At 46.9% G+C, this 57,671-nt stretch carries 49 protein-coding genes, 1 tRNA gene and 1 riboswitch (1 of these 51 running past the window's edge); of the genes, 29 read left to right on the forward strand and 21 right to left on the reverse strand.

The window, feature by feature from the left end:
- The 3 genes from BGO59_RS34295 to uvrA all read right to left on the reverse strand — a co-directional run.
- Window positions 1–1,985 carry the 5' portion of a DUF1553 domain-containing protein gene (locus BGO59_RS34295; protein ID WP_293691879.1) on the reverse strand. Its footprint begins 790 nt before the window's first position, so 1,985 of the gene's 2,775 nt are visible here — the first part of the coding sequence; its start codon is at window positions 1,983–1,985; its stop codon lies off the left edge, out of view.
- Window positions 1,986–2,183: 198 nt separating this feature from the next.
- Window positions 2,184–4,574 carry a sialate O-acetylesterase gene (locus BGO59_RS34300; RefSeq protein WP_293691880.1) on the reverse strand — a complete coding sequence of 797 codons (2,391 nt, stop codon included), beginning with the start codon at window positions 4,572–4,574 and terminating at the stop codon, window positions 2,184–2,186.
- A 223-nt stretch (window positions 4,575–4,797) separates the two neighbouring features.
- Window positions 4,798–7,710, reverse strand: a complete 2,913-nt coding sequence (gene uvrA, locus BGO59_RS34305) for an excinuclease ABC subunit UvrA (RefSeq protein ID WP_293691881.1) — start codon at window positions 7,708–7,710, stop codon at window positions 4,798–4,800.
- 190 nt (window positions 7,711–7,900) lie between these two features.
- On the opposite strand from uvrA, the gene BGO59_RS34310 reads away from it, so the two are divergent.
- Window positions 7,901–8,530 (forward strand): MgtC/SapB family protein, encoded by a 630-nt coding sequence (locus BGO59_RS34310; RefSeq protein ID WP_293691883.1) that lies wholly within the window; start codon window positions 7,901–7,903, stop codon window positions 8,528–8,530.
- A gap of 40 nt (window positions 8,531–8,570) precedes the next feature.
- A complete protein-coding gene (locus tag BGO59_RS34315) occupies window positions 8,571–9,203 on the forward strand; it encodes a hypothetical protein (RefSeq protein WP_293691884.1) in 633 nt (210 codons plus the stop codon).
- A 79-nt stretch (window positions 9,204–9,282) separates the two neighbouring features.
- Here the strand turns inward: BGO59_RS34315 and BGO59_RS34320 are convergent, their stop codons facing one another.
- Window positions 9,283–10,920: a GMC family oxidoreductase gene (locus tag BGO59_RS34320; protein ID WP_293691885.1), complete on the reverse strand. Its 1,638-nt coding sequence runs from the start codon at window positions 10,918–10,920 to the stop codon at window positions 9,283–9,285.
- Between the two features lie 229 nt (window positions 10,921–11,149).
- Here BGO59_RS34320 and BGO59_RS34325 point away from each other — a divergent pair, with 229 nt between their 5' ends.
- A complete protein-coding gene (locus BGO59_RS34325; protein WP_293691887.1) occupies window positions 11,150–11,953 on the forward strand; it encodes an SMP-30/gluconolactonase/LRE family protein in 804 nt (267 codons plus the stop codon).
- Window positions 11,954–12,052: 99 nt separating this feature from the next.
- Here BGO59_RS34325 and BGO59_RS34330 read toward each other — a convergent pair whose 3' ends face one another.
- Both BGO59_RS34330 and BGO59_RS34335 read right to left on the reverse strand, forming a co-directional pair.
- Window positions 12,053–12,715: a phosphatidylserine decarboxylase family protein gene (locus tag BGO59_RS34330; protein WP_293691889.1), complete on the reverse strand. Its 663-nt coding sequence runs from the start codon at window positions 12,713–12,715 to the stop codon at window positions 12,053–12,055.
- Window positions 12,716–12,816: 101 nt separating this feature from the next.
- Window positions 12,817–14,091, reverse strand: a complete 1,275-nt coding sequence (locus BGO59_RS34335; RefSeq protein ID WP_293691891.1) for a Glu/Leu/Phe/Val dehydrogenase — start codon at window positions 14,089–14,091, stop codon at window positions 12,817–12,819.
- Between the two features lie 343 nt (window positions 14,092–14,434).
- On the opposite strand from BGO59_RS34335, the gene BGO59_RS34340 reads away from it, so the two are divergent.
- From BGO59_RS34340 to BGO59_RS34360, 5 genes are all read left to right on the forward strand, one after another.
- Window positions 14,435–14,821, forward strand: coding sequence for a TraR/DksA C4-type zinc finger protein (locus BGO59_RS34340; protein ID WP_020596321.1), 387 nt, complete (start codon window positions 14,435–14,437; stop codon window positions 14,819–14,821).
- A 273-nt stretch (window positions 14,822–15,094) separates the two neighbouring features.
- Complete coding sequence (locus BGO59_RS34345; RefSeq protein ID WP_293692200.1) at window positions 15,095–15,520, forward strand: phage holin family protein; 426 nt, start codon at window positions 15,095–15,097, stop codon at window positions 15,518–15,520.
- An 83-nt stretch (window positions 15,521–15,603) separates the two neighbouring features.
- Entirely contained in the window at window positions 15,604–16,122 is a 519-nt protein-coding gene (locus BGO59_RS34350) for a hypothetical protein (RefSeq protein ID WP_293691893.1), read from the forward strand.
- Window positions 16,106–16,855 (forward strand): geranylgeranylglyceryl/heptaprenylglyceryl phosphate synthase, encoded by a 750-nt coding sequence (locus BGO59_RS34355; RefSeq protein WP_293691895.1) that lies wholly within the window; start codon window positions 16,106–16,108, stop codon window positions 16,853–16,855. Before BGO59_RS34350 ends, BGO59_RS34355 begins: the two co-directional genes overlap by 17 nt.
- Before the next feature lie 3 nt (window positions 16,856–16,858).
- Window positions 16,859–17,302, forward strand: a complete 444-nt coding sequence (locus BGO59_RS34360; protein WP_293691897.1) for a hypothetical protein — start codon at window positions 16,859–16,861, stop codon at window positions 17,300–17,302.
- A 93-nt stretch (window positions 17,303–17,395) separates the two neighbouring features.
- On the opposite strand, the gene BGO59_RS34365 is transcribed toward BGO59_RS34360, so the two are convergent.
- From BGO59_RS34365 to BGO59_RS34375, 3 genes are all read right to left on the reverse strand, one after another.
- Window positions 17,396–18,322, reverse strand: a complete 927-nt coding sequence (locus BGO59_RS34365; protein WP_293691899.1) for an AraC family transcriptional regulator — start codon at window positions 18,320–18,322, stop codon at window positions 17,396–17,398.
- Window positions 18,323–18,495: 173 nt separating this feature from the next.
- Window positions 18,496–19,665, reverse strand: a complete 1,170-nt coding sequence (locus BGO59_RS34370) for an acyl-CoA dehydrogenase (protein WP_293691901.1) — start codon at window positions 19,663–19,665, stop codon at window positions 18,496–18,498.
- 88 nt (window positions 19,666–19,753) lie between these two features.
- Window positions 19,754–20,209 (reverse strand): MaoC family dehydratase, encoded by a 456-nt coding sequence (locus BGO59_RS34375; protein WP_293692202.1) that lies wholly within the window; start codon window positions 20,207–20,209, stop codon window positions 19,754–19,756.
- Between the two features lie 31 nt (window positions 20,210–20,240).
- On the opposite strand from BGO59_RS34375, the gene BGO59_RS34380 reads away from it, so the two are divergent.
- Entirely contained in the window at window positions 20,241–21,044 is an 804-nt protein-coding gene (locus BGO59_RS34380) for an alpha/beta hydrolase (protein WP_293691903.1), read from the forward strand.
- 29 nt (window positions 21,045–21,073) lie between these two features.
- Here BGO59_RS34380 and BGO59_RS34385 read toward each other — a convergent pair whose 3' ends face one another.
- Window positions 21,074–21,748, reverse strand: coding sequence for a VTT domain-containing protein (locus BGO59_RS34385; RefSeq protein WP_293691905.1), 675 nt, complete (start codon window positions 21,746–21,748; stop codon window positions 21,074–21,076).
- 86 nt (window positions 21,749–21,834) lie between these two features.
- On the opposite strand from BGO59_RS34385, the gene BGO59_RS34390 reads away from it, so the two are divergent.
- Both BGO59_RS34390 and BGO59_RS34395 read left to right on the forward strand, forming a co-directional pair.
- On the forward strand, window positions 21,835–22,980 hold the full coding sequence (locus tag BGO59_RS34390) for a cystathionine gamma-synthase (protein WP_293691907.1): 1,146 nt from the start codon (window positions 21,835–21,837) through the stop codon (window positions 22,978–22,980).
- Between the two features lie 95 nt (window positions 22,981–23,075).
- Window positions 23,076–25,742, forward strand: coding sequence for a PQQ-dependent sugar dehydrogenase (locus BGO59_RS34395; RefSeq protein WP_293691909.1), 2,667 nt, complete (start codon window positions 23,076–23,078; stop codon window positions 25,740–25,742).
- A 247-nt stretch (window positions 25,743–25,989) separates the two neighbouring features.
- Here BGO59_RS34395 and BGO59_RS34400 read toward each other — a convergent pair whose 3' ends face one another.
- A complete protein-coding gene (locus BGO59_RS34400; protein ID WP_293691910.1) occupies window positions 25,990–28,377 on the reverse strand; it encodes a TonB-dependent receptor in 2,388 nt (795 codons plus the stop codon).
- Between the two features lie 79 nt (window positions 28,378–28,456).
- Window positions 28,457–28,550, reverse strand: a riboswitch (TPP riboswitch).
- Between the two features lie 78 nt (window positions 28,551–28,628).
- On the opposite strand from BGO59_RS34400, the gene BGO59_RS34405 reads away from it, so the two are divergent.
- The 5 genes from BGO59_RS34405 to serS all read left to right on the forward strand — a co-directional run bounded on the left by BGO59_RS34405 (window position 28,629) and on the right by serS (window position 33,139).
- A complete protein-coding gene (locus BGO59_RS34405; protein ID WP_020596309.1) occupies window positions 28,629–28,871 on the forward strand; it encodes a DUF4926 domain-containing protein in 243 nt (80 codons plus the stop codon).
- A gap of 67 nt (window positions 28,872–28,938) precedes the next feature.
- Window positions 28,939–29,634, forward strand: a complete 696-nt coding sequence (locus tag BGO59_RS34410) for a tetratricopeptide repeat protein (RefSeq protein WP_293691912.1) — start codon at window positions 28,939–28,941, stop codon at window positions 29,632–29,634.
- A 243-nt stretch (window positions 29,635–29,877) separates the two neighbouring features.
- Window positions 29,878–30,378, forward strand: coding sequence for a 6,7-dimethyl-8-ribityllumazine synthase (gene ribH, locus BGO59_RS34415; RefSeq protein ID WP_293691914.1), 501 nt, complete (start codon window positions 29,878–29,880; stop codon window positions 30,376–30,378).
- 87 nt (window positions 30,379–30,465) lie between these two features.
- Complete coding sequence (locus BGO59_RS34420) at window positions 30,466–31,791, forward strand: aspartate kinase (RefSeq protein WP_293691916.1); 1,326 nt, start codon at window positions 30,466–30,468, stop codon at window positions 31,789–31,791.
- A 76-nt stretch (window positions 31,792–31,867) separates the two neighbouring features.
- Complete coding sequence (serS, locus tag BGO59_RS34425) at window positions 31,868–33,139, forward strand: serine--tRNA ligase (protein WP_293691918.1); 1,272 nt, start codon at window positions 31,868–31,870, stop codon at window positions 33,137–33,139.
- Between the two features lie 3 nt (window positions 33,140–33,142).
- Here the strand turns inward: serS and BGO59_RS34430 are convergent, their stop codons facing one another.
- Together BGO59_RS34430 and BGO59_RS34435 are read right to left on the reverse strand one after the other, a co-directional pair.
- On the reverse strand, window positions 33,143–33,418 hold the full coding sequence (locus BGO59_RS34430) for a hypothetical protein (protein WP_293691919.1): 276 nt from the start codon (window positions 33,416–33,418) through the stop codon (window positions 33,143–33,145).
- Between the two features lie 88 nt (window positions 33,419–33,506).
- Entirely contained in the window at window positions 33,507–34,784 is a 1,278-nt protein-coding gene (locus BGO59_RS34435) for a DUF349 domain-containing protein (protein WP_293691920.1), read from the reverse strand.
- Between the two features lie 74 nt (window positions 34,785–34,858).
- On the opposite strand from BGO59_RS34435, the gene ettA reads away from it, so the two are divergent.
- On the forward strand, window positions 34,859–36,526 hold the full coding sequence (gene ettA / locus BGO59_RS34440; RefSeq protein WP_293691922.1) for an energy-dependent translational throttle protein EttA: 1,668 nt from the start codon (window positions 34,859–34,861) through the stop codon (window positions 36,524–36,526).
- 38 nt (window positions 36,527–36,564) lie between these two features.
- Here ettA and BGO59_RS34445 read toward each other — a convergent pair whose 3' ends face one another.
- Window positions 36,565–37,596, reverse strand: coding sequence for a type IX secretion system membrane protein PorP/SprF (locus tag BGO59_RS34445; RefSeq protein ID WP_293692204.1), 1,032 nt, complete (start codon window positions 37,594–37,596; stop codon window positions 36,565–36,567).
- A gap of 231 nt (window positions 37,597–37,827) precedes the next feature.
- On the opposite strand from BGO59_RS34445, the gene BGO59_RS34450 reads away from it, so the two are divergent.
- Entirely contained in the window at window positions 37,828–41,487 is a 3,660-nt protein-coding gene (locus BGO59_RS34450) for a gliding motility-associated C-terminal domain-containing protein (protein WP_293691924.1), read from the forward strand.
- A gap of 100 nt (window positions 41,488–41,587) precedes the next feature.
- Window positions 41,588–42,616: a Holliday junction branch migration DNA helicase RuvB gene (gene ruvB, locus BGO59_RS34455; protein ID WP_293691926.1), complete on the forward strand. Its 1,029-nt coding sequence runs from the start codon at window positions 41,588–41,590 to the stop codon at window positions 42,614–42,616.
- An 89-nt stretch (window positions 42,617–42,705) separates the two neighbouring features.
- On the opposite strand, the gene BGO59_RS34460 is transcribed toward ruvB, so the two are convergent.
- From BGO59_RS34460 to era, 3 genes are all read right to left on the reverse strand, one after another.
- Window positions 42,706–43,011: a helix-turn-helix transcriptional regulator gene (locus BGO59_RS34460; RefSeq protein ID WP_293691928.1), complete on the reverse strand. Its 306-nt coding sequence runs from the start codon at window positions 43,009–43,011 to the stop codon at window positions 42,706–42,708.
- A gap of 412 nt (window positions 43,012–43,423) precedes the next feature.
- The gene (gene der / locus BGO59_RS34465; RefSeq protein WP_293691930.1) at window positions 43,424–44,731 is read right to left on the reverse strand and encodes a ribosome biogenesis GTPase Der; all 1,308 of its coding nucleotides are present in this window, start codon (window positions 44,729–44,731) and stop codon (window positions 43,424–43,426) included.
- A gap of 104 nt (window positions 44,732–44,835) precedes the next feature.
- Window positions 44,836–45,756, reverse strand: a complete 921-nt coding sequence (gene era / locus BGO59_RS34470; RefSeq protein ID WP_293691931.1) for a GTPase Era — start codon at window positions 45,754–45,756, stop codon at window positions 44,836–44,838.
- Between the two features lie 145 nt (window positions 45,757–45,901).
- Between era and BGO59_RS34475 the strand changes: the two genes are divergently transcribed.
- The 3 genes from BGO59_RS34475 to BGO59_RS34485 all read left to right on the forward strand — a co-directional run bounded on the left by BGO59_RS34475 (window position 45,902) and on the right by BGO59_RS34485 (window position 47,951).
- Window positions 45,902–45,974, forward strand: a tRNA-Met gene (locus BGO59_RS34475).
- A gap of 307 nt (window positions 45,975–46,281) precedes the next feature.
- The gene (locus tag BGO59_RS34480) at window positions 46,282–46,551 is read left to right on the forward strand and encodes a helix-turn-helix domain-containing protein (protein WP_293691932.1); all 270 of its coding nucleotides are present in this window, start codon (window positions 46,282–46,284) and stop codon (window positions 46,549–46,551) included.
- 449 nt (window positions 46,552–47,000) lie between these two features.
- Entirely contained in the window at window positions 47,001–47,951 is a 951-nt protein-coding gene (locus BGO59_RS34485) for an MvdC/MvdD family ATP grasp protein (RefSeq protein ID WP_293691934.1), read from the forward strand.
- 400 nt (window positions 47,952–48,351) lie between these two features.
- Here the strand turns inward: BGO59_RS34485 and BGO59_RS34490 are convergent, their stop codons facing one another.
- Together BGO59_RS34490 and BGO59_RS34495 are read right to left on the reverse strand one after the other, a co-directional pair.
- Entirely contained in the window at window positions 48,352–48,831 is a 480-nt protein-coding gene (locus BGO59_RS34490) for a hypothetical protein (protein WP_293691935.1), read from the reverse strand.
- Between the two features lie 87 nt (window positions 48,832–48,918).
- Entirely contained in the window at window positions 48,919–49,326 is a 408-nt protein-coding gene (locus BGO59_RS34495; RefSeq protein WP_293691937.1) for a helix-turn-helix transcriptional regulator, read from the reverse strand.
- A 127-nt stretch (window positions 49,327–49,453) separates the two neighbouring features.
- On the opposite strand from BGO59_RS34495, the gene BGO59_RS34500 reads away from it, so the two are divergent.
- The 7 genes from BGO59_RS34500 to BGO59_RS34530 all read left to right on the forward strand — a co-directional run bounded on the left by BGO59_RS34500 (window position 49,454) and on the right by BGO59_RS34530 (window position 55,371).
- A complete protein-coding gene (locus BGO59_RS34500; protein ID WP_293691939.1) occupies window positions 49,454–49,639 on the forward strand; it encodes a hypothetical protein in 186 nt (61 codons plus the stop codon).
- Complete coding sequence (locus BGO59_RS34505; protein WP_293691941.1) at window positions 49,584–50,924, forward strand: radical SAM protein; 1,341 nt, start codon at window positions 49,584–49,586, stop codon at window positions 50,922–50,924. The genes BGO59_RS34500 and BGO59_RS34505 overlap by 56 nt, the downstream gene beginning before the upstream one ends.
- A 67-nt stretch (window positions 50,925–50,991) precedes the next feature.
- Window positions 50,992–51,468: a hypothetical protein gene (locus tag BGO59_RS34510; RefSeq protein ID WP_293691943.1), complete on the forward strand. Its 477-nt coding sequence runs from the start codon at window positions 50,992–50,994 to the stop codon at window positions 51,466–51,468.
- Between the two features lie 89 nt (window positions 51,469–51,557).
- On the forward strand, window positions 51,558–52,334 hold the full coding sequence (locus BGO59_RS34515) for a DUF6088 family protein (RefSeq protein ID WP_293691945.1): 777 nt from the start codon (window positions 51,558–51,560) through the stop codon (window positions 52,332–52,334).
- Complete coding sequence (locus BGO59_RS34520; RefSeq protein ID WP_293691947.1) at window positions 52,331–52,522, forward strand: hypothetical protein; 192 nt, start codon at window positions 52,331–52,333, stop codon at window positions 52,520–52,522. Before BGO59_RS34515 ends, BGO59_RS34520 begins: the two co-directional genes overlap by 4 nt.
- Window positions 52,523–52,808: 286 nt before the next feature.
- Entirely contained in the window at window positions 52,809–54,731 is a 1,923-nt protein-coding gene (locus BGO59_RS34525) for a hypothetical protein (protein WP_293691949.1), read from the forward strand.
- A 28-nt stretch (window positions 54,732–54,759) separates the two neighbouring features.
- Complete coding sequence (locus tag BGO59_RS34530; protein ID WP_293691951.1) at window positions 54,760–55,371, forward strand: hypothetical protein; 612 nt, start codon at window positions 54,760–54,762, stop codon at window positions 55,369–55,371.
- 147 nt (window positions 55,372–55,518) lie between these two features.
- Here the strand turns inward: BGO59_RS34530 and BGO59_RS34535 are convergent, their stop codons facing one another.
- Together BGO59_RS34535 and BGO59_RS34540 are read right to left on the reverse strand one after the other, a co-directional pair.
- Complete coding sequence (locus tag BGO59_RS34535) at window positions 55,519–56,484, reverse strand: glycosyltransferase (RefSeq protein WP_293691953.1); 966 nt, start codon at window positions 56,482–56,484, stop codon at window positions 55,519–55,521.
- 202 nt (window positions 56,485–56,686) lie between these two features.
- Window positions 56,687–57,658 carry an IS481 family transposase gene (locus BGO59_RS34540; protein ID WP_293691955.1) on the reverse strand — a complete coding sequence of 324 codons (972 nt, stop codon included), beginning with the start codon at window positions 57,656–57,658 and terminating at the stop codon, window positions 56,687–56,689.
- Between the last annotated feature and the right edge of the window lie 13 nt (window positions 57,659–57,671).

The following is a 57,671-nucleotide window of genomic DNA, read 5'->3' on the forward strand; positions in this document are numbered from 1 at the left end:
GGCGGAATCCCCTGCGTACCCATGTCTTCAACGGTTTCAACAATGCCCGTACCAAAGAGTTGCTCCCAGAATCGGTTCACGGCTACCCGAGCGGTGAGTGGCTGATCCCGGCTGACCATCCAGCGGGCCAGACCCAGCCGATTTTTAGGCATCTCAGTAGTCATTTTGGGCAATGAGTTCGGAACGTCGGGTTTTACAAGTTTGCCTTTGACCAGCCAGTTGCCCCGCTCAAATACGTGCGTTTCGCGGAACAGATCGCCCGAGCCGTCGAGTAGGATGGGGGTTTGTTCGGCATCCGCATTCAGCAGATCAGTGAGAAGTTTGTCCTGTTCGCCAAGGGTATTCTGGGGCTGGCCGGGCAGGATTGGCGCAAAGGCGACCCACTTAATCTGCACCCACTCTTTCGGCTTCTTGGTACTATTGAGCGACAGATATAGATTATGGCGTCCCTGAACGGCAGGTAGCGAAATCATCTGAACCGTGTCTTTGCCGGGTTTCGGGGTAGGAATCGTTGCCAGAACGGGGCCATCCAGACGATCCTGATGCAGGGTAACGGTGGCATTTTCGGCTTTGGTCCCCCAGCGAATCAGCATTCGAGGCCGACCCGTGAGCGTAACTTGCTTGATTCGACATGAACCTTTGTCCTGAAAGCCAAAATACTTGGCATCCAGCAGGGAGGCATTGACGTATTGGTCGAAATCGTGCGAATTGATTTTGGGTTCAATGGTACGAACCAGATGGATTACCTGATCGACGGTAGTTTGCGCCTGTTTTGGGTTAGCGACTGACTGGCGAATATACTGTTGCAGCGTAGCCAGTTTAGTGGAATCAGCAGGTTTTAGAAAGCGTAGGGTAGGCGTATCACTGGTGACGTCTTCGTCGCGGGTGTTATTGAAAAAGGCCAGGTATTTGTAGTATTCCTCGTTGGTAAATGGATCGTAGGGGTGGCTATGGCATTGTACACAGCCGAAGGTAGTACCCTGAAAGACATCCCAGGTGGTATTGACCCGATCAATAACGGCTGCGGTACGGAACTCTTCATCCTGCGTACCCCCTTCGTCATTAGTCATCGTATTTCGATGAAAACCAGTGGCTACTAGCTGATCATCAGTAGGTTTGGGTAATAAATCGCCGGCGAGTTGTTCTACGGTAAATTGGTCGAAAGGTTTATCCGCATTGAACGCTTTGATGAGCCAGTCCCGATACCGCCAGATTTTTCGTCCGGGGTCACGTTCATAGCCTTTCGTATCGGCATAGCGGGCCAAATCGAGCCACATACCCGTCCAGCGCTCGCCATAAGCGGGCGATTGGAGCAATCGGTCGACTACTTTTTCGTAGGCGTTAGGATCGTTATCGTTTATAAAATCGGTTGCCTCTTTTTCGGTCGGTGGTAAACCTGTCAGGTCAAGCGAAACCCTCCGGATCAGTGTAGCCCGGTCGGCTTCGGGAGAGGGCTTCAGCTCGTTTTGCTTTAGTTTGTCAAGAACGAAGTGGTCGATTTCGTTTTTAGTCCAGTCCGTTTCCTCATCGTGCGTAATACCGAGTCGGCTCAGGAACGTACCAATCTGGGGAACATCGGGTTTCTGAACAGGTTGATAGGCCCAGTGGTCGCCCCATTCGGCACCCTGATCGATCCAGTTGCGAAGCAGTTCTATTTCATCGGGTTTCAGGGCAGGATGATCGAGCGGCATTCGCTCATCGGGATCGGTCAGGGTAAGCCGTCGAATCATTTCACTGGCGTCGGCGTCACCTGGAATAATAGCTGGTTTGCCAGATTTTGCCGGAGCCAGGGCTTCCTGTTTGAACAGTAGCGAAAAGCCCGACGCTTTTTTCACACCACCGTGACAGGCAATGCAGTTCTTATTGAGCAACGGTTTAACCTGTGTGTTATAATCGACTCGTTTCTCAAAAATGCCCAAAAACGACGATAGCGTGAAGGCTAATCCAACACCCATTAAGCCAACAAGTATCCATTGAGTTTTCATAAACCAATACAATCAAACATCACATGCTTCTAAAAGCACATGACCGGCTATTTGTACTATGAAAATCACTGATTGCTTTGATTTTAACGTAGAAGAGTGATAGAAAAGTTTTCGACAGGATTTACAGGATGAACATGATTGCTATGAATAAATCATGTTCATCCTGTAAATCCTGTCGAAAAGCAGCCCTGTCAAAAACTATCGGACTCGTACATCTACCTGTGCCGTATCGTCTTCGCCGTTAGTAGTACCGTTATTGGGCGTAGAATCTGGGTCGGCAACGCTGGAAGCTGTCAGTTGAGCTCTGCAAATACCCGTTCCTGAAGCAGTGGCCCGTGACCGGAAGATAAGCGTAACACTACTACCAGCCGCTAAACTACTTACTCCACTAACCAGATTACCGCCCGATGCGCCAAAGTCGTCGCCCGAAACAAACGCCTGTCCAGCGGGTAGTGTGGCCGCTACACTTAACCCTGAAGCGGATAAGCCTCCCTGATTGGTAATGGTTAAGGAATAGCTAATAATATCGTTAATAATGGGCGTTCGGGTATTTGTCGCCAGCCGGATGCTAATGTCGGCTTTGTTAGGGTCGGGAGTAGGTTGGCTGCTAAGGACCGTTGGTAACGGAACCTGATTGGGATTGGGCGATGCAAACAGACTAGCTCCTGGTTGAAACGTGCGGAAGTCTACCTGGGTGGCATCATCCTGGCCGTCGCCCGTACCGGAGTTGGGTTGGCTGTCTGGATCTGTACTCGTTGCCTGGGCGATCTCAGCGGCATTCTGGTAGTAGCCTGCGGTAGTTGGCTGAGCAACAAAACGGATTGTCTGGGTAGACCCCATCGCCAGATTGATGGCTGAACTAGTCAGGATTCCACTACTAATCGAGAAATCGGTAGACGAAACAAACGCTAGATTGGCAGGTAGTCGGTTTCTGACCACTACATTGGTGGCTTGCCCTGGTCCATCATTACGAACTGTCAGGCTGAAGGTGACAGGCGTACTCAGCGAAGGGCTCCGGGAGCTAATGGCCATGCTCAGGCTGACATCGGCCTGCGTTTGGGTTGTAATTTGAAAGGTATTGGACGGAACAGCTGGGATAGCTGGTGAACTTGCCACAACCCGAATCCGGTAATAACCGCTGGTTAATGAACTGGGTAAAGTCACCGGGATTGGGCTGGTGGTTCCACTACCCAGTACACTTTTGTACTGCCCCAGCGAGTCCAGAAGTTGAACCTGCCATTGATTCCCGCCGTTGAAGGGGCCAAGTGTTGCAAATGATACACTAAGACTGGCACCCGGTAGTACGGTATTAGCCAGATTGCCTGTTACAGCAAACTGAGTTGGCATAATCGGTTGCGCGTTCTGGAAAAAAGACGTGTTCAGGCTATTGTTCCAGTTCCGGGCCAGGTGCGATAGGCCCATATTGGTCGGAATCGATCCGGTATTCAGGTAATATTGAGGATTGGGGTAGGGGCGTTGGATATTTCGAAAATGTCCACCGTTGATTCCAGCGTTTCGTGCTGGTATTGTATCCGTGAGGGGCCCTTGAAATACGTTCAGACCGGGCGTATTGATGACTTGTAGCTGCTTATCGATAACCGGCTGACGAACTGGGTTTATAGAATCTCCATCGAACGAAACACGGGCTACCATCCAGGATACATTGCGACCGCCAAAATCCTGCCGTGATTTCTGAATCAGGTTGGTCAGGTTGGTGGCATAGGCAGGTATACTACCCGTTGTCGCGTCACCATACTCGGCTTCGCCCTGATGCCAGAGTATGGCTCGTACACCTGCCATCGACAGGTAATAGCTCATGACATTCTTCAGGTTAGTGTAGGGCTGAAAATTAGGCCAGTTTTCAACGCACCAATACCGATTACAGGCCGGAATCCCATTGGCGCTGTTAATCCAGTTCTCAACTGTGGAGCTGTCCCAGCCCGTTATGTAAAAAGCTACCGGCACATTATACCGATTTACAATGTAGTCGCCCAGTTCACCCCAGCACCATGAACTTTCGGCCATTGGAAAGATACGCCTTCCAGCCGTGAGGGGTTTATAGACGGGTACTGGGAGTGGGTCGCCCGACGAATACAAGGCTTGAGCGCCCGGCGGATAGTAATGGTTGATGGAGTCGATGGTGCTGACCCGGTCGGTAAACGAGCCCAGATCATTATCCCCAATACCCAACCCGCGAGAGTTCGATTGACCTGCCGAGACAAATATCTCACCGATACCTACCGGCTGTACAATAGCCTGAGATACTACGTTATTATTGACAATGGTGCGGACAGTCAGGATATACCAGCCGCCCGCACCTGTGATGTAGCCTAGAAAAATATTGTTGGTGGGGCTGGTTTGTACGGTTTGCCAGCTTGTTGCGGTTCCCTGCCCAGCGACAGCAGGAGTAAGTTGAGCTTCTACGCGATCAACCGTACCCGTAAACCGGCCCGCTATGTATAGTCGCCCATTACCATCCAGCCCTCGTTGCACCACAAAGCGCGCCATAGGATGCGAAATCTGGAGCTGTGCAACGGCCAGTAGTGGACAAAAAATGAGCAAAAGAAACCATTTTATAAATGATGGCATGAACAGTCGATCCGATAAGCTGGCAAAGATACAGACAAGTCGGCTTATCGTTGGCTAGTCGTATTGCTTTATCGAAGCTGTTAAACGTTTGCAAATGGAGCCAAAGCAGATACGTTTTTGCCATTCCGGTCACCCCGCCGATGCGGATGAGGAATGACAAAAACGCTGGCAAACAAAATGTTTAAACAGATTCAGCAGTAATTCACCACTTCTGAATAGGCCGTTACACTTTTCCCCGCAAATACTCTGCCGTATAGTTACCGTCGGTCAGCTTTACCATCTCTTCGGGAGTTCCCGTAAACGTCACATAGCCGCCGGTTTCGCCCCCTTCAGGCCCTAAATCAATGATATGGTCGGCATTTTTGATGACTTCCATGTTGTGTTCGATGATAATAACCGAATCGCCCTGATCGACTAATGCATTAATGGCCGAAAGTAATTTTCGAATATCATGGAAATGCAACCCAGTAGTAGGCTCGTCGAAGATGAAAAGCGTGCCGCCTTTGTTCGGATTTCCCTTGCCCAAAAACGATGCCAGTTTCACCCGTTGGGCTTCGCCACCTGAGAGTGTATTGGCCGATTGCCCAAGTCCAATGTAGCCCAGGCCAACGTCCTGCAAAGGCTGTAGTTTATCCGCCATTTTCGGATCGACCTCCCGGAAGAAGGTAATAGCCTCATCGACGGTCATGTCCAGAATATCCGACACGTTTTTGTCGCGCAGCATCACCTCCAGTACTTCCTGCTTGAACCGCTTGCCCCCACAACCTTCGCACTTGAGGTAAATATCGGCCATGAACTGCATCTCGATTTTTACCTCGCCTTCGCCCTGACAAACTTCGCAGCGGCCACCGTCGACGTTGAACGAGAAATGGCTTGGTTTATAGCCGCGCGATTTCGACACGGGCTGATCGGCCATTACGGTTCGCAGGTAATCGTAGGCCTTAATATACGTGACGGGATTGGAACGGCTCGACTTCCCGATCGGGTTCTGGTCGATCATTTCAATGGATGTGATTCGATTGAGTGACCCTTCCAGCGATTCGTATTTGCCCGCTTCTTCGGCTGCTTCGCCTTTTTCGCGCATCAGAGCCGGGTACAACACTTTGCGGATGAGCGTACTTTTTCCGGAGCCCGATACTCCCGTTACCACCGTTAGTGTATTCAGGGGGAAACGGACATCGACGTTTTTAAGGTTGTTCTCGCGTGCCCCTTTCAGTTCGATAAAATTAGTTGCCTTCCGGCGGAATGGCGGTACAGGTACGGTTTCCTGGCCCGTCAGAAAGTCTATCGTGTGGGAGCGGGAGGCACTCTCATTCACCACGCCCTGCTCACTGCTCCGTGCGCCTTGCCCATTGATTTCGTCCCACGTTCCCTGAAATACCAGATGACCACCCAGTGAGCCTGCATCAGGACCAATGTCGATGAGTTGGTCGGCCGCCCGCATAACTTCTTCTTCGTGTTCGACCACAATAACTGTATTGCCCATATCCCGCAACGATTCCAGTACGCTAACCAGTCGTTTAGTATCGCGGGGGTGAAGCCCAATACTAGGCTCGTCCAGAATATACATCGAGCCAACCAGGGCCGAGCCGAGTGATGTGGCTAGTTTAATGCGCTGATATTCACCTCCAGACAGAGTGTTCGTTAGCCGGTTTAGCGTCAGATAGCCCAGGCCAACCCGCTCCATATAATCCAGTCGATTCCGAATCTCGATCAGAATCCGGTTGGCCACCTGCTGCTGTTGTGAAGGAAGTTCTAGGTTATGAAAAAATTCGGTAACCTGTGTAATGGGCATCAGAACGAGGTCGGTAATGGATTTACCACCTACTTTTACGTAGCTCGCATCTTTCCGTAGCCGCGATCCCCGACACTCGGGACAGTTCGTTTTGCCTCGGTAACGCGATAACATAACCCGGTACTGAACCTTAAATGTCTGGCTTTCAACGAAATTGAAAAAAGCATTCAAGCCGTCGAAGTAGCTATTGCCTGTCCAGAGCAATTCCTGTTCGGCGGGAGTTAAATCTTTATAGGGGCGATGAATCGGGAAGTCGAAACGAATACCGTTTTTGAGCAAAGGGCGCAAAAACTCTTCGCTCATTTTTTCACTCCGCCAGGGCGCAATGGCTCCTTCGAAAACGGACAGGTTTTTATCCGGGATAACCAGGTCTGGGTCAATGCCCAGCACTTTCCCAAATCCGTCGCAACGCCGACAGGCTCCGTACGGGTTGTTGAACGTGAACAGGTTGACGCTTGGCTCCTCGAATGCAATACCGTCGAGTTCAAATTTATCGGAAAAGGTACGGGATTCCTGCCCGATAATATCGACCCGACAGGTACCTTCTCCTTCATTAAACGCTGTTTGTACCGAATCCGAAAAGCGATACAGGTTGTCTTCGTCGGGTTTGCTATCCGTATCGTACAGCACCGTGCCCCGGTCAACAAGAATTTCCAGTAAGGAGGAATCGTGCGGCAGTAAGTCCTCACGCACAGCTCCTAGCTCCACACTACTTTCCAAAACGTCTTCAATTTGCAGAACCTGGCCGTCGGCAACGATCCGGGTGTAGCCTTTCTGAAGCAGGATATTCAGTTCATAAGCCAGTGTGCGCCCTTCGCGTATGCGCAAAGGGGCCATGATCATGATCCGTTGCCCTTCTTCGAACCCATAGATGTAGTTAACCACATCGGTCACGGTATCTTTCCGTACCTCATGGCCCGAAACCGGCGAATAGGTGATACCCGCCCGGGCAAAAAGTAGTTTCAGATAATCGTATATTTCGGTGGAGGTACCCACCGTAGAGCGTGGATTACGGGTCGATACTTTTTGCTCAATGGCAATAGCCGGTGATACGCCCTTGATGTATTCCACTTCGGGCTTCTCCATGCGGCCCAAAAATTGCCGGGCATAGCTGCTCAGGCTTTCGACATACATGCGCTGGCCTTCGGCAAATAATGTATCGAATGCCAGCGACGATTTGCCCGAACCCGACAAACCCGTCAGCACTACTAGTTTGTTGCGCGGTATGGCAACGTCAATTCCTTTTAGATTATGTACTTTCGCCCCTTTAATGATAATGAACTGTTTGGGGTCGAGCTGGTCAACGGAGCGTAAGTGTCCGGTTTCCGGAGTTTGAGTCATCCTAAGCTTATGAGGTAGAACATGGACAGGTCCGATCTAACCGAAAAAACCGGATTCGGGACCTTACTAAATTCTGTGAAATGCTATCTAATTTTAACGGTTAATTTGCCAATATGGTTTCTCAGATTTGCCTTTCCTGGCAGTTAAATCCGAGAGCTTTCCTAAACAATTTGATTGACGGATAAAACGGATGAACTTTGCGGAAGAAGATCTGATTCGACTGGGTGTAGCGCTGATTGTAGGTGGCCTGATCGGCATTGAGCGGGAGTATCATGGGAAAGCCGCTGGGCTGCGAACCATGATTATGATTTGCGTTGGGTCGACGTTGTTTACGATTATTTCTGGTCGGATCGGTAATACCGGCGACCGTATTGCGGCTAATATTGTAAACGGTATTGGTTTTTTGGGGGCTGGTATAATTTTCCGGGAAGAGAATCGGGTGAAAGGCCTCACAACGGCTGCAACGGTTTGGGCCGTTTCTGCGTTAGGGATGTCGATAGGGGCGGGTCATTATGATATAGCACTCGTCGGATTTGTGTTCATTTTGAGTTCGTTGCTGCTGCTGGTTGGCTTCGCTGAACGGGTTCAGCGCATGAATCAGTTCCGGGATTATAAAATTGTGACGGCTTTTCATAATAAAACCTTGAACCAATACGAACGCTTTTTCGAAGAATGCGGTCTATCTCCTAAACGGGGGCAACAACAACGGATTGGTACTGAAATTATTGGCCATTGGCGGGTATATGGCTCCGAAAGTAACCACGAGAAATGTATAAATCGGTTGTTGAATGACCCGGAAGTAAAAGAATTTACGTTCTGATTTCGTTATTAGTATAATTTTCTTTCTTGTACAAAATACTATGAATCATATTAGAAAGCTACTGTTTATCACGGCTTTACTGAGTAGCAGCCTTGCCTTCGGCCAACTTACTGAAGACCCGGAAGATCGCCGGGATCAGGGCCGTGACCCGTTGCGGACACAAACACCCGAAGGTCGCCCTTTGCCGTTTGGCCAACGTCTTCGGTTTGGGGGAGGTATCAATGGCTTCCGCTTCGGAAATCCATTTAGTTTGGGTGTTTCGCCAGTTATTGCCTATCAGGCTACCGAACGCATGCTGATCGGGATTGGTGGGAGCTACACTTACACGCGCTACAAGGCGTATACCAATACGGGCCAAACCGTTCCGTACCTGACCTATAACCAATATGGGGGACGGGGTTTTGTGATGTATGAGTTTATCCCGTCGATTTTACCGAATCTGTACCTGCATGGTGAAATTGAAAGTACAACCATCCAGCAGCTCGAAAACCAGACAGGAGCAAAAACAAGTGCCGCATTGACGGCTCCGTTGGTAGGGGTTACGTATTCGCAACCTATTTCTCGTCGGTTTGGGGTTAACCTAACAGCGTTGTATAACCTGAATTACAACGATAATTCATTAGCCCGTACCATTTACGGTAGCCCGTTTGTACTCCGGTTGTCGTTCTTTTAACGGATAAGCCTAGGCTCGTGCCGGTGCGTAAAACGCTGGTCAATGATGATACGGATCCTTATCATCATTGACCAGCGTTTTAATTTTTGTCATGCAGAATTAAATCAGCCGCTTTTTCGGCAATCATAATAACAGGCGCGTTGGTGTTGCCCGACACAATTGTTGGCATAATCGACGCATCGACTACGCGTAAACCTTCCAGGCCCCGCACACGTAACTTATCGTCGACAACCGCTAATTCATCCGACCCCATTTTGCAGGTGCCAACCGGATGATATACCGTTTCCATAAACGTCTGGATGTGTGCCCAGAGGGCGTCGTCGGAACTGAAATCCAGCGGAATATTGATACCCTTACTGTAGGAGCCGAAGGCATCTGCCTGCATAACCTCAATCGCTTTTCGGATGCCACTGATCAGAACCAGCCGATCGGATTCTTCTGCCATGTAATTAGGTTGAATAATCGGTGCGTCGAGCGGGTTTTTCGATGATAGGCTCACATAACCACGGCTTTGGGGCTTCAATAGCGTTGGCAGCACTGTATAGCCATCTGTAAACGGGTAGGTACTTAAATCATAAAAATCTGTACTGCCGTCATTCCCGAAGTGAACAGGGGCAAAATGCAATTGCATATCTACAGCGTCGGAGGGATCTTGAGGAGACAGGTATTCGGTTTTCAGAAAAGCCACCGCTTCGAGCGGACTGCTGGTCATTGGCCCCGTGTGTTTCAGGAAAAACTGAGCAAGTCCTTTCAATTGATTGAAAGGTTTCAGATGGAAATTGGCTGATGCTCCTTGCTGCGTACATAAACTGCTGACGCCTGTGAATAGGTGATCCTGTAAATTCTGACCAACACCAGGGAGCTCTTTTTTTACTGGAACCCCAGCCGAACGTAGTGTATCAACTGGTCCAATGCCCGATAGCATTAACAGTTGGGGCGACTGAAAGGCACCTGCTGACAGAATAACTTCATTTCGGGCCTTAACCTGTTGCGTCTGGTTTTTTCCGGTTTTAAACTCAACTCCGATAGCTCGGTCACGCTGTATCAGAATCTGTTGGGTGTGTGCATGCGTAATGACCTTTAGGTTAGGTCGGTTCAAAATGGGCTTCAAAAAGGCTGAAGCCGTGCTGTGTCGCTGCCCATTTTTAGTCGTAAACTGAAAGAAACCCGTTCCGGTCTGTTGAGCCCCATTATAGTCTGGATTGCGTTGGATACCCACTTGTGTACAGGCTTCAACGAAGCAGCTGGCCAAGGGCGTCTGGAAACGGGTAGCGTACGTAACATTCAATGGGCCAGCATTTCCGTGATAACGCGGATCAAGTTGATCATACTGTTCATTGTGCTCCGAGCGGATAAAGTAAGGCAAAACGTCGTCATAGCTCCAACCCTTATTGCCCAGCGAGGCCCATTCATCATAATCAAGTCGATTGCCACGAACATAAGCCATGGCATTGGTCGATGAGCAACCTCCCAGCGTTTTACCACGTGGCTGATACATTCTTCGATTATTCAACGCTTTCTGAGGTTCGGTCCAGAAGCCCCAGTCGACGGATGAACCGTGCAGTTTGGTATAGGCTGCCGGAATTCGTATCTCCAGTTTAGTATCTGGCCCACCCGCTTCCAGGAGTAGCACGGATACGGATGGATCGGCCGACAGGCGATTGGCCAGCACACAACCTGCCGATCCGGCACCAACAATTATGTAATCGTAGGTCATACCAGAATGAGAGTTATAAATAGAGAATGGTTAATTAATTCTAAAAATAATCAAAAAAGCCAGCGAGTTTGCGGTTGTAATTAACGCAGTTTTCGAAGCACACAATAAGCTTTGTAAACAAAAACCGATCAATACTCATTCTATTGAGTGATCAGCATTCATACACAATGTTTAATGGCTCTTGTGGCCTATTTTTTGATTAAAATTCAGTTACTCAACGACATGAAGTATGGATCAGATACGTGTATTAGCAGATGGCCTGCGCTTTCCCGAGGGACCCACCTTCGATGATGCAGGCAATCTGTGGTGTGTGGAGCAAAAAGGAGAGGGGTTATTTTGTCGGTACACGAATGGTGACACCAAACGAATTAAAACGGGCGGACAACCGAATTCGCTGATTTGCAATCGGGGCGATCTTTGGTTCTGTGATTCAGGGCAAAATTCGATCAGACGCGTGCATACAGCCACCGGAACGATAGAGACAGTGATTAAAGAAATAAGCGGCCAGCCGCTTAATATGCCCAACGACTTAATTTTTGATGATCAGAATAACCTGATTATTACTTGTCCGGGCCCGTCGGAAGCGGGACAACAGGGTTATGTAGTCGTTTACTCACCAACGGGTTCAATCGAAGTTATTGCCGAAGGGTTACTTTATCCGAACGGCGTGGTTTTTTATCCAGACAGCCAGACGCTGCTAATTGCTGAGACGCATCAGCAGCGCATTTGGGGTGGCTATTGGGACACTTCGGACTTAAGTTGGGAGAATATTAGCGTTTGGACCACGGTTATCGATGCTCCAGCGGGAGCGGCCATTCCAGGTCCAGACGGTATGACGGTTGGGCCAGATGGCAATTTGTATGTGGCCGTATTTGGAGCTGGTATTATACGGGTATTCTCACCGGAAGGAGCCTTTGTCCGTGATATTCAATTACCGGGTCAAAATCCCTCCAACTGCACTTACGACCCGTTGGGCGAATTGGGTCTAATTGTTACCGAAACGGAAAAAGGGCAATTGTTAAGCGTTAGGTAAAGAGCAGGGAGAGTATGTCTACAAACAGGAAGAGGTGGAACAGTGCACTGGTAATCTAAACCAGCACGCCTATTCCACCTCTTCCTGTTGTAAATCGGTCTATTTCAATTCAGCCAACACCGTGACACCACCTCGGGTCACATCACCGATGGCTACTTTAATGTCAGCGTCCAGCGGCAGGAATACATCGACACGAGAACCAAATTTGATAAAGCCGAACTCTTCACCCTGTTTCACAGGTTGCCCTTCTTTTACATACCAGATGATTCGTCGGGCAACCGCTCCGGCAATTTGCCGCAAAAGTACCTGAACGCCATTGGCTGTTTCGATCACAACAGTGGTGCGTTCGTTTTCGGTGCTGGACTTAGGATGCCAGGCTACGAGGTATTTGCCTGGGAAATATTTAAAATAACGAACAATACCTGACACCGGGTTACGGTTAACGTGGACGTTCAGGGGCGACATAAAAATGGAAACCTGACGACGACGGTCGTTAAAGTACTCGCTCTCGGTTGTTTCTTCGATCACAACCACCTTGCCATCAGCTGGGGCGATGACTTGTGTATCGCCTACTGTTAATAACCGATTCGGGACCCGGAAAAACTGTACGACCAGGATAAATAGAATCAAACTAACCAGGGCTAACAGGAGGATAGCTGTTGAGTTATCGGAGAAAAGGTAAAAATAAGCGAGCAGGTTCAGGGCCAGTAAAACCAGCCCAGTGGTAATCATGATGGTTGTTCCTTCGCGGTGTAAACGCATAAATTAATGAATGAATATGTACAATGTATAATGAATAATGGTTGAATTATGTTCGGACCCCGACAAAATTATACATTGTACATCATTCATTATGCATTCCCTTAATATCCGCCCCGGTATTTGTAGGTGCTGGCTACTTTGTCGATGGCTACCATGTAAGCGGCTAATCGCATAGGGACCTTGAATTTTTGCGAGGTTTCGAATACCCGGTCGAAGGCATCTTTCATAGCCCGGTCGGCCCGGCGATTGATACGATCAAGCGTCCATTTATAGCCAATTCGGTTTTGTACCCATTCGAAGTAGGAAACGGTTACGCCACCGGCATTGGCCAGAATATCAGGCACAACCAGAATGCCTTTGCTGTTAATAATTTCATCGGCACTGGCTGAAGTTGGGCCATTCGCACCTTCCACAATCATTTTGGCTTGAATCGAACCGGCATTGTCGTCTGTAATCACATCTTCTTTGGCGGCAGGAACCAGCACATCAACGGCTAACGAGAGTAGCTCTTCATTCGTAATTTTTTCGGCTCCAGTAAATCCTTCGAGCGTGCCTTTATTCGAGTTACGATAATTGACAGCGGCCGTTATATCGATACCGCTTTTGTTATAGTAGCCCCCTGAAATATCGCTGACCGCTACCACAGTAACGCCCCGCTCGTGCAGAAGTTCGGCGGCAAAAGACCCTACATTACCAAAACCCTGTACGGCAGATGTAGCCCGATAAGGATTCATTCGTAGTTTATCCATTGCGGCCAGGGCCGCTACGGTTACGCCCCGCCCAGTGGCTTCCGTCCGGCCCAGTGAACCACCCAAAACGAGTGGCTTACCCGTAACAACACCGTTGACAGTCATGCCTTTCGCTTTGGAGTATTCGTCCACGATCCAGGCCATTTCGCGAGGGCCAGTACCCATATCGGGGGCCGGAATGTCGCGGTCGGGACCGATTACATCGAGCATCGCAACGGTATATTGACGGATTAAGCGCTCGATTTCGCCAGCCGACATTTCGCGTGGGTTACAGGCAATACCACCTTTAGCACCCCCATAAGGAATATCGACAACGGCACATTTCCAGGTCATCCAGGCCGCCAGGGCACGAACTTCATCCAGATTAACGGCCGGATCGAGTCGAATACCACCTTTGGCAGGCCCAAGAATATTGGAATGAATAACCCGGTAGCCTTCGAAAACTTTAATAGCCCCGTTGTCCATCGTAACGGGTAGCCCAACAATAACCTGACGGGCGGGAACTTTCAGGATGTCATACATCTCGTCGGAGATGCCCACCAGTTTGGCGGCAGCGTCAAAACGCGACATCATCGACTCAAGTGGATTCTCTTTATCTTTTATCGGAGCTGGTTCAATGTAGGCCATGACTTTGTGTTTGCTTCCTTTTAAACAAATATGCTAATGAAGTGGTCCACAAACTTAATAAATCGTTGCTTATATTGTGAAAGGTCTATTTTTTCTAAAATTAATATAATATTAAAACGGCCGCATAATTTTCTACGTTCGCTGTCTTTATCAAAAGAGGCTATCAATAAAGAGTATATTAACCGAATATTCATTTGTGAAATTCAGAATTCTCAATTTGATAAAATTCCTCTAAAAATAGATTATGTCGCAAGAATCGTTGAAATACCGAGTACAAACCATTAATTTTGTGGCTGAAAAAATAAAGCACACCATCCAACGAAAGTTTAACATTGAATTAGCTATGGTTCAGGAAGAAAAAAAGCGTTACTCGGAAGAAGAACTTAAGGAGTTTGAAGAGCTGATCGGGCAAAAGCTGGATGCTACTCGCAGCGAACTTAACTACATTAAGGAAACACTGAGCAAACGGAACGATAGCGGTACGGACAATACGTCGGGGAACTCAAAACTGCTCGAAGATGGTGCCGATACTAGCGAACGTGAAAATTTAAGCCAATTGGCGGCTCGCCTGCAAAAGTTTATCCAGCAGTTGGATGCTGCAATGGTCCGTATCAAAAATGGTACCTACGGTATTTGTAAGGATACGGGCAAGTTGATTCCAAAAGAGCGGCTACGGGCAGTGCCCCATACGCAGCAAACGATTGAAGCCAAATTGCGTCAATCGCGGTAAGATGCTGTCGTATCTGAAAAATTAGGCGTCACGCCTGACTTTGTAATTGAGCCTATTGTCGGACCAGCGCTCCTGCTGATAATAGTGCACACTCGCTCTTGGCTCCTCTAAATCAGGGAGTAGGCCAGGGGATAGCTCATCAACAACGGTAAATTATTTGTGAACAGCTTCACACCCTGCGTGTTGAAGCTGTTTTTTTATTTCCTCACTTTTTTGAAACAAATTGAGCCCATATTTGTAAATACCGCAGAAGGAAATCAATTATTTATAACCATGCTGGAACATCTGGAAGAAATCCGGGAAAATATATTCCGTTATCTGGAAGCCCGAATTGAGCTGTTTACGCTGGAGAGCCGGGGCAAACTCGAAGAAGGGGTTGTTGTTGGCATTCATGGCATTGTACTCGCTCTACTTAGTACTATGACCCTTCTTTTTCTCTTTATTTTACTTGCTGCTTATTTGAATAAAGTAACCGATAGCCAATATCTGGGGTTTTTGATCGTAGCTGGTTTTTTTCTGGTACTTACCTTACTTTGGCTTTTTGCTAAAGATTTTTTTAAAGCAAAAATTCGGATAATGGCTTATAGCGCTATCAAGAAAAGTCAGGAGAAAAAAATTGAAGAGAAATCAGAAGCGATTGAGGAACTGATGGCGCAGACCCGTTCGGCAATGAGCAATCCAGGTCCCCAATCTAACTAACGCATATCTATTTCAGAAAGTCTGGTAAACAGTTACTTACTAGTTCGATACGTTTGCATTCAAACGCTTTTTCTACTGTACAAATGGAAGACCCTAAAGTACCATTCGCTGATACAACGGCTCGGCGGGCCGAACTGATCGCTGCTACAGAACGGCTAAAATCGTCGATCTCAAACGGCGTCGAAACCATAAAAGATGATGCTACCGAGCTGGGCAAAACAACCTTGTTTGTCGCAGGTGCCGCTTTAGCTGTATATTTGGTCGTAAATGCCGTTCTGCCTAAATCGGATGAGTATCGCTATGCCGAAAAATATGGCGAGCCCGACGATGAGGATTATGAAAGCGATTATGATGATGACGAATCAGACGATGTGTCGTCAAAGCATAGAGTTGTCAGGAATCTGGCACCTAAAGTGGAAAAGACGGCAGCCGTGAGTGGCTTAATTAGTGGTATCCTGACCACCGTATTAACAAATATCGCTCGCGAGCAGCTAACTGGATTTTTAGCCCGCATACGTTCAAATAATGCCATCAATCCAACTGCCGAACCAACAGACTACCACGAGCAGGCATCGACTCAGCCTGTTGACTATACTCCGTAGTAATCGGCTGTCTGGTCGGAAAGCTATTGCCGTCCTGCTCGATCCCGATAAACTTGAGCAGGACGGTCTGATAAATTTACTCAACCGCACCGTTGAGCATCCCATTGATTTTTTTCTGGTAGGGGGGAGTCTGGTGACTAACTATGTACACAAAGAGGTCATTGCCACCATCAGGCGTCATACAGCTATTCCGATTATTCTCTTTCCGGGTAATCCACTTCACATTGAGCCGTCGGCCGACGCCATTTTATTTTTGTCGCTGATTTCGGGCCGTAATCCTGAGTTTTTGATAGGCCAACACGTTATTGCTGCTCCTCTGCTGAAAAGAAGCGGCCTGGAAATTTTACCTACAGGCTATATGCTGGTTGACAGCGGTACGCAAACAACCGTTTCGTACATTAGTAACACAATGCCATTGCCGCATGATAAGCCAGGGGTGGCAGCTTGCACAGCTATGGCTGGCGAAATGCTGGGTTTGCAGTTGATGTATCTGGATGCGGGCAGTGGTGCACGCCGGCCTGTATCGCCCGATATGATCGCGGCTGTTCGCGCGGCTGTCGATCTGCCCGTCATTGTCGGTGGCGGAATTAACTCGGGAGAAAAAGCCTACGAAGCCTTAAAAGCGGGCGCTGATCTGATTGTGGTTGGAAATGGTATCGAGCAAGATCCTGATCTGCTGCCTCAATTATCGACCGTTGTTCAGGAGTTTAATCAATCTGTTGTCCGCGCTTAACTTATGAAACGGTTTTCTTTTTTGACACGCTGCCTGGTCGCATCTATTAGTCTCGGATTGGCCGCTGGAGTCAGCGTAGTGGCGCAGCCTCAGGCTAAAATTGATAAAGTTTACACCGTAGCCGAGCAGCAACCTGAATTTCCGGGAGGTACTGTGGCGTTGAGCCGTTACCTGGCGGAAAACATAGTAGTGCCAAACGCCTTAGTTCGGAAACGATACGAAACTGGACCAGTAGCTGCGAAATTCATTATCGATGAACTTGGCTATATCCATGATGTACGGGTACAGGTGAAGCCACTCGACAAAAAGGGTAGAAAGGGTATGGAAGCATTTATGGCTAACATCATCGCAGCCGTCGAAAAGATGCCCCGCTGGACACCCGGCGAAGTTGGAGGAAGACCCGTTCCTGTCTATTACACGCTGCCTATCGAAATCACAATGCAATAAAAAGAGGAGAAAGGAGGAAAGGGACGAAAGGAAAAAGGAGTTGCCCACAGCATTTACCTTTTTCCTTTCGTCCCTTTCCTCCTTTCTCCTCTTTTATACATTCATCAGCGATTCCCGACGGCGCATTTTACCGGCTGGAATGCCAAACATCATTTTAAATCGGCGGCAGAAGTAGGCGGTATCTTTATAACCCACCTCAGACCCAATAGCCCGAATGCTCTTTTTGCTGGTACGCAACAACCCTACAGCCGCTTCCATACGCTGGTATTCGATATAATCCTGCGGGTTGATACCAGTAAGCATCTTAAAGTACTGGCCTACATAGTCTTCCGAAACGTTGGCCACATTAGCCAATACCTTGTTCGATAGATCACCGCCCAGATTTTCTTTAATATAAGCAAAGATATCGATCAGACGAGGGTCTTTGAAGTAGGTGCTATTGGTAACCAACTGCTCAACGAACAGGTGGTTTTTCAGAATGTATCGAACTACCTCAATAACAATTTCTTCGGTCTTTATCTTGATAATCCGGCCTTTACCCGCTAGGTCGGTCATTTCTTCGGCCAGAATCTGATCGATGGTATTGGCCAGGTGATCTTCGCGTTTGATAATAAAAGGCGGTACGTCCAGTGAGTTAAAGAAGTTCACCGAATCGAATACTTTAGCTTCGAACGACACGTAGCCGAATGAGTTGGGTAGATGTCCGATTAGCTTCGGGTCATGATTGCCTTCCCAATACGATTCCCGATGGGTCATGAACTCTTCATTCGAGACAATTTTTGGGTTGGTGGGATCACCATACGTAACCGTAACGTGTTTACCACCCGGTATGAATAGCATATCGCCAACTTCCACCTTTATTTTTTCGTCGCCAATCGATACTTCACCGTTATATAAAATCAATAACGTGTTCTCAACATCATAGAAGTTTCTGATGGTGATAGGCTGCAGAATCCGAATGTTGCGGGCCTTGATAAATTTCACGCCCAGTGATTCGATTATTTTATTATAGTCTTCCATAGATGAAAGGTGCGTGTTGCCGAAGTTGTATTGCGCTCAAAGTTGCACAAAACTAATAATTTGTACAAAACTAATACAAGTATAAAAGTTTCCAAAAAATAAAAAAAATAATGCGTATTCAGGCCGAACACGCATTATCGAATGATAAAAATTCAATTTTATATGTAATTACATCATCGAATTAGCTCTCTGGCTATCACTAATTTTTGTATTTCGGACGTACCTTCATATATCTGAGTAATTTTAGCGTCCCGCATAAGACGCTCCACGTGAAATTCTTTCACATAACCGTATCCGCCATGGATCTGAACGGCTTCGGTAGTTGCCCACATAGCTACTTCAGAAGCAAATAATTTAGCCATGGCAGCGGCCTGTACATAGTCTTTATGCTCATCTTTCAGCCGGGCTGCTTTATAAACCAGTAATCGGGCTGCTTCGATTTTTGTGGCCATTTCGGCCAGTTTAAACTGAATAGCCTGATGGTCAAAGATTTGCTTTCCAAACGACCGGCGTTCCTGGCTATATTTCAAGGCTAGTTCATAGGCTCCGGCTGCAATACCCAGCGCCTGAGCTGCAATGCCGATACGGCCACCATTTAAAGTCGACATGGCAAATTTAAACCCGAAACCATCTTCCCCGATACGATTTTCTTTAGGAACTTTTACGTCGGTGAACAGCAGGGAATGCGTATCTGAGGCCCGGATACCCATTTTATCTTCCTTTTTACCAACCACAAAGCCGGGCGTTCCTTTCTCAATAATCAGACAATTGATGCCTCTGTGTTTCTTCTCCCGATCGGTTTGGGCAATGACCAGACAAACGCTCGACGAGTTGCCATTGGTAATCCAGTTTTTAGTCCCGTTCACTACATAATAATCACCTTTGTCTTCGGCTGTGGTGCTCTGCGAGGTGGCATCCGAACCCGCTTCAGGCTCCGACAGGCAGAATGCACCAATTATTTCGCCGGTTGCGAGTCGGGTAAGGTATTTCTGCTTCTGCTCTTCAGTGCCGAAAGATTCCAGTCCATAACAAACGAGTGAGTTGTTGACCGACATAATTACCGAAGCCGACGCATCGACTTTGGAAAGCTCTTCCATGGCCAGTACGTACGAAACCGTATCCATACCTCCTCCGCCATACTCAGGCGGCACCATCATGCCCAGGAAGCCCAGCTCGCCCATGCGTTTGACCTGCTCAGCCGGGAAACGGGCTTCGTTATCGCGTTCAACGATGCCGGGAAGCAGTTCATTCTGAGCGAAATCGCGGGCGGCTTCCTTTACGGCCATGTGCTCTTCCGATAAATTAAAATTTAATCCCTGTAATTCCAGCGATTCTGTTGCCATCTGAATTGCGTGGTTTTGTTTGTGACTGTGTAATGAGAAGGAGTAAAGATACGTAATTGGCTACTAAAGTAGTATGCAAGCATACTACTTATTCGAACAGTAACGTGATTAATTCGGCAACACAGGCGGGTTTGGGCCGATTCTCGATCTCGAAAATACATTCGGTTATTACTCGACTTCCGGTAGCCTGCGGTTCGACACTCAACAATCGGGCGTTTAATCGTAAACGACTGCCAACGGGTACAGCATTGGTAAATCGAATTTTATTGGCTCCGTAATTAATGCCCATCCTGACCGATTCGACCCGGTAAATCTGGGCCATAAGCTGCGGTGCCAGCGAGAGGGTAAGAAAACCATGGGCAATCGTTGTCTTATAAGGTGACTCAGTAGCAGCCCGTTCGGGGTCGGTATGTATCCATTGATAGTCGCCAGTGGCTTCCGCAAATCGGTCGACCATTTGCTGGGTGATTGATAGGTAGTCGGTGCTGCCCAGCGATTGACCAGCGAGAGCCGCTAGCTCAGTAAGGTTTCTGACGGTTAACATACGCATTTGGGTTTTTTGCAACTTTGTTGGTATGAGCAAAGCCAGGGTCCAAAAAATTGAGGTGGCAGGTAATCTGCTTGCCTACCAAACAATCGGGAATGGCCCGGTAGTTTTGCTGGCGTTTCATGGTTTTGGGCAGAATAGCCATGTTTTCAAGGGGCTGGAAGTTACACTAGGAAATCAATATACCATTTTCGCGCTGGATTTATTTTTTCATGGCGAAAGCTGCTATCGGAAGAGGGAGCTTTTAACCAAAACTGCCTGGCAACAGCTTATTGGCGCTTTTTTACAGGAAAAAAATATTGATCGGTTCGCGTTGATGGGTTTTAGCTTAGGTGGCCGTTTTGCACTGGCGACCGTCGAAGCCTTTGCTGATAGGCTTGATCAGTTAGTCTTAATTGCCCCCGATGGTATTACCCGCAGTGCGTGGTATCAACTGGCAACGGCCTCAAAGCCAGGACGATGGCTATTTCGGTATTTTTTGCAACATCTGACCGCTTTGAACCGATTGGGCCATCTGCTGACTCGATTAAGCCTGCTCAACCGGACGGCTATGCGCTTTGCTGAACTGTCGCTTGGTACGCCCGAACAGCGGGAGCGGGTTTACCAAAGCTGGACACAGTTTCGACTGATTTCGCCCGATCTGGCTCATATTGCCGCATTGCTGAATAATCACGCGGTTAGGGTGCGTTTTTTTACAGGTGCTTTTGACCGGATTGTGCCCGGTTCATATATCCTTCCACTTTCCAAACAGCTCCGACATTATGACCTAACCGTTTTACGGACCGGCCACAATCGGCTGGTTGAATTAACGGCTGAGCAGCTGAGGCAGTAAAAGGAGCCTCCTCCAGCAGAAGGGTTATGCTACTGTTTCAATGATTTCTGAATCGTACGCCAGAGTCCGGCAATGGAAACAATAACCAAGGCGACGACAACGATTTGCGTCCAGGAACCCTGATTCGGGTTGTCGAGCAGGGTTTTTATCGCATGGGCTTCGTGGCCTGACCACACGGCCAGAATGGTCCGGGGCGTCATACCCAGAAACCCACCCAACAAAATATTTTTTAATCGGGCTCCCGATAAAGCAAAAAGCAGGTTGGTCAGGCCAAACGGAAGAATAGGAGAGAGTTTGGCGAAAAAGATTACCTCCAGCTCATTGTTCAGGATACGATCCAGTACCGATTGTGCTTTCGGATTGCGTCGGATGAAGGCCAGTACCCGGTCGTGATCGAGCCATCGAACAATTAGATTGATGAGCAAAATACCACCAAAGTTGATGACAAACATCGGTAGAAGGGCATTCCAGCCCAGAAAGTAACCGAAAATCAGCGCCAGCATCGTTGGGGGAGTTAGGCCTGCCGAGGTTACAGCGCAGGTTAGGGTGATGCCGATCCATTGCCAGGTTGAGAAGCCAGCGATTACTGGTTCATAGACAATAGCGTAATAGGTCAGTACAGAGGTAAAGACAATTGGGGTTGCCGAGAGTATGAGTCCGGCAATGGCTGGGCCAGTTATGTTTTTAGGAATAGTGGTTTTCACTTAGTAGTAAACTGCAAGACGGGTGCTGGGGTTTTGGTAACCGTTGTGGTTATCCATTTGCGTTACAAACTTCGTTACTTTTGAGTATGAAATTCGGAACCAAAGCCATCCATGCCGGTATTGAGCCGGACCCAACGACGGGTGCTATCATGACACCCATTTATCAGACCTCGACCTATGTGCAGGAATCGCCGGGGAAGCACAAAGGGTATGAATACGCCCGCACGCAGAATCCGACCCGAACGGTGCTGCAAAATAACCTGGCCGCGCTTGAAAACGGCAAACATGGCATTTGTTATTCGTCGGGGTTAGGAGCAACCGATGCGATTCTGAAACTCTTCAAACCTGGCGACGAAATTATTGCCAGCAATGATCTGTATGGTGGTACCTACCGTATTATGGTTCGCGTATTTCAGGAATTTGGCCTGACATTCAAATTCGTGGGGCTCGATGATCCGGCCAATCTGGAAGCGGCCATTACACCGGCTACTAAAATGGTCTGGATCGAAACCCCGACCAATCCGTTGCTTCGTTTGGTCGATATTGCTGCTATTTCGGCCATCACCAAACGGCATACGATCCAACTGGTTGTGGATAATACATTTGCATCGCCCTATCTGCAAAATCCGCTCGATCTGGGAGCCGATATTGTGATGCACTCCGTGACCAAATATCTCGGTGGACATTCTGATACAGTAATGGGGGCTATCATCCTGAATGATGACGAAACGGCGCAGCGGCTGGCTTTTATTCAAAATGCCTGTGGAGCAGTGCCAGGGCCGCAGGATTGCTTTCTGGTATTACGAGGCATCAAGACGCTGCATGTTCGAATGCAACGACACTGCGAAAATGCCATGAAAGTAGCCCGTTATCTGCAACAGCACCCGAAAGTGAGTCAGGTGCATTATCCTGGCCTGGAGTCGCACGTTGGGAATGAACTGGCTAAAACGCAGATGCGCGATTTTGGTGGCATGTTATCCTTTGAACTCAAAGGCGACTCGATGCCCGAAGCCGTGCGGGTCATGGAAAGTTTCGAAGTATTCTCATTGGGCGAATCGCTGGGCGGAGTAGAGTCACTTTGCACGCATCCAGCCAGTATGACACACGCCAGTATACCGAAAGAAGAACGTGAGCGAAACGGCCTGAAAGACACCCTTATTCGGCTCAGTGTCGGAATTGAGGATGTAGATGATCTGATTCAGGATCTGGAACAGGCCATTGGTAGATTATAGATGTGACCGTAAAATCGGATGTTAGTCATATTAATGTAGTCTCATGAACGAAATATGAGAAAGCATTAACTTAACTAGCTAGCTGTATTCGTCTAATGCGCTTCATTTGTACGGTCTTACTGATTGGTTTGCTGAAATCGGCGTTTGCCCAACTGCCGAGTGGGTTTGTGGAGAAACAGGTTGCCCGTAATCTGAACCCGACAGGTCTTGCTTTTTCGCCCGATGGACGTCTTTTTGTGATAGAAAAAGACGGAAAAATTCGGGAAGTAGTAAAAGATGTACTCTCGCCCGACCCGTTTATGACGGTTACTAATATTGACGTAACCAATGAGCGGGGCCTGTCGGGGATTTGCTTTCATCCTGATTTTCCGCGAACCCCTTATTTCTATGTCTACTATACCGTAAACGGCCAGAATCATAATCGGCTAAGTCGTTTTCGGGCACCTAATGGAGTTGCAGATCCGGCCAGCGAAACCGTATTAATCGATTTTGACCCCTTACTGGCGACGCTCCATAATGCCGGGGCTATGCGATTTGGACCCGACCGAAAGCTGTATATCGCTGTTGGTGAGGGTACCAATGCCTCGGCCGCCCAGAGTCTTAACAGTTTGCTTGGTAAGGTGTTGCGTTTGAATGATGATGGCAGTATTCCAACCGATAACCCGTTTGTTGGTCAGCTGCAAGGTAAATACCAGGCTATTTATGCGCTGGGTTTACGGAACCCATTCAGTATGGACATCGACCCGGTATCCGGGCGGATTCTGGTTGGCGATGTTGGCGATGCCAGTTTTGAAGAAATCAATGAGATTCGTGCCGGGAAAAACTACGGTTGGCCGCTTATTGAAGGTCGTCGTACAAATCAGGATGCTCCTGAAAATTATGCCGATCCGCTTCAGGTATATGACCATGATACCGGCTGTGCCATAACCGGTATGGCCATTTATAACCCGCCTACGCTTCGCTTCCCGACCGATTATAAAGGCAAAGCATTTTTTGCAGATTACTGCAATGGTACCATCTACACGCTCGATCCGGCAAATGGTCAGGTCAATGGTTCGTTTGTGACAAATGTTGATCGACCTGTAGGGATAGCCACCAGCCCTGACGGATACTTGTATTATCTGGCCCGGTCTGGGCTTGGTGGGGGTACGCAGCAGGACAATACCTCAACCTGGAATGGGTCCCTACATAAAGTGTCGTTCTTCGATTCGGGTTTGCCGTATATCAGCAGCCAGTCGCCCAATGCGTTTGTGCCCGTTGGCGAATCCATTACGTTCAGCGTCAATGCCGTCGGTCAGAAACCACTGACATACAAATGGTATCAGAATGGCAAACTGATAGCCGGAGCCGATCAGAGTCAATACACCATCAGTAGTCCTACGCTCGCCAATAATGGAGCTACATTCTACTGTATCGTTTCTAATACACTTGGAGCCGACAGTTCGGATGTGATGTCGCTACGCGTTGTGCAGGCGCAGCGACCCGTAGTACGCATTCAGCAACCCATAACCAACAAAACATACCGGGCAGGTGATGTGATCACCTTCGCTGGTGATGCGGTTAGTTCAAGTCAACAACCTCTGTCTAATGCCAAGCTAACCTGGTGGATCGATTTTCATCATGACGATCACGTTCATCCGGCGCTTGACCCCGTTTCGGGCATTACGACAGGTACGTTCAAAATTCCCCGCGTGGGCGAGACGTCTACTGAAGTCTGGTATCGAATCCATCTGTTGGCAACTGATGTGTCGGGTTTGACGAACGAATCTTTTGTGGATGTGAAACCCGAAATCGCTACGGTTACCATTGCCAGTAGTGTTACTGGAGTACGCGTGTATCTGGATGGAGAGCCCCGTCAACCAGATTTATCGTTTCAATCGGTAGTGGGTATGTTGCGTAGCCTGGAAACAAAGCCGTATGCTGCTGCGTCGGAGGGGTTTTACAAATTCATAGGCTGGGGTAATGGCCAGAATGCGCCGTTAGTTACCTACGAAGTACAACCGGGTAATCCGATGCTGACGATGCAGTATCAGGCCTTACCGGCTTCGTCGGGAAATGGCTTATTGGGCGAATACTACAGTAATACCGACCAGATTGCAGGTACACCAACCTTTACCCGAACGGATGAGACGATAAATTTTGACTGGGGCGAAGGCGAACCCGCGCCCAATGTAGGTGCCGATCATTTTGTGGTGCGCTGGACAGGTAAAATCCAGGTGCCCTTCAACGATACCTACACATTTTATACCCAAACCGATGATGGCGTTCGGCTTTGGGTGAATAACAAACAGTTAATTGATAAATGGGAAGCTCAGCCGTCGATCGAATGGTTAGGAAAGCTTGATTTGGTGGCTGGACAATCATACACGATCCAGATGGATTTTCTTGAAAGCCAGGGTTACGCTACGTCAAAACTATTCTGGAGTTCGCCCCAATTTGAGAAATCGATCGTTAGCAAACCGTATCTGTTTAGCGGTAAGGTAGTAACGGGTACAACTCCTGAAGTCGAGACCGGATTAACGGTATTCCCTTCGCCAGCGCGCGAACAGATCACTGTTCGGTATAATGCCCAGATGCCGGGTATTGCTCAATTGTATGCGACGGACCTGCTGGGTCGAATGACCTACAATCGCTCTGTTCGATGTACAGCCGGTACAAATGAATATGGTGTTTCAGTAGCGGACTGGCCAGCCGGATTGTATCTGATTACATTGCACCCAACTGACCAGCCAGCCGTGCACCAGCGTTTATTGGTACGCTAATCTTAGGGTCATTTTTGGTCATTAATTGTCATAGATAACGGCCTTGATGTCGGTTTCTTAAAAATCGACATCAAGGCCGTTATTCATTGCATAGTACTAAAGGCTTCTTGTTGTGGTGTCAGATGCTCACATCTGACAGGTTAGGTTTCTCAAAACCTATTCTAACTTTTTCAATAGGTTTTAAGAAACCGACATCACGCCAAAAACCGACATCACGCCCACAGCCAATGGCAACCCAATAACTTTTCTAAAACCGTAGCCGGATACCAGCCAGAAAGTTTCGCCCGGCCTGTGGATAATAGGCGTTATCGGCATAAACCTTCCCTTCCGAGATGTAGGCATAGGTGTATCCGTTCGATTCGTACAGTTCATTCAGAACGTTGTTGAAAAGTAGCGTGAACGCCAGTTCCTTGGCAAACTTCGGCTTTAGGGTATAAATCAACCGGATATCGTTGGTGAAGTAGGGATTCAATTTCCGGTTTTCATTCGAGGTATTGTCCAGGTATTGCTTTCCGACATACTTTGATAAAAGCCCTAATTCCAGTCCTTTGGCGGGAGTGAATAAGAGTTGTGAGCCAGCGATCACATTGGGCGAAAACGAAATGTCGGTTCGGCTGTATTGACGGGCCTCCTGAAGGCCGTTGTCGTAGTTATCGAGGTATTCGGTAAAATTTTTGACCTTATTCTGGCTAAAGGTTGCGTTCACGTTCCAGCGAAGCTGCTTAGCCAGTCGGGCACCTGCTTCCAATTCCAGGCCAGCGCGGTAACTGTTGGGGATATTAACCCGGTTATAGGCACCCACATCGTTCAACTGACCCGATAAGACCAGCTGGTTTTTGTAATCCATGTAATATAGATTGGCGGTGAAGGCTAGCTGTTCAGTCTGGAGTTTGTAACCGGCTTCGTAGTCGATGAGTTGCTCGGGTTTGGGGCGGCTCGCGGGGGTCGATTGCGTATAGTCGTCGCGATTGGGTTCGCGGTGCCCAACGCCAACCGATGCATATAGCGTACTCTGGTCGTCAAGGGAATAAGTCAGGCCCGCTTTAGGATTGAAAAAAGTCAGATTGGCGTTCTGCTGGACATTCTGCAACTGACTGTTGAACCCTAAGAACGAATAGCCAACCGTTCGGACCTGCAAATCCAGGAAGCCATTGAGTCGATTGCTGAATTGGTAAAAGGCTTTCGCATACACGTTGAAGTCGGTTTTGGTAGCATCGTCATTGTAATACCGCTCCCGTATGTTCGTATTACCCGCCACCCGAGCCCAGATAATTTCGCCGTAATGACCGCCTTGATACTGGTTCCAACCCCCACCGATGTTTGCCGTCAGTTTACCATAACTATTGTAATCGAACGAGAACACCGTACCATAAAAATCATTGTCGAGCCATTTCCGGCGGATAATATCGGTCTTGGTGATGGTCGAATCGCCAATGGTTACGTTCGGCAGACCATACTTGCTGAAGCTGTCATTGGGTTTGAACTCTTCATAATACCCTTTACCCTTCGTGTAGAAAAAGGAAAGGTTAGCCCGCCAGTTTTTGCTAAGTTCATAGGAACTAATAAGCTGGTAATTATCCTGTTGATAATTGTCGGTCTGGTTATCGTACGTAAAGGCGTTATAAGTCCGATTCGTTTTCAGAATGTCCTCCGGTATACCATTCCAGGCCTGATAGGTCTGCTCCTGACCCGAAAAGGCATTGAGCCGGATAAATCCCTTTTTGCCATAATACCCACCCGACAGATAGAAGGATTTGAGGTTTGAAAAAGCCCGGTCAATGAAGCCATCGGAGTGAATGGTTGATAAACGGGCATCCACGGCAAAATGACCGTTGAGCAGCCCCGTTCCAGCCAGAACGTTCAGTTTACGAGTACCAAATGAACCTACCGATGCATTGGTTTCGGCGTATGGATTCGCTTCCAGTTTATTCGTCTGAATATTCACCGATGCCCCAAATGCTCCGGCCCCATTGGTCGATGTGCCGACGCCCCGCTGAATCTGGATACTGCTGACTGAAGAAGCAAAGTCGGGCATATCGACAAAAAACGTTCCCTGCGATTCGGCATCGTTATAGGGTATACCATTCAAGGTCACATTAACCCGCGTCGCGTCGGAGCCTCGTATGCGAATGCCTGTGTAACCAACGCCCGTTCCGGCATCGGAGGTGGTCACGATAGAAGGGGTAAAGTTGAGCAATTGTGGAATATCCTGACCCAGATTCAGTTTGTCCAGATCCCGACGGGTTACGTCGCTATAGGCAATGGCCGATTTCTGATTCGCCCGCGTCGCACTGACCACAACTTCATCGACAGCCACTGCCGTTTTGGCCAGTTTAATGTCGATAGTCGTATTCTGGCTTAGCGTTACAGTTTGCGTTTGGGATTCGTAGCCCAGCAGTGAAACTTTCACGGATACAGATCCCGGTTTCAAATTGACCAGTTGAAAATTTCCGGCTGCGTCGGTGTAGGTGCCTTTGTAGGTTCCTTCCAGAATAACGGCTGCACCTGGCAGTGTACCGCCTTCGGCATCAGCCACTTTACCCGAAATGGAAAATTGCGCCCAGGCGGGCAGATTGAGTAGCAGCAAGGCTACTAAGACAACAGAATTGGTAAGATAGGTCGTACCTTTTTTCATGACTGAAAATGGTTACGATAGGCAAGGGGCCAAACCTACCTTGTTATTGGTATGATATTTGTAAAAACACTCACAGACGTAGCCTATGAGTACATTTCCCTTCACAGCATTACCTGCGCAGGTTCAATGGGTATAATCTCAGCCCGTTCGTTAGGGCACCCCTAGAAGATTAGCACGGCAAAGTTATTTAATTGTGAACAAAACAAGATGCAATGTCGAGCGTTTCTTTTTCTGAACCAGTATATGAGTCTATGAGTGAGTATGATTTGGTCGTACTTCAGGAAGAGATTGCAGAGGGACGCCTGAAGGCCGGAGATGTCGGAACTATTTTAACCGTTTATAATGGCGGTAAAGCCTACGAAGTTGAATTTGTGACACTTACGGGTGAATCTGTGGCAGTAGAGACCCTATTACCGCATCAAATTCGGGAAGTGCGTTCGTCGGAGGTTATGTCTGTACGTGATATTGAGTTACAAAACGGACTGGATTCGTAAAGTTTTGATAGTTACCCTTTTTCATAATGGTAAATATTCCTAATTTTGCAGTCCAAATTGCAAAAGCATGAGCAAAAAGAATAGCGGACTGGAGTTTTTGGAAGATCCAGACGCACTAGCTGGTCAGTTAGAACGGGCCGAAGACTTTTTTGAACAGAACCGGAACATCGTGTTTGGGGTACTGGGCGGTATTTTGTTGCTGGTGGTTGGTTACTTCGGTTATCGCTACTATATCAGCGAGCAGGATGATACAGCCCAGGTCGAAATGTTCCCATCGGTTTATCAACTCGAAGCTGATTCGACCAAGAAAGCACTGAATGGCGATGGTAAAAGCCCTGGCCTGTTGGCTGTGGCAAGCAATTACGGCTCTACATCAGCTGGCAATCTGGCCGAGTTTTATTCGGGTATTGCCTTGTTGAAACAGGGTAAGTATGATGATGCCATCGAACATCTGAAAGCATTCAGCTCATCTGATCTGTTAGTTCAGGCGCGGGCCTATGCACTGACTGGTGACGCTTATATGGAAAAGAAAAGTTTCGACGAGGCCGCTGACTACTACCGGAAAGCCGCTGATTACAAGTCGAATAAATACTTTACGCCTGGTTACCTGATGAAATTAGCTGTTGCTTACGAACAGGCTAAACAGAACGATAAGGCCATTGACACGTACAACGAAATTATTGAGAAGTATGCTCAGTCCGCCGAAGCAGGTAGTGCTAAAAAGTACAAATCCGTACTGGAAGCTACCGTCGGTGAGTCGTAAGCGTACTTGATCCAATCAATACAGCAAAGGACAAAGCCGAAGCCGGTTTTGTCCTTTTTTATTGTCCGAACCGCTCCGGCGGCCCGGCGGGATTACGTAGATCAAGGATGTACACGATTTTGTTTCTAGTTGGTTTTAGAGGCAGGTTAGTATATCTTTTTGACCGATAAAAATCCGATTCAAACAATATTCAGAAAATCCATTAATCAGTTAAATCCCGCCGGGTTGCCGGTGCAATTCAGAATGGCCACTGCTGCAAAAAGTCTTAGTGTATTTTCGACCAACGACCTACCCGATGTTAGTGAACGCCGGTTTGCGATACTGGTTTCCGAATGGAACAGTGAAGTGACCGAAGCTTTGTTTGAAGGGGCTCATCAAACGTTGTTGCAATACGGAGCTAAAGCCGAGAACGTTATTCGAGGGAATGTACCCGGCAGTTATGAGCTAACGCTGGGAGCGCAATGGTTTGCCCAGCGCGACGATATTGACGCCGTTATTGCTCTTGGCTGCGTGATTCAGGGAGAAACCAAGCATAACGATTACATCAACCACGCTGTAGCCCAGGGGTTAACTAACGTTGGTCTGAAAACTGGAAAGCCTGTTATTTTCGGTGTTCTGACCCCCAATGATCAACAGCAGGCGCTTGACCGGGCAGGTGGTAAACACGGCAACAAAGGCGACGAAGCCGCTATCACCGCCATCAAAATGATCGGATTACAAGAACAGGTTTATAGCAAGTTTTAAAGAGTGAAAGAGTGAATGAGTGAAAGAGCGATTTTATGCTCTCAACTTGTTCGCTCTTTCACTCATTCACTCTTTCACTAATTAAAAATGCACGTCTGGAAATTTGGCGGCACGTCGGTTGGGAAACCGGAACGTATGCAGTCTATCCGCCAACTGGTTACTGAAGATAGCACCCGAAAAATTGTCGTGCTATCGGCTTTGTCGGGCACAACGAATGCCCTGTTAGCTATTGGAGAATCGTTGAAAGTAAACAACGACGCCGATGCAAACGCCAAAATCGATACGCTCAAGGCGCACTACGACGGTTTTATTGCCGAACTGTATAAGACCGAGCAGGGCAAAGCAGCCGGACAGAAAATTATTGATAACGAATTTGCCTTTATCCGGTCGCTGACCCGAATCAAACCGTTTACGCTCAAACAGGAAAAAGAACTTGTAGCTGAAGGTGAACTGCTGAGTACCCAAATGTTCCAGGCCTATCTGGACGAAGAAAACGTAGCTTCCACGCTACTGCCTGCACTGGAGTTTATGCGGATCGATGCGGATAATGAGCCTGAGATTGCGTTCACAGAGCAGACATTGGCCGAGATGCTGCCACAGCATACCGATAAGCACATCATTGTTACGCAGGGCTTTATCTGTCGAAACCCAAGGGGTGAAGTCGATAACCTCAAGCGTGGAGGTTCGGATTACACGGCTTCGCTGATCGGTGGTGCTATCCGGGCCGAAGAAATCCAGATCTGGACCGACATCGACGGGATGCACAACAACGATCCGCGCATTGTTAAAAACACGTTCCCCGTTCGGGAACTGACGTTCGACGAAGCGGCTGAGCTGGCGTATTTCGGTGCTAAAATTCTGCATCCGTCAACCATTACGCCCGCCCGTATGTTTGGCGTACCCGTGCGGTTGAAAAATACCATGGATCCCAGTGCGCCCGGTACTCTCATTGCCGACCGCACCAGCGATCAGGTGTTTAAAGCAATTGCTGCTAAAGACGGTATTACGGCATTGTACATCCACTCGACCCGTATGCTGAACGCCTATGGTTTTCTGCGCCGGATTTTTGAGATCTTCGAGAAGTATAAAACGCCGGTTGATATGATTACGACCTCCGAAGTTTCGGTGTCCGTTACAATCGACAACACCGAGCGAATCGAAGATATCAAAGCTGAACTCAGTGCATTCTGTACCTTAGAAGAGCCCGATTACGATCAGACGATTATCTGTATTGTAGGGAACTTCAGTGCTGATAATGAAGGAGTAGCTGTCCGGGTATTTAACGCCATGAAAAACATCCCGATTCGGATGATTTCGTATGGCGGTACGGAAAGTAATCTATCGCTACTAGTTCATGGCAAATACAAAGCCGATGCACTGAATGCACTAAACGACGGCTTGTTTTCGGCATAAGGGTTGCCGAAAAACCTGATAGGTCTCTCTAATGTGAATTTCATAGCCGTAATTAAACGTATTATCGCAAAAGCTAATGCTTCAATTACCCTTTATCCGTGAGAATAAGGAAGCTGTACTAACAGGTCTTCATAAACGGCATTTCGCGAATGCCGAAGCCACAATTGATCAGGTATTAACCCTTGATCAGCAACGGCGGGATACACAACGTGAACTTGATGACACCCTGGCGCAGTCAAACGCCAAAGCTGGTCAGATTGGCGCCTTGATGAAGGCGGGCGACAAAGCCGCTGCTGATGCCGCTAAAGCGGAAACCGCCGAATTGAAAGTCCGTTCGAAAGACTTGGGGGAAACGCTGCGTCAGATCGAAATCGATTTGCAGGCTGTTCTGGTAACGATCCCAAATATTCCACATAGCAGCGTTCCTGAAGGCCGCTCGGCCGATGATAACGAAGTTGTACTGGAAAATGGCGAGAAACCGTCGCTTTATGAAGGAGCGCAACCGCACTGGGAGCTGATTAAAAAGTACGACATCATCGACTTCGAGCTGGGGGTTAAAATTTCGGGCGCTGGTTTTCCGGTTTATAAAGGCAAGGGCGCGCGTATTCAGCGGGCATTGATCAACTTCTTCCTCGACGAAGCGTTGAAAGCCGGCTATCTGGAAGTGCAACCGCCTATTGTTGTCAATGAAGATTCAGGCTTTGGAACGGGACAGTTGCCCGATAAAGAAGGTCAGATGTATTACGTAACGGAAGACAAACTCTATCTCATCCCGACAGCTGAAGTCCCCATTACGAATCTTTACCGTGATGTTATTTTACCTGAGGGCCAACTGCCTATTAAAAATGTGGGGTATACACCTTGTTTCCGACGGGAGGCCGGATCGTGGGGGGCACATGTACGTGGTCTGAACCGGCTACATCAGTTCGATAAAGTAGAAATCGTACGGATTGAAAAGCCAGAGAAATCCTACGCAGCACTGGAAGAGATGAGCCTCCATGTACAGGGCCTACTACAAAAGCTGGAATTACCCTATCGAGTCTTACGGCTTTGTGGGGGCGACATGGGCTTCACATCAGCATTGACGTATGATATGGAAGTGTGGTCGGCAGCCCAGCAGCGCTGGCTCGAAGTGAGTTCGGTGTCGAATTTTGAAACGTATCAGGCCAACCGGCTAAAACTGCGCTCGAAATTGGAGGGTAAGATGCAACTGATGCATACGCTCAATGGCTCTGCGTTAGCTCTGCCGCGTATTCTGGCGTCTATTCTGGAAAATAATCAGACGCCAGAAGGGGTTCGGATTCCTAACGTTCTCGTACCCTACTGCGGGTTTGAGATGATTGACTAACGGTTAACAATCACACGAGTAATTACCATAGCTGGGATAACGCGGAGACAATTTGCCCGAAACGCTCACAACGCGGTCGAGCGGAATGATTTCGCCAGTGGCCAGTTCAAGCCATTCAGCGCCATTCTCGTACGAAAGCTGTTTGATGAGTACATCGGCTTTGATAAACTCATTTAAGTCGGTCAAATACTCCAGCCGGACAAATTTGCCGGGGACAATGGCCGCCCGAAAGTCAGTGTTGGACGTTAAAAAGTCGGGGTTATTCAGGTTTGTTTCCATATCTCAATAACAATTCGGTAAAACGAAACGTGCCACAGCTTCAGAAGCTGTGGCACGTTCATTATAGCAGCAAACTCCTGCCTGTTAATCAGTATCCTACACTTTCCAACTGCTTCTGGAATTCGCGCAGAATTGTTTCTTTCATGGCAATTTTGCGTTTTTGAGTACCGATTTTGTTCAGAATCATCTTGTCTTCTGCATTGTTGGGGTCGAGCCCTTCCGCATCCTGTAGCGCGAACTGAAGGTCATTTTTCTCCCGTTTAATCAGGTACTCCATCTCCCGAATTTTGGTCCGAAGCTGCTCCGCCTTACTTTTTAATTCAAAAGCAGGGTATTTTCGGGTTAACACACGGCCTAAATAACTCAGCTCAAAAATCTTGTCACAGGCAGACCGGAACCGCTCATTCAGGACTTTATCCTGAAGTTTGAAAGGAACCTTGATTTCCTTCCAGCTATTCAACAGGACTTTAGCCCGGTCGGCAGCCGCAAAAATATCCGACTGTTTTGACAGACGCTCGGCTTCGTCGGCCATTTTCATTTGAGCCTCAATACGCGGATCGATCTTCGGCTGGATAACAATGCCCTTCGCGTCGTTATACTTCGCATAGAACATCGTCGTCGCTTTTTTGAACTGCTTATACAGTTTGCCACTTTTCTTGATAGGCACTTCGCCCACCTGTTTCCAGGCGTTGTTGAGCCGACGAACTTCCTGAAAAGCAGCATCCAGATCGCCCAGGCGATTGGCCCGGAACGCAAGCCGAATCAGTTCGTCGTATTTTTCCAGACGTTCCTGAATGACCTTGTTCTGTTCGTTGAAAAACTCGCGTCGACGTTGGAAGAAACCATCCAATAGCTCCTGGAAACGACCTTCAACCTCAGCCTCAACTGACTTATCAACCGGCCCTGTCTTGATCCATTTGGTCTTGATTTCCTGAAGAGCATCCGCCGTTGGACGCCAGTCGTTACTATCGACAATAGCTTCTGCTTCGGCGATCAAGGCTTTCTTGATGTCGTAGTTCTTACGCTGATTGACCGTAATTAGGTCGGCCAGCAGTTTCTCTTGTTCATCCAGCCGCTCAAGGAGGGGCGGGAAGTCACCTAGTGCATCAAACCCGAGGAGTTTCTTACGGAGTTGAACCAGCTTAGTCAGATAAGAGCCTTTGTTCTGCGCTTCGGCAATATCACTCTTCAACTGGCTGACTTTGTTTTCCGCAATGATGAAGCGATTTTTAAAATAATCGAGCGCTTCCTGCTCGGTCCGTTTTACTTCGCCAATCTGGCGATCTTCATAATTCAGGTAGCCTTTCAAAAATACCTTTCCGTCTTTGACGTAACCGTATTCATCTACCAGTGAAGCGTTTTCCATTACTGTGCTTGGTTAAGGCTGCGCTGTGGGTTAAATTTGAGGATTAAAGCCAACTACAAATCTATTAGAAATTAATGAGTCAGGAAACCATAATTTTCTCTATGGCTGGCGTGAGTAAAAATATTCCGCCTAACCGACAAATCCTAAAGAACATTTACCTTTCCTTTTTTTACGGTGCAAAAATTGGTGTTTTGGGCTTAAACGGCTCCGGTAAGTCGACCCTGTTGCGCATAATTGCAGGTATAGACAAAAATTATACCGGAGAAGTAGTTTTCTCGCCAGGTTATTCGGTGGGAATGCTCGAACAGGAACCAAAATTCGAATCGGGGAAAACTGTCCGTGAGGTAGTCGAAGAGGGTGTACAGGAAGTAGTCAATCTCCTGAAAGAATTTGACGAGATCAACGAAGCCTTTGCTGATCCTGATGCCGACTTCGATAAATTGCTTGCGCGACAGGGTGAAGTTCAGGAAAAACTCGACCATTACAACGCCTGGGAGCTGGACCAGAAACTCGAACGGGCTATGGATGCGCTGCGTTGTCCACCAGCCGACGCCCTGATCGACAACCTGTCGGGTGGTGAGAAGCGCCGGGTTGCACTGTGCCGTCTGTTATTACAGCAGCCCGATGTGTTACTGCTCGACGAACCGACCAACCACCTTGATGCGGAGTCGGTTCTGTGGCTCGAAGAACACCTTCGGCAATATGCGGGTACAGTGATCGCCGTTACGCACGACCGCTATTTTCTGGACAATGTAGCAGGCTGGATTCTCGAACTCGACCGGGGTGAAGGTATTCCCTGGAAAGGCAATTATTCATCCTGGCTGGAACAGAAACAAAATCGGCTGGCTCGCGAAGAAAAAACCGAATCCAAAAGACAAAAGACACTTCAGCGCGAGTTGGAGTGGGTACGGATGGCCCCTAAAGCCCGTCAGGCTAAGTCGAAAGCGCGTTTAGGGGCCTACGAAAAGCTGCTGAATGAAGATGCCAAACAGCGCGACGAAAAACTGGAAATTTTCATCCCGGCTGGCCCACGTTTAGGTGCTAAAGTGATTGAAGCTGAAGATGTTTCGAAAGCATTTGGGGAACGGCTTCTGTTCGAACATCTGGGTTTTCAGTTACCACAAGGGGGAATCGTAGGTGTTATTGGCCCGAACGGTGCCGGTAAAACGACACTATTTAAGCTCATTACCGGGCGTGATAAACCTGATACGGGTACTTTTGCCGTGGGCGAAACCGTAAAAGTAGCTTACGTAGATCAGGAACACGATGGCCTTGATCCGAATAAAACGGTTTTTGAAACCATTTCGGGTGGGAACGAATGGATTATGCTGGGTGGTAAACAAACGAACGCTCGCGCTTACGTAGGTCGTTTTAACTTTAGTGGATCTGATCAGGAAAAAAAGCTTGGAACCCTGTCGGGTGGGGAGCGCAATCGCGTACATCTGGCCGTGACCCTCAAAGAAGGCGCTAACCTGCTTTTGTTGGATGAGCCGACCAACGATCTGGATGTAAATACGTTACGGGCGTTAGAGGAAGGTCTGGAAAACTTTGCGGGTTGTGCCGTCGTGATCAGTCACGACCGCTGGTTCCTGGATCGGATTGCCACGCATATTCTGGCCTTTGAAGGTAACTCGCAAGTGTACTGGTTTGAGGGTAATTTCTCAGAATATGAAGAAAACCGTCGTAAACGTTTGGGTACTGAGGCCACGCCAACCCGCATAAAGTATAAGAAGCTGGCGTAAATTAAAAAGGGGCTACATAAAGCCCCTTTTTAATTTTATCAAAACTTCGGACAAGGTAGTTTCTTATCGCGCCGTTTTACGCCAGCTCTACGGCCTTCAGGCTTGTCGAAAATATAAGAGATCGATAGTTCGTGTGATCCCCCGCTATTACCAAGTGTTGAAATGGTTACGTCATAGCTGTAGCCAATCGAAAACTTGTCCATGCGCCAGCCAATCAGAGCGGCTACTGCATCATGATTGTTGAGCGTCTGATCATATTTTTTGAAGGGAATACCCCGGTAGTAAGCCCCGATCGTCAACGGCGAATAAGTCAGATAAGCCCCCAGGTCCAGCTGGTCGTATTTGCCCTGGTGTTTATACATGACTACGGGTGAGATACTGATTTCGCGATCCATTTCGTCGGCCAGCCCCGTGAAGCCCATCAACGGGATGCGAAGTCCGGCCTGGATACTAGCTTTAACGGGCAGCCGCTCACGACCTCCAATAAAAAATCCCTGATCGGGCCGATTGATGTGGTGTGCTGACAAACCCACCCAAAACCAATCGGAATAAAAAAGGCCACCCGTCGAGAAATCCACGTATTTTTGGGTTGGAAGTCCGCCTTGCAAAGCCGGGTCGTTGGAAACACTGCCTGTGATGAATCCACGGTCAGTGAATTGGTCGCCAGTGGTTAATCCGAAATAGTTGATGCTCCGATTGACATACGAGCCTTGTAAGCCCAGACGGACAAACGAGGCTTCGCCTACCTGAAACTGGTATGCATATTGCAACCCTATATCGGTAGATTGAATCCTTCCCTGACCCTGATTATCATTTTGAATCAAAAGACCCACGCCACTATTGTATTTTTCAAAAAAATGGTCGACCGAAACCATCGTTGTTACGTAGTTTGTAATTGCTGGCCATTGATTTCGATAATTGGCGGTAATGCGCGGAGCCAGTGCTGAACCCGCAAAGGCTGGATTCAGGTAGAGCGGAGCAGCATAAAACTGGGTAAACTGGGGGTCTTGCGCAAAGGCCGCCCGGCTCAGAGCCAGTGTCAAAATGGTCAGTATGTATTTTTTAATCATATGAGCAGAATCAGGCAAAGACTGGGCCAACTTTTTGGTTGCAACGTTATGAACGCAAATGGAGTACTAAATGATGCACACCCTATAAAATTAGTCGGATTTTAAGGGTAGTTGTGACAATCAGACGATAAAATTTTAAAGAATCATTATCGTTTATACTAACGTAATGCCCCCGCTGTTGTTATGTTGTGGGACTGAAATTGGGAAGGCGGCTATATTCAGCGTTTGTTCATGTTAAGTTTTAGCAGTACTATTCGTGTTGTCGGACTCTGGGCCTTACTATTTCTAGTAGCAGGATTGACTACGTCCTGGGCTCAGGGGTTCAAAATTAGTGGAAAGGCCTGTATTCCCGACCAGGAGTGCGGGACCGATTCCCTGACATTTACAGATACATCGGCTGTTAAAGCGACTACCCATGTCTGGAGTTTTGGCGATGGGACCACGCTTACGAAGCAGCGAGACTCGGTAGCCAAGCACGTGTATACACGACCGGGTTTCTACACAATTACCTTGACCCGAACCATTAATGGGGTAACGCAAACCAGCGAGCGGAATATCAACGTCAGTACACCTCCCCCTTCGTTTACAAACTGGCGTACCGATACAACCATCTGTAAAGGAGAAGTCATTACACTTGATCCGTATGCAGGTAGTACCCAACCGGGATTCCGCTATATCTGGTATCCTAAAGGTGATACGACCCAGTCTATTCAGGTTGATAGTTCTGGATGTTATTCGGTAGAGGCAATCAGCCCCAATGGCTGTTCGTACCAAAATCGTATCAATGTCGATGTCTGCGGTGAAAAGAAAGAATCGCAGGGGGTGAAGTGGTATTTTGGGCAGAATGCAGGGCTGGACTTTAGCGGGGGAGGAACGCCAAAACCGATCACCGATGGTAGTTTAAGTACAATAGAGGGCTCATCATCAATTGCTAATACCAAAGGCGTCTTACTTTTTTACACCGATGGCATCACCATTTATGGGAAAGATGGTAAACCGCTTAAATCGCTTGTACCAGGCGATACAAATGCGGTTCAGATACCGTTAGATGGTAGTCCTCGCTCAACTCAATCGGCTCTGATTGTTCCCAAGCCAACCTGCCGGGGTTGCGAATACCTGTACTATGTGTACACCACTTCCGAGATACGAGGCAAAAAAACATTGACGTATAGTGTGGTCGATATGCGTCAGAATGGAGGTAAAGGGGCAATTGTCGAGAAAAATATCCTGCTCTCGGGCCAGGGAACTGAGCAGGCAGCATCGGTTGAGAACAAGCGAGATTCCACCTATTGGGTAATTACCCGGATTTATGGAACCAACAAATTCGAGGTTCGACACCTGACTCGTGGCGAAAGTGCCGATCCGGTAACCTACACGGGTGGTCAGGTACTGGATTCCTTGTCGAATGCCGAAGGGTATATTAAAATTGGTCCGGCCGATACAACCAGTGGTAATGAAGGTAATCGACCCATGGCAGTTGTGATTCCGGGACCTCCCAAAAACTCTGTTGAAATTTACACATTCAACGATTCGACGGGCGTGCTGAAATACGAACGAACGATCGATCTGGGTGCTGCGCCACCGAAAGCCTACGGGGCTGAGTTCTCGCCCGATGGAAAGAGCCTGTATGTAACAATGCTGGCCGATACCAATTCAAATGGGAGTCAGAAGGGGGCATCCTATATTCTGAAATATGATCTGACACAAGCGGACTCTCTGGTCTCAAAGTCGAAAACGGTTGTCGATAGTAGTACAACCAGACAATACGGGTCCATACAGATTGGGCCCGACGGACGAATTTATGTGGCTGTAAAGGGAAGCAACTCATTGGCAACCATCGAGAATCCAAATGGCGGTTTGCTCGATAGCCTGATCTTCAACCCAAACGGGCAGTCGTTGGGAGGTAAAACCAGCCAGCTGGGATTGCCAAACCTGGTAGCGAATTTTAATGATCAATCGAGTGGGCCGGGGCTTACCTATGCCGATACCTGTGTCAATGCGCCAACGGTTTTTACCATAGGACCTAACTGCCCTAAGCTAAAAGAAGCCTATACCCTCGATTTTGGCGATGGAAGTCGTCCTTATTCAACAACCTCGGCTCAGCCTGTTACACATGGCTACGCGAAACCAGGGGTCTATTATCCAACGCTTAGGATTATTACCCGAACAAGCTCAGGTGGTATCTGTAAAGACACCCTTATAAAAGATACTCTCACTATTTTAGAAACACCACCCGACATAAATCTGGGTGCCAATACGGCGATTTGTAATAAGAAAGGCATTACGCTGGATATAAAAGTACAGGCAAAAGTGTATGTCTGGCTAGTGAATGGGGCGGTTGCGAGCAGGCAAAAGACCATCACTCTTGATCGGCCCGGTTATTACATTGTAGTGGGGCTGGCTGCCAACGGCGAATGTTTTAAAAGTGATACCATTGAGGTCCAGATCAAGCCTACACCCTCACTTGATTTAGGGCCCGATACGGTATTCTGTTATCGGTCCAGCGTGTCTATACGAGTCCCCCAGCAAACATGGACTCAGTTTCAATGGAGTAATGGAGAAACGACCCGCTCAATTAATGTAACAAAAGCAGGTACGTATACGGTTACAGCCCAGTCGACGGTAAATGGAACCACTTGCGAAAACTCAGATACCATTCGCGTGGCCGAATTGCCCAAACTGCGCATGGCCGCTAACCTGACTGGCCCCACTGCCTGTACATCGGCCGATGGAGCCATCCGAGTGACAACAAACCCAGCCGGTACGTACGAGTATAGCTGGACCCGTGCGGATGGAAGTATTCTTACCGGGGTGGGTAGTCAGCAACTAAGCCTTACTGAAGGCGGGTATGCCGTAAGTGTATCCGATACATTGCACGACTGCAAAGCCGATACCTCATTCATATTGAAGTCGCCCCAGAATCAACTCGCTATTAATCCATTGATAAAAGATGCTTTGTGTAGCATCCCGAACAGTGGAACCATTAGTATAACGGTTACGGGAGGAACAGCTGCCAGCTATAGTTGGTATGGGCCAAACAACACGGTCATTGCTACATCACCTGTGCTGAGTCAGGTATCGCCTGGACTTTACAAGGTCCAGATCGTAGATGACAAGGGCTGTAAAGCTTTGAAAGATAGCATTAAGGTCGGGCTGGATAGTACTGGATTTGCCCGATTAGGCCCTGATACACTCAAGTGTAATGGCCTTACGGTTGTTCTGGCTCCACTATCGGGCGATATTCCCGGAAATGTATATCAGTGGAGTACCGGAGCAACTAGCCCAAGCATTACCGTCGCCCAGCCGGGTTCGTATAGCGTAACCGTTCGAAATACCCAGTCGGGTTGCGTAGGGCGAAGTAGTATTCGAGTCGGTGAGCGGCCACCGCCACCTTTCTCACTTACCCAACAGGCTTCGCTTTGTGAAGGTGATCAGGGTAGGGCTACGCTTACGGCTGGTGGAGCTGCAGGATTAAGGTTCCTGTGGGTAAATCGAAACGATACGACCCGCTCTATTCTTGTAGACCGCGCAGGTGATTATCAGGTCAAAGTGACTGATCCACTAGGCTGTACGGCAATAGGCTCAACACGAGTGCTTAACCTATGCGAGCCTCGGGTCAATATTCCAGATGCCTTTACGCCCAACAATGATGGGGTGAATGATGTGCTGCAAATATTCACAGCATATGTTACCGATTATGAATTCCGAATTTATAATCGCTGGGGTGAAGTGATTTTTGCCAGCAATAACCCGGAGCAGAAATGGGATGGAACTTACCATGGCTCTACCTATCCATCCATGCTTTATCCGTATGTAGTGACCTATAAAAGTGAGTCATTTCCAGAGCGCGGACGGGTCACAAAAAGAGGGTCGGTATTGCTCATTCGGTAGCGGTTTTCTCCGGTTTTTTTCGTATATTTGACATAAACGACCCGGTCATAATTAGCTGTTCAGGCTATCAAAAATGGCCGGGTCTGTATGTATCAAAACCATGCGAAACGACTTTTTGAAAGGTTCGGCCGATGGCATGACCGCTACTGACAAAGAAATTGAACGCGCACTCCGACCACTCTCGTTCGAGGATTTTACGGGCCAGGAAAAAGTGCTTGAAAACCTTGAAGTGTTTGTTCGGGCCGCTATGCAACGGGGCGAGGCACTCGACCATGTATTGCTTCATGGCCCCCCCGGCCTGGGCAAAACAACGCTGTCGCATATTATTGCCAACGAACTTAATGCCAACATAAAAATGACCTCCGGGCCTGTGTTGGACAAACCCAGCGATTTGGCAGGCCTGCTGACGAATCTTCAACCCAACGACGTTTTGTTCATTGACGAAATTCACCGGCTCAACCCGATTGTGGAAGAGTACCTCTATTCGGCAATGGAGGATTATAAAATTGATATCATGCTCGATTCCGGCCCGAACGCCCGGAGCGTTCAGATCAAGCTAAATCCATTTACCTTGATTGGTGCCACCACCCGTGCTGGTATGCTTACTTCTCCATTGCGGGCTCGCTTTGGCATTAGCTGTCGGTTAGAGTATTACGATGCAAAGCTATTAACCACCATTGTTCAACGGTCAGCGGCTATTCTAGGAACGCCTATCGATGAATCAGGTGCGTTTGAGATTGCCCGTCGGAGCCGGGGCACACCACGGATTGCTAATAACTTGCTACGTCGTACCCGCGATTTTGCTCAGGTAAAAGGCAATGGGTATATAAATGTCGCTATTGCTGAAATAGCCCTGAGTGCGCTGGATGTGGATCAGAATGGATTAGACGATATGGACAACCGAATTCTGATGACAATCATCGATAAGTTCAAGGGTGGGCCGGTAGGTATTACGACCATTGCTACTGCCTGTGGCGAAGAGGCTGAAACGATTGAGGAGGTCTATGAGCCCTTTCTGATTCAGGAAGGTTTTCTGAAACGTACATCTCGCGGACGGGAGGCAACCGAGAAAGCTTACCGTCACCTGGGTATTATTCCCAATTTTCGAACCGGAGAGTTGTTCGGATAGTCAGTTAAAATAGCACACCGTAAAACAGAATCTAATAACCCACTTATTAACGTTCTGCTTTACGGTGTGTTATTTTAACGGTAATTAGTTTAAACAAGCTTACTTTTGTAAATACAATCGATAATTTCAGCGACGGCGTTATCTACCAGAAAGTAGTAAATGTTCTTACCACTACGCCGGATTTCGAGTATCCCCTTGTCTCGCATATTGATCAGATGGTGAGAAATCAGCGATTGTTCAGCGTTTAGGTTTTTATAAATCGCTGATACGTTCAGCTCTTTATTTTCATTCAACATTTGAATGATTTTAATTCGGAGAGGGTGGGCTACCGCTTTGAGCACGTAGGCCGCCTTGTCAATCCGTTTTTCTTCATCTAAAACTTTTTCAGTTGCCATAGGAGTGATTTGTTAACAGTGGGTAATAGAGCGAAATATAGTCCGAAAATTGACATATGTAAAGAACTAACATCCTGAAAGTGAGTGTAACTTTATTTAATGGTTATTTTACCGAAACAAGTGTAACAAGAGTACACCGATAATGCTTAGACTGGTAACCAATAAGTAAGTAACAAAGAGAGAATAGCTACAATAATACTGAGGAAATTTGCAGTAATTACTTAGTATTATTTTCAGTAATTACTTTATTTTTCTTTGTATATAGATAGGAGAAGGAGAAGTTAGTGTTAGCCTCAAGTCATTCCCAAATGCAAATACATTGATGACTATAAATCGGACTTGGGTATGCGCTAAAGAAAAAGGGGAAGTCTGGTTGTTTAATCAACTCGCTCCCCCTACTTATAATTTTGCTTTACTTCTGCCTGAAAAACAGAGTGATCGGCACACCTGTAAAATCGAAATGATCGCGTATCTTATTTTCTAGGAATCGCTGGTAAGACTCTTGAACGTATTGAGGTAGGTTGCAAAAGAAAACAAACGTTGGCGACGGCGTTGGTACCTGAAGCATATATTTGATTTTAATATGCTTTGCTTTCACCGCTGGCGGTGGATATCGTTCAATCTCCGGTTGCATAGCCTCGTTCAGCTTAGAAGTGGCTATCTTCTTGTTTTTGTTTTCATAAACCTCCATCGCTTTTTCCATAACCTGAAAAATGCGCTGCTTTTCATGGACCGACGCAAAAATGATGGGCAAATAATCAATAGGCATCATTCGCTGAATCATCTCTTTACGCCACACATCGGCGGTTCGGGAGTCTTTCTCAATGGCGTCCCACTTATTAACCATGATGACTACGCCTTTTCTGGCTCGAACAGCTTGCCCTATAATGGTTAAGTCCTGAGCTTCCAGACCACGGGTGGCATCAAGAAGAATGATGCATACATCCGATTCTTCCATCGCTTTGATGGAGCGAAGGGTCGAATAAAATTCGATGTTGTCCTGAATTCGCGCTTTACGTCGGATACCGGCTGTATCAGTCAAAATAAAGTCTTTACCATAGGCGCGATAACGTGTATCGATCGCATCACGGGTGGTACCAGCAATGTCGGTGACAATGCTTCGTTCCTGACCTGTCAAGACGTTCAGAAACGAGGATTTACCAACGTTAGGACGTCCCAGAATGGCCACACGAGGAATACCAGCATTCGGATTCTCAACCCCGTCGGTCTGAAAATGCTTAACAATTTCGTCTAGTAAGTCGCCTGTTCCTGAGCCAGTTACCGAAGAAATAGGGTGAGGGTCACCTAAGCCCAAACCGTAAAATTCTGCTGCGGCATGTGTTCGTTCGATGGTTTCGGCCTTGTTGGCAACCAGATAAATTGGCTTTTTGGATCGACGAAGTACGTCGGCGAAATCCTCGTCAAGGCCGGTTATGCCCGTTTGCGTATCGACAACGAACAGTAATACTGTCGATTCCTGAATTGCGATTTCAACCTGTTCACGGATCGACTCCTCAAAGACATCTTCAGAGCCGACTACATACCCTCCGGTATCGATAACCGTAAAATATTTGTTGTTCCATTCGGCCGTGCCGTAATGCCGATCGCGGGTAACCCCACTTTGGTTATCCATGATGGCCTGCCGCTGTTCAGTCAGGCGATTAAATAGAGTGGACTTACCCACATTTGGGCGCCCCACAATTGCAACAATGTTTGCCATTTTTATTAAGGAGTGAGGAGCGAGGAGCGAGGAGTGAGAATGGCTGACGCATTCTATTGCTTTCGCGTCAGCCATTCTCACTCCTCGCTTCTCACTCCTAATACTTATTCATCATACCCAAGCCTTTTGAGCATCCGTTCTTTCTGGCGCCAGTCGGGTTCTACTTTGACGAATTGTTCAAGAAACACTTTTTTCCCGAAGAAGCGTTCGAGTTCTTCTCGGGCCATGATACCCGTTTTTTTTATCATCTTGCCGCCTTCTCCAAGTAAGATAGCGCGTTGGGTGGCGCGTTCAACCAGAATTTCAGCCTGAACGACAATAATATCTGGCTTCTCTTTAAAGCTGGTAATAATGACCTCGCTGCTATAAGGTACCTCTTTTTTGTAGTTCAGAAAGATCTTTTCACGGATGATTTCCGAAGCGAAAAATCGCTCGGGCTTGTCGGTTAATTCATCCTTTGGAAAATACGGCGGATGCACAGGTAGCCGGTTAAAAATAGCGTCAAATACCTTATCGATATTGAATCCGTTCAAAGCTGAAATTGGTATAATTTCCTGGGCTTTGAAATGGGTCTCCCAATACGCTATTTTTTCAGTAACCTCATCGTGCGTTGCCTGATCAATCTTATTAATAAGCAGGAGTATAGGTACTTCTGATTTTTGCAGCCGTTCAATGACATCATTTTCGTCATGTTGCTCAAAAATATCTGTTACGAACAGAACCACATCCGCATCTTCGATGGAGCCACGTACAAAGCTCATCATGGACTCATGAAGCTTGTATTGGGGCTTGATGATGCCGGGTGTATCAGAATAAACAAGCTGAAATTCCTGGCCATCGTGGGTTCCGTTCAGGATGCCCATAATGCGATGGCGGGTGGTTTGTGCTTTCGAGGTGATGATCGACAGGCGCTCGCCAACTAGCTGATTCATCAGTGTTGACTTGCCCACATTGGGCTTACCGACGATACTAACGAAGCCGGCCTTATGATTGGCCGGAAAATTTTCGATGATTTCCGTGTTCATACGAGGTGATCCCACGGGCTGATTACCAGTGGCTTTAGCAAAACAACTCCCGATCTAACAAAAACGTTTCAGATCGACCGTAAACTTTTTTTTACAAAGATAGTTGTTTTATAAGAAAGTTGCCGTACTTTTGCAGTCCAAACATCGCGGGATGGAGCAGTTGGTAGCTCGTTGGGCTCATAACCCAAAGGTCGCTGGTTCGAGTCCAGCTCCCGCTACTCTGAGAATCAGGCAGTTACATGAAAATGTGGCTGCCTTTTTTCATGCTACCTTAAACATACCTAAAACTTTTCAGCGCCCATTTGCCTTTTCACCGTCTCTTCTTTTGGTTACGAAGCTGGTAAATCCCTAGTAATTGACTGAATGAGCAAGGAATTGTCGCTCCAGAGACAATTTGCAACTACAATAAAGCGATTAAGGGTGGGATAGTTGTCCTTTAAATAATTTGGCCATTCGTAAAGGTCAGTATTTAACTGGTAAGCAAAGCTTTTATCAATAAGATCTCTATTTTGGTCAAAAAACACCATGGAAGTTATCTGTCTGCACGATGAAGCTTTTTATGCCTTGATTGACAAGGTTCTGGAACGAGTTCAGCAACATCAGGTCGCTAGAGATGATAAATGGATTTCAGCCAGTGAGGCCATGAAGAAGTTGCGCATCCAAAGCAAAACGACGTTGCAGAAGCTTCGTGATGAAGGCAGCATTCGATTTTCACAGCCTGAGAAGAAAATCATCCTATATGACAGCGATTCCATCAACGATTACTTATCGCGCCACGCTAAAGAAACCTTTTAGCCATGTTAGAAGACGAAGAAGACCCATCCCCTGAGTTTTTGAAAGGATATAATCATGGTTACCAACTCGCCAAACATGAACCGGAGCTATTGGACAAAATTTTGAAGTCTCAGAGTGATAATCCGCCTAATGATTATAGTAGAGCGATGGTACATGGGAGAACTCAGTATGAGCATGAAAAGCTCGTAGCTGAAATGAAAGCCATTCGCACAAGGCAAAAGCAGAAGATTAGGAGGAAGCGATAGATTATAAGTTTTATAGTAAGTTATGTACCCGGTGGTATGCTCTTTCATAATGTATTTGCCAACATATTTTCGCCGTACACTCATTAACCGTTTTATTTTCGGTATTAGTCATTGAATGGACGTATAAAGTGTGTAAGAGCAAGTTTACGGAGGAGCCCAAAAACTAAATCTGCCACTCCAAAGGTGGTGTAACAATAAGTTCGTATGATCTTAATTTTTACCGATAAAGATGATGTACATGCAGAAGCGGTTATTGAACATCTTAAGGCGTTTGACGCCGACTTTGTGCGCTTCGACCAAGATGTTGAGAGCCTACAGAAAACAATCGTCACCTACAAGTCTGGTGACTGGTCTATAAAGACCGATAAGGAGGCTTATGTATTAAATCAGATTTCTAAAGTCTGGCTTCGGAAATCATACGTTAACACCACCCTACAGCAGGACGTGGATAGGTCAAATCACTTCAAGCTTTGGAAGGGGGAATGGAATAAGACATTGCAAGGTATGTATTCAACATTGAGTCACCTACCTTGGTTAACCCCATTTAGGGAGGTATTTAGGGCGGAAAATAAATATCTGCAAGCCAGTGTAGCGGCTAAGTGTGGTTTAAAAATGCCTCCAACCCTTATTTCTAATGATAAACAAGAGTTAATCGAGTTTGCATCTGTCTATGGCCGTGTAGCCTTTAAATTAATGTACCAAGACGTATACCAAGTAGCGGATGGTACATTTCATGGACTATACACCAATGTTATTACTGCCGATAGTTTAAGCGAATTCGAGGTGATGGGTGAAAACCCTATTGTACTGCAAGAGTATGTAGAAAAACAATACGAAGTACGCTACACGGTAGTCGGTGACCAGCACTTTGTAGCTAAAATAGACTCGCAGATGTCGGACGTTTCGCGCATTGACTGGCGTAGATATGATTTAAAAAGTACTCCCTATATCGCTATAGAACCGCCTGCACATATTAGAAACGGGGTAAATACACTGATGATAAAATTAGGTCTGATCTATGGTGCTTTAGATTTTATTGTTAAACCAAACAATGATTGGATTTTTCTGGAAATTAATCCGTTAGGTCAGTATCTTTGGGTAGAAGACTTGACGGGAATGCCTATATCCAAGGCAATTGCCAAATGGCTCGTTTAAACATCAAATTACTAGTTCAATGCACACATTTTCAACTAGATTTCTTGAGCCGATGCAATCGGACGTTATCAGCCCATCTGATGCTTGGCGTTGGCAACCACAAAACCCAAACGTCAAACACATTTACGCGTCAGGTCATAAGACGGCAACTAGGTCATCTACGTATGCCGCAGAGAAAGACAATGAAAGTGATTTTGACCGTCCCAACGAGGGCGCATAGGTCAGCTTTTGTGGTAACAGGGCCGTATTGGTACGATGCTGATACGGCCCTCGTTCTTGTGAATCTACGAGAAAATGGTTATTTAGGAAGCCAGTACCTGTCGAATGCATAATGGTTAACCTTTTAATCATCTCTAAATATTCAGGTCGGTGATAGTATCGTATCGGGCGATCAAAGGGGTTATCGCCGGAAACCGCGTCGATACTGTTGTTGCTGCTTTTGCTCCCGTTTTTCACGTGCTTGTTGCGCTAGTTTTTTGACTTCGGCTTCATCGACAGGTTGCCCTTTTGCTGGTTTAGAACGCTTGATTTCTTCACCACCTCCTGTGTCTTGCTGACCGCTTGATTGGCCTTCCGTTTGCTGTTGTCGATATGCCTTGATCATGTCAGCCGCTTTATCCTGGCTTTGTGAAATATCAGGTGCTGGCTCTGTTGGTGTGGGTTCCCCTAAATATTCCCGCTGTTCCTGAGCAAAACGGGTTTGTACGTCTTTGACTTTCTTTTCGTGGAGTGTTTTGAGCCGATCTAATTGGCCATCATACTTTGCCTTATCGTAATGATCGTTTTGCAGTTGCCGGACCGTGGCCTGATCCGCGAAATACTCCTGATTGAGCCGTTCAAGTTCTTTGTCCTGTTGGGCTAAAAGATCGCTGTACGACATAAATATGCGTCTTAAGTGCCTGATTTGCAAATGTATGAATTTGTAAAGAGAAGTGGTACCTCAAGAATAGTCTTGCCGAAGGCAAGATTATGATTTTTGTTCATGCGTGTATTTATCCTTCCAGTGATTAGCCTCCATCTCAGCTTTATTTTTTTCTGCCGTCAGCAAGGCGATGGTCAAGTTAGCCTTTTCCAATTGATGACGGAGTTCCTGCTCGGAATACACAATGTTGCCTGTGCCAACTACATTATTGTTTGTACAGTTACTGAAGATATTGGCAATTTGTTCTCCGTGGGAAAGCAGGCTGATGAGATCCATTCCTAGCACTTTGGCAATCTGCTCTAAGCGAGAATGGCTAATATCAGTCTTATTCCGCTCTATGTTGCTATAAGCAATGGATGAGATGCCGATTAAATCAGCCATTGTCTCCTGAGAGTAACCTTTAATTGCACGTAGGCTCCTAATCTTTTCACCAATAGTCATGAGAGTAGCCATGTTAGATTATTATAAGTATAGCTTTAAATTCTTAAAGTTAAAGTTAGCTTAGATTTTGTATTGTGCTTCTATTATTGCTAAAAAAATTAGCCTATTAGAGATCAGATCAAAATCTAAACTTACTGCCATGACAACCATAGATCAAGAAAGCCTCTTATTTGATGATGCTTCTGTCATCAAACAACTCTTCGGGCAACAGGAACTGATTATTCCATCCGCAAATGCCAATTGTGATTGTATAGGCTACTCAACATCCGATGATGAAGACATTCGTACCAATCAAATCGCCACAACTGCTGGTCAGGCCCATTGACGATCAACACGTCTTTGTCGTCAATTGCGCTTATCCCAATTCGTTACGGATTCTCAGTCGAGCACAGTCTGACATTCTGGCGGCTATTGATAATCAGACCTCAATAGTAGCCCTAAGCGAGAAATTCGGTATTGCGACTGATGTGGTTGAGGAATTTTTAAACCTGCTGGCTCGAACCGAAATCATCCGATTTGACCAGCAGTTTAGTGTACCGCGAAAACCAGCTAGCCCCAAGTCGCTCAACTTCTGGATTCACACCACGAACCGGTGCAATCTGACCTGTAGCTATTGCTATATCTCGACGCTCAACACCACGCCCGGCATGTCGGAGGCAACCCGCCAGCAGTTGCTCAGCAAGATGATCGAGACGGTTCGCAAACGGGGTCTTACTTCCATCAAACTGCGCTTGGCCGGAGGAGAGCCCCTCAGCCAATTTAAAGCCTGGAAAACCTTTATTCCACAGGCCAAAAGGACCTTAAAGGACATCGGTTGTCAGTTGGAATGCTCGTTTATTACCAATCTGACCATTCTAACTAACGAAATAGTAGCCTTCTCAAAAGAGTACGGTATTAGCTATGGGATTTCGCTGGATGGGTTAGACGTGGATCATGATAACACCCGCACGTTTAAATCAGGGGCAGGGAGCTTTTCCATTATTGATCGGAATCTGAGAACCTTGCTGGCTCATCATATTCCAGTATCAACGAATACAGTTGTTACGAATAGCAACCTAGCGGGATTGCCCCGTCTGACACGTTACCTGATCGATCTGGATGTTCCCTTTCGATATTCAATTGTGAAAGGCGAGGCTATTGATACGGACATGCTAGACCAATACTTGTCAGAATCCTATGACTTGATGAAAGATGCCATCGGGCAGGGCTGGCGGTTCTCTCAGCGTCATCAATTTTGCGATCTCAAGCCCAGTGAATTAGGCTTTCAAACCTGTGCATCGGGTTTTTCGGGAGGTGCCATCTATGTGGATGGATCGGTCAATTATTGCCATGTCCATTTTGGCGATGAAAGCCAGGTGTCCTATAGCCTGTTTGCCACGGATATGGATTTGGTAGATATGATCCAGCAGGGCAGCCATTACGAAGATATGAAATCTCAAGATTGCCAGTCCTGCCGTTACAGATCGGTTTGCAACAGTGGCTGTCCGGTATATCGGGTGAATGGCAAAGATCCTCAATGCAGCCTGTATCACCGGTTTATCCCCTTGATCTACGAATTACAGGCGCGGGAACGATTGAAATTGTTGCAAGATTGTAGAATGATAGCCTAGCTGGAAAGCACCTTTTGGCAAGAAGGTGCTTTCTGCATTATAAGCGTTTGCATTATAGGAGGCTAACTTGGCGATTCTGATTTCAGTGTTAGCGCTGCTGGCCACATTTTATCAGTTACACCTGCAACGGGTTCACAATGAAAAATCCCTCAAGCCGTTAGGCCAGATTGATTTGCCCGACTATAACAAGCAACTGGCCGTTCATGTGCGCAATAATGGTCTCGGTCCACTCATTATTGACCGACTGACGTTCATAAAAGACGGCCAGTCCTATACGATTATCGACGATTGCCTGGATCTAAATCCGAGGTCATACATGCGTATGGCCATTAATAATACCGTCAAACGCGTGGTGCTTCCGGCTGCATATCTGGTGGTTTTTGAAACCCAATTTGGTGAGCATGAAGGTGAGGGTGAAATCAACCACGCTCGGCAGCAACTGGCAGCGATTACCCTGAAAGTCGAAGGACGCGATATTTATGATAACAAAATCCGCCTTGAGCGTAATTTTAACTGGTTTTCCCGGTATATGCTGGATGGATAACTTATGCCCTCAAACCGTGGCTATAGCCATTAATAGTTTTCGTTTGTCTGCCAATTCGTAGGGATTAGAAGTTTCTATTGTCAAGTTTTTTGATCAAAAAACTTGACAATAACGAGGCTTTAGGCTATACTTGTTATGTGACCCGTGTTTCCGACAAAGTAAGCCAACAGGTTAAGGGACTACCCGAAGACACCAGCTTCGGCTACAGCCAGCTTGCCATACCTAAACAGGACTATGTGACAGCAGCTAAAGCGCTGGAACGGCTGCAAAGGAAGGGTGTCATTAAAAAACTGGCTAAGGGCATTTTCTATAAACCGAAGAAAACAGTTTTTGGCGAGAAAAAACCGGATGAGCAGCAACTGCTCAAACCCTATCTCTATCAAAACGGCAGGCGCACGGCTTATATCACCGGCGACTATCTCTACAATCAATTAGGGCTGACAACGCAAGTGCCCGCTGTGATGCAAATAGCCAGTCGTAACCGGCGTGTTTTTGTGAACAACGGTGCCCTCAAAGCGACAGCGGTCAAAAGCTATGTCGATGTCACGGATGATAATTATCAGATGCTAGGCTTTCTGGATGCGATGAAAGATCTCAAACAAATCCCTGATGTCGATATACACAATACCCTAACTATTTTTAAAAGCCGGATCAGTGCGCTGAAGCCTGCACAGCGGCAGATGATGATTGACTATGCACTGGCTTACCCGCCACGGGTGAGAGCCTTGTTGGGGGCTATCCTGATCGATTTGAACGTCAAGAAAGGCATTGCTCAACTGCGCGATAGCCTTAATCCGCTCACGACGTTTGATCTGGGTATTGACGATAGCCTGTTACCGAACGCATCCGATTGGAATATTCGATGAAGCTGCACGAAAACCGCGAACTCTTTGCCGATGCTGTCACCATTACCGCGCAACAGATGAATTTACCCGAAATTTATGTCGAGAAAGACTATTGGGTGACGCTGGCTTTGCAACGCATTTTTACGAGCCCCTTGGCCGAATATACTGTGCTGATTGGCTGTTTTGGTCAATTTGATATCACTAGATGAATTGGGCGAGGAAACCGGGACATCAGTATGATTACTAAACTGTCTTTTCTCTTTCACAGCTTATTTGTTCACTTTCTTTTGACAGCGCAGAATCCAATTAAGAAAAGGTAAAAACTGGTTTAATATAGCGGCATTACCATCCAATATGAGAGCTATCTTCACGTTGTAGCTTCTCTTTTGGGGGCTTTTGGCTCGGTATTTGTGAATATTAGACTAGGTTATTTATGGCCGATCTTAATAACTCGTTCTTATGTTTACATGGTATTTTCTAAAACCTTAATGGCTCATGGCAAATGATACCTATGCTTCTGCTTTAAATAGTGATTTTACGCCGAGTACAATTGTTTATGATGCCTATGCTACTGCCTCCAACGCTGATTTTAAACTAATTGATCAAATACCTGTTCAAACTATTGTCGCTAATCCTGAACTATTTACTCCCGTTGTTCAGTGGAATAATGGAAAAGCACGAATTGTCAACACAGCAACCATTAGCTTAAGTGCAGGGGAGACAACTTATTATTTTATCGGCGGAATGCCAGCCGTAACCAGTCTTCCTACAACCTATGATTTCCGTTCAGGGGATAGTATATCTATCATGTTGGTTATCGCCCAAAATTTGAATTATCCTTATAATTGGTCAAAAAAATCCTTCGTACAGATTTTTTTAGGCACCGACCCTTTACCTACAGATAATGATATCCTACCCCATCGCGTTACAAGGCCATCTTGGTTAGCACCAACTGATATTTGGTTGGCTCGTGGACAAAAAGACGCGCCTACCATGACAATTCCTGACAACCGCATATTTTCTATTGTGCGGAAGCGTAATGATATCACTTCTGACAGCATTGTTTCTGCAAAACGAGGTGGAGTATTAGCTATCATGGATACAGGGGTTGCTAATAATCAACGTATCAACTGGACGCATAGCAAAAACTTAGCTCCTCCTGGAGGCCCTGGCCCTTATACAGGTTCAGAACCAGGAGCTTATGCAGGTAAAAGTTTAAGTACAGCAGATATTAATCGCGCTAGTGATCAGATTCCTTGTGCCGTATTTGAAGCTAATGAAATAGAAGAAGGACTTTATTACGTTCCCAATACTTCCCAACAAGCGTCCGATTGGTACGCTGCTCGGAAGCGCAAATACCAAGACCCCGTTCAAAATGCATTAGGGCTACCCTATCGGGATTTTGGTACCTATGGAGGTATGTCTAACTACAACGGAGATCCCTGGAATTATCAGGTACCCGGTGGGGCAAGTGATCCGCCTAATAGCCAGTATTTTAAGAATAAAATTCAATCTGTATCGGGGGCACAACAAAGCTGCGATTATTTCAGACTTTTCAAGCCAAAAGGGATTGGTGCCTTGGTTAAACACTATGCTGATGAACCCGATTACGCAGGACGTTACTATAATAAGGCTTTTGCTGCAGAAGTAATGGCAAAGGGGATCGATGAGACACCAGCAGGTATTGCCCCTACTCAACTGGCTTATATTGATTGGGGTAAAATCGAAGCATTAAGTGCTGATAGTGGGGGTTTACACACTGGTTACTTATTTACTCGAACGGTTGGTAATTTAGGTAGCCTAAAGACGGATAAACATCCACAGGTTGATTATGATTGGCAGGTGGGAAACATTTTTTGCATTGGTTTTTGCCGCACGATTGGATACATCGTTTTTGATACACGGGGGCTGAATGATCAGTATGGTATAAATCCCAATGAAGTAAAAGGATCGGATGGGGGACCATGGATTTGGCAGCCTAAGGTGGATGGAACTCCTGCACCCATTACGACAGCAGGTTATCCGACAGAGCCAATACGTTGGCATGATGCTGGTTTTGAGGCCGCTTACTTTTATTCTCAATGCAATCGTACTGAAGGTACTGCTTGGAAATATTGTCGTTATCAGTTTAAAGACACTGGCGTTTGGGTTGAGCCGCGAACGGATGGCACTGACCTTTTGGAACATGCGGCTGCTTTTGATGGGCCATACGCCAATTTTCCAAACGCTAGACGGGGAAGGCCGGATGCCATGTATCGTATCAAAGATAATGCAGTGGATGTATGGGCGTTCGATCCCAGTCGTGGTAAGAATAGTTATGAGACAATTATTCTTAACCCAGTACCAAATGTGGTAATAGAGGTCAATTTACAAGGTAGTAAATTAGCTTTATTTAATACTGTTCAGTTCTTTTTTTAGCAAAAATGGAATTTCCTCTTCTTAAAATATGGCTATTGGTAATCAAGTGATACGTATTCGACGTGCTAGTGACGGACAAGAAATGTATCAGGTAACAACAAATCGAGATACAGACGTATATCCGCTTACTAGTGCAGGCCAGGCAGCTTTCGAAGCTGCTGCTAGTGCCGGAAGCTTTACGCTTATTGTTGATAATGGATTGGTGATCGCAGCTGGTACGCGCCCCCCACTAGTAAAACCGGGAACAGGTACGGGTGGGGTATTCTCTTTAAAACTTCAAGCCGAAAATGCAACCGGCACGGGTAATTATTCAGGCGTGCCGGGCGATAATACTTTCCGTGGGCCTTACTCTACTTCAGGCGATTATTTATTGTATGCAATTTCAGATGTACCCATTACCGCTTCCAACTATACTCTATCCATTCGTTATCAAACTAATTCACAAACCTCTGGTTTGGGCACTGTGATTGTCAATAATGGTATGACTATTGATTTTCCTTTAGAGGGGGCAGATGGTGGTCAGCGTACCTATATAATGAGTATTTCACTCAACGCAGGGACTAATCGTATTCGTCTTCAGGGCAAGTCAGGCACTGCTTTCAATGTGGATTATATTATGATCACTCGCCAAGCCAGTTAAATAGTATTGATATTGGCATTAGATGTACACATAATCGCTACGACTAAGAATTATTTTTATGAGGAAAGCGAATTATACAGCTAGAATAGCCTTTTGAGAAGTATGATTTCTAACTTTTGTTAATTGAAATAATGATTGATGAGTAGGTTAGTAAATCGATTCAACATAGTCTGTAAAATCTTCAAAGGTACGAGCAGGAATAACTTGGGGTTGGGTGCGGTATGATAAGACAATAAACACTAGTAATAGCGAGATTAGGAAAGCTTGCAAAATGACAATAAAGAATAAGGATACTGAATAAGCCGCCCATTCTGGAACGAGGATATCAGTAAATAGCCGAATACCAACAATCACACTTATGCTGCCTAACGAGACGGCGATCATCGCGATACAAAACAGTGTAAGCCGAACAGCTGTGGTATCAATCAACACAGAAATTGCGCTCAAGCCATGTAGCACTAAGGATACAAAATTCATTCTAGACTCACCGGCTAGTCGGTAACCGCGCTCTAATGGAATAGACGTATATGGTAATCTGGAGCGAATAACCCCTCCTGGATAATTATTCCAGATCTCAGATACATGTGTCAGCTTACGCAGTTGTGAAGCCGGAATAAGGCTAAAATTCCCAAAAGTGATAACTTTTCCTGTTAAAAGCCGAAAAACTATTTTATAAATCGAGTAGAAAAATCGAAATGTAAAACTCTCTTGCCTTTTTGCTCGATGGGCAAAGACAATCACATTCGGATTTTTATACCCGGCTTGTAGGAGTTTAACTAAATCTTCGGGCCTATCTTCCCCATCTGAATCCATAACAATCGTCAGATAGTGGTTAGGCAGTGAAGCTAGGTATGATAATCCTAGAGCAATAGCTTTTTGATGGCCGACATTGCGAAGCAGACGCATAATGGACAGGGAGCAGCCTATATTTGGTAAAACACCTTGACTGATTGTGGAACAGTCATCAATGACCAGAAAAGCCAGTTTATTGACAAGGTCTGCTGGACAAACGCTTCGAATACGTTCTAGGAGCAGATTAAGGGCATCCCAATCGTTAAATAGAGGAGTAACTATATAAATTCGATCAGTAGATAAAATGGGGTGACTAGTCAAAGTAAAAGAAGATTTATTTTGACAAAGATAGTGCGGTTGATGCCCAAAACTATGGATCAATAGTAACAGAATCCATTTAGACGGGTACCAGAAAGACTAGTAATTTACTGACATAGGTACGATAAAGCAGAAAAATTAGTGGGTTTTTGTAGTGGTTCAATAGATACGCTACAGTTAGAAAGGGGAAAAAAGTAGGATAAAACTACGTTTTGGCCCTTTTGCGAAAGTTCTTAAGCTTCTTGTCTCGTTTGTAAGATTGTACTCGAATGGGCTCTTTTTTAGGGTCATAACGCGCAATCACTTCATCCCAAAACGGGGAGCCTGCCGACTTCTCAGCTGCGGCTTCTGCCGGGGTCTTACCCTGTAATGAACTGTGGGGGCGCTGATAATTATAGTAAAACTGCCATTCCGCCAAGCGGTCGTTTAAAGCAGGGTCTTTTAAATCAGCCGTTCGATAAAACTCCTGTAGGTCTGTCTGCTGACTCCGTTCCACTTTGCCATTCAGATGCGGTGAACGAGGTTTGATGGGTCGAAATTTGATGCAGTATTCCTGTAGTTTTTCTTGAAAGCAGTAAGCAAAAAATTCTCGCCCACGATCCGTTTGTATCCGTTGAATGGGGTAAACAAATTGTTCCAGTACGCGATCCAGAAAATTAATCGAATTGGCGGCTGTCCGGCGCTGATACGTATAAAGAATCTTGAACCGGCTACAATCATCAATAGCGGTGTATTGATAAATACCTGGTGCAATCTTGCAAACGTCCATCTGCACTCGGTCTCCTGGTACCGGTCGGGAGTAGCGGATGGGCGGTTGACTTTTACGATAGCGTTTGATGGGTTCACGCTGATGCTTGGTGAGAATACGAGCTACCGTTGAAGCCGATACCCGAATCGAGTGCTGTTGAAAAAGAAAAGAGCAGATGCGGATTTTGCCCACGTTCATCGTATCTCGAATCTGAAGCACTAATTCTTCCAATTGGCTATCAAACTTCTGGTGAGCTAAGCGGTGGGGTCTACGAGAATGGTCTGCTAGTCCTTCAATTGTTTGTCGTTTGATCCACCGTTGGAGGGTTGATCGAGCAATACCACATCGTCGGGCTGCTACGCTGACAGAGCCCACTTGTTTATAGACGGCTAGCCAAGTTTGACGCGCCTGAATTTGAGAAGCTGACATGGGTAGGGTTAGA

It is taken from the genome of Spirosoma sp. 48-14 (assembly GCF_001898575.1).
GTDB lineage: Bacteria > Bacteroidota > Bacteroidia > Cytophagales > Spirosomataceae > Spirosoma.

Coding starts and splice junctions, on each gene's coding strand:
- BGO59_RS34410 (WP_293691912.1), top strand. CDS start 28,939: ATGAGCAAAAAGAATAGCGGACTGGAGTTTTTGGAAGATCCAGACGCA.
- uvrA (WP_293691881.1), bottom strand. CDS start 7,710: ATGACTCAAACTCCGGAAACCGGACACTTACGCTCCGTTGACCAGCTC.
- BGO59_RS34525 (WP_293691949.1), top strand. CDS start 52,809: ATGGCAAATGATACCTATGCTTCTGCTTTAAATAGTGATTTTACGCCG.
- BGO59_RS34400 (WP_293691910.1), bottom strand. CDS start 28,377: ATGAAAAAAGGTACGACCTATCTTACCAATTCTGTTGTCTTAGTAGCC.
- BGO59_RS34300 (WP_293691880.1), bottom strand. CDS start 4,574: ATGCCATCATTTATAAAATGGTTTCTTTTGCTCATTTTTTGTCCACTA.
- BGO59_RS34485 (WP_293691934.1), top strand. CDS start 47,001: ATGATCTTAATTTTTACCGATAAAGATGATGTACATGCAGAAGCGGTT.
- BGO59_RS34375 (WP_293692202.1), bottom strand. CDS start 20,209: ATGTTAACCGTCAGAAACCTTACTGAGCTAGCGGCTCTCGCTGGTCAA.
- BGO59_RS34450 (WP_293691924.1), top strand. CDS start 37,828: ATGTTAAGTTTTAGCAGTACTATTCGTGTTGTCGGACTCTGGGCCTTA.
- BGO59_RS34330 (WP_293691889.1), bottom strand. CDS start 12,715: ATGCGTTTACACCGCGAAGGAACAACCATCATGATTACCACTGGGCTG.
- BGO59_RS34420 (WP_293691916.1), top strand. CDS start 30,466: ATGCACGTCTGGAAATTTGGCGGCACGTCGGTTGGGAAACCGGAACGT.
- BGO59_RS34390 (WP_293691907.1), top strand. CDS start 21,835: ATGAAATTCGGAACCAAAGCCATCCATGCCGGTATTGAGCCGGACCCA.
- BGO59_RS34350 (WP_293691893.1), top strand. CDS start 15,604: ATGGAAGACCCTAAAGTACCATTCGCTGATACAACGGCTCGGCGGGCC.
- era (WP_293691931.1), bottom strand. CDS start 45,756: ATGAACACGGAAATCATCGAAAATTTTCCGGCCAATCATAAGGCCGGC.
- BGO59_RS34490 (WP_293691935.1), bottom strand. CDS start 48,831: ATGTCGTACAGCGATCTTTTAGCCCAACAGGACAAAGAACTTGAACGG.
- BGO59_RS34335 (WP_293691891.1), bottom strand. CDS start 14,091: ATGGCCTACATTGAACCAGCTCCGATAAAAGATAAAGAGAATCCACTT.
- BGO59_RS34325 (WP_293691887.1), top strand. CDS start 11,150: ATGGATCAGATACGTGTATTAGCAGATGGCCTGCGCTTTCCCGAGGGA.
- BGO59_RS34430 (WP_293691919.1), bottom strand. CDS start 33,418: ATGGAAACAAACCTGAATAACCCCGACTTTTTAACGTCCAACACTGAC.
- BGO59_RS34395 (WP_293691909.1), top strand. CDS start 23,076: ATGCGCTTCATTTGTACGGTCTTACTGATTGGTTTGCTGAAATCGGCG.
- der (WP_293691930.1), bottom strand. CDS start 44,731: ATGGCAAACATTGTTGCAATTGTGGGGCGCCCAAATGTGGGTAAGTCC.
- BGO59_RS34370 (WP_293691901.1), bottom strand. CDS start 19,665: ATGGCAACAGAATCGCTGGAATTACAGGGATTAAATTTTAATTTATCG.
- BGO59_RS34445 (WP_293692204.1), bottom strand. CDS start 37,596: ATGATTAAAAAATACATACTGACCATTTTGACACTGGCTCTGAGCCGG.
- BGO59_RS34315 (WP_293691884.1), top strand. CDS start 8,571: ATGAATCATATTAGAAAGCTACTGTTTATCACGGCTTTACTGAGTAGC.
- serS (WP_293691918.1), top strand. CDS start 31,868: ATGCTTCAATTACCCTTTATCCGTGAGAATAAGGAAGCTGTACTAACA.
- BGO59_RS34480 (WP_293691932.1), top strand. CDS start 46,282: ATGGAAGTTATCTGTCTGCACGATGAAGCTTTTTATGCCTTGATTGAC.
- BGO59_RS34320 (WP_293691885.1), bottom strand. CDS start 10,920: ATGACCTACGATTACATAATTGTTGGTGCCGGATCGGCAGGTTGTGTG.
- BGO59_RS34310 (WP_293691883.1), top strand. CDS start 7,901: ATGAACTTTGCGGAAGAAGATCTGATTCGACTGGGTGTAGCGCTGATT.
- ruvB (WP_293691926.1), top strand. CDS start 41,588: ATGCGAAACGACTTTTTGAAAGGTTCGGCCGATGGCATGACCGCTACT.
- BGO59_RS34435 (WP_293691920.1), bottom strand. CDS start 34,784: ATGGAAAACGCTTCACTGGTAGATGAATACGGTTACGTCAAAGACGGA.
- BGO59_RS34380 (WP_293691903.1), top strand. CDS start 20,241: ATGAGCAAAGCCAGGGTCCAAAAAATTGAGGTGGCAGGTAATCTGCTT.
- BGO59_RS34360 (WP_293691897.1), top strand. CDS start 16,859: ATGAAACGGTTTTCTTTTTTGACACGCTGCCTGGTCGCATCTATTAGT.
- BGO59_RS34365 (WP_293691899.1), bottom strand. CDS start 18,322: ATGGAAGACTATAATAAAATAATCGAATCACTGGGCGTGAAATTTATC.
- BGO59_RS34495 (WP_293691937.1), bottom strand. CDS start 49,326: ATGGCTACTCTCATGACTATTGGTGAAAAGATTAGGAGCCTACGTGCA.
- BGO59_RS34405 (WP_020596309.1), top strand. CDS start 28,629: ATGAGTGAGTATGATTTGGTCGTACTTCAGGAAGAGATTGCAGAGGGA.
- BGO59_RS34345 (WP_293692200.1), top strand. CDS start 15,095: ATGCTGGAACATCTGGAAGAAATCCGGGAAAATATATTCCGTTATCTG.
- BGO59_RS34505 (WP_293691941.1), top strand. CDS start 49,584: ATGATGAAGACATTCGTACCAATCAAATCGCCACAACTGCTGGTCAGG.
- BGO59_RS34530 (WP_293691951.1), top strand. CDS start 54,760: ATGGCTATTGGTAATCAAGTGATACGTATTCGACGTGCTAGTGACGGA.
- BGO59_RS34540 (WP_293691955.1), bottom strand. CDS start 57,658: ATGTCAGCTTCTCAAATTCAGGCGCGTCAAACTTGGCTAGCCGTCTAT.
- ribH (WP_293691914.1), top strand. CDS start 29,878: ATGGCCACTGCTGCAAAAAGTCTTAGTGTATTTTCGACCAACGACCTA.
- ettA (WP_293691922.1), top strand. CDS start 34,859: ATGAGTCAGGAAACCATAATTTTCTCTATGGCTGGCGTGAGTAAAAAT.
- BGO59_RS34460 (WP_293691928.1), bottom strand. CDS start 43,011: ATGGCAACTGAAAAAGTTTTAGATGAAGAAAAACGGATTGACAAGGCG.
- BGO59_RS34500 (WP_293691939.1), top strand. CDS start 49,454: ATGACAACCATAGATCAAGAAAGCCTCTTATTTGATGATGCTTCTGTC.
- BGO59_RS34520 (WP_293691947.1), top strand. CDS start 52,331: ATGAAGCTGCACGAAAACCGCGAACTCTTTGCCGATGCTGTCACCATT.
- BGO59_RS34340 (WP_020596321.1), top strand. CDS start 14,435: ATGGTTCAGGAAGAAAAAAAGCGTTACTCGGAAGAAGAACTTAAGGAG.